Here is a 57,671-nt window from a genome sequence, read left to right on the forward strand (position 1 = left end):
ATCTAGGAATCTGTATCATTTGGGGAATGATGGCACTATTTTGGTTTGCCGGGGTACACGGACCTTCTATAGTAGAGCCAGCTATTGCCGCCATTATTTACGCTAATGTAGCCACAAACTTACAGCTTCATAATGCCGGTGAGCAAGCATCCAACGTGCTTACGGTCGGACTTGGAAACTTTGTCGGTACTATGGGAGGGACCGGTGCTACCCTTGTCGTTCCGTTTATTTTCCTTCTTCTTGCTAGATCAAAACAGCTGAAAGCAGTCGGAAAAGCATCCGTAGTACCAGTGTGTTTTGCCGTTAATGAACCGCTTTTATTTGCTGCACCAATGATCTTGAATCCTTATTTCTTCATTCCTTTTTTACTAACGCCAATGATTAATGTTTGCTTGTTCAAGTTTTTCGTTGACGTTATCGGGATGAACAGCTTCATTTATGTCCTGCCATGGGCAACACCAGCACCAATTGGCTTAATACTTGGTACAGGCATGGGACTCTGGGCTTTGGTTCTTGCTGTCTTATTAATTGTCGTCGATTTCCTTATTTACCTTCCGTTCTGTAAAGCTTATGACAACGAATTGCTGGCAAAAGAAGCGAAAAATGCTGAATTGGAAGCAGCTGTTGGAGTTTCCCAAGCAGGGCAACCTGCAATGGTCGGTGCAACAGGGACTGATACATTCGCTATCATGAACAACAATGCTCAAGTGGAGGAATCAGCACCAACGCTGGAGAAAAGCATCAACGTCTTGGTACTGTGTGCCGGAGCGGGAACAAGTGCCATGTTAGCTAATGCATTAACGGAAGGCGCTAAACAATACAATGTCCCGATCACTGCATCAGCAGGTGCTTACGGTTCTCATTACGAGATCATGAAAGACTTCGATATGGTGATTTTAGCTCCGCAAGTAGGTTCATATTATGATGACATTAAAGAAGACACAGACCGATTAAACATTAAGCTCGCTGCCACAAAAGGGGCAGAATATATCAATCTCACTAGAAATTCGCAAAAAGCCATTGATTTTGTCCTGGAACAGGTCAAATAAAAACGGAAGCGATAATGGATCCACCAGCGAACAAGGCGGTGCCTAGTTAAACGTAAACCATATTAAACTTATAAAGAACGGAAAATCAATAATCGGAAAACGGAAGGCACCTTAAATCTTAGACGAAAATCTGATATTTGGGGTGTATTTTTAATGAAAATAAATCAATTGAACAAAGTCCTTAAACAAGGCAGGAAATAAAAAAGGTGGAGGCTTGGCATGGATACCACATTATTGAAATCAAAATTCAAGACCGTTTTCAGTCGACAGGACGGGGAAGTGTTTTTTGCACCGGGGCGGATTAACCTGATCGGGGAGCATACGGATTATAATGGGGGACATGTTTTTCCATGTGCCATTACCATCGGGACGTATGCAGTAAGTGCAAGAAGAGAGGATAGTCAAATTCGATTCTACTCGGAAAATTTTCCGGAAATAGGCATGATTTGTTTTGACCTTTTCGATTTAGCTTACAGAAAGGAGGATAACTGGACCAATTATCCAAAGGGCATGATCCGTTATCTCAAAGATGCTGGTCATGAAATCGACAGTGGATTGGATATTTTGTTTAATGGTAACATCCCGACCGGTGCTGGATTAAGCTCTTCCGCTTCTATTGAAATGCTGACAGGTGTAATCTTACGAGAAATATTCGCATTGGATGTTTCTGATCTTGATTTAGTTTTGACGGGAAAAAAAGTTGAAAATGAATTTATCGGTGTGAATTCAGGCATTATGGATCAGTTTGCCGTGCAAAAAGGAAAAGAAGATATGGCCATTTTACTGGATTGTGTAACCCTGGGCTACGAAATGATCCCCATTGTTTTAGATGGATACAAAATAGTCATCATGAATACGAACAAGCGCCGCGAGCTTGCGACTTCAAAATATAATGAACGTCGCTCTGAATGTGAAGCGGCTCTTTCGGAACTACGGCAATACCGAAATGTGAACTCGCTTGGAGAACTGACATTGAAGGAATTTGAAAAGCTGGAAGGATATCTATCGAGTGAAACGTTACGGAAAAGGGCGCGTCATGGGATCAGTGAAAACGAACGGACAGTACTAGCTGCCAGGGCATTAAAGGCAAACGAATTGAAAACGTTTGGGGAACTGATGAATGCTTCGCACAGATCATTGCGTGATGATTATGAAGTGACAGGTATTGAATTGGATGTGTTATCCGAAGCGGCCTGGGAGGAAGGAGCCCTTGGCGCAAGGATGACAGGTGCTGGTTTCGGCGGCTGCGCCATAGCGATCGTGGAAAGCGAAAAAACGGAAAGCTTTATCCAGGGCGTTTCAGCTAAATATCTCGGCAAAATAGGATATGAAGCTTCATTTTATATGGTGGATATTAGCGATGGCGCTAAGAAATGGAAGGTGGGATAAATAACGACAAATCCTAGGTGGTGCAGGTAATGTGGATCACATGCAGTCATTCATTTATTGACAAAGGATATGAAGGTTGGGGAGCAGTGAAGGGATCACTTGCAGACAGGCCAACGGGAAGCTGTACATGAAAAAGGGGGAGTTAAGCCGTTTTCCATAGTATAGGTAAAACGGCAAAAACAAACGATAAGTTGTTCAATTATCATGGTTTTTCCGAGCAGTGTACTAGTTACAGGCAAGTCAATAAACCGATGGATTGTTGTCATAGGAGGATGAATTTCATGTTGAAAAAACAGATAAAAGGTTTTATGGTAATGGTGATGGGCTTAGTTCTTGCTTTAACTGGCTTAGCTAGTTTAGATGTTTTCCATAAGGTGGAAGCAGCTACTCCATTTGCATATGGAGCTGACATAGGCTGGATGAAGCAAATGGAAGATGGGGGCGTAAGCTGGGTCGATGACAATGGAAAACCAGCAGATTCTTTACAGATACTTAAAGATCACGGAATTAATTCCGTTAGGTTAAGAGTTTTTGTTAATCCGCCAAGTGACTATTATTGGTTAAAAGACGGAACAACTTGGACCATGCTGGGCTATAGTGACAAAGCAGGCGTACTTGCTGCAGCAAAAAGGGCAAAAGCTTTGGGAATGAGGATAATGGTTGACTTTCACTATAGTGATGTTTTTGCAGATCCGGGTCATCAAATTAAGCCAAACGCATGGACAAGCTACACCAATACCCAGTTACAAACAGCGGTTTACAACCATACGTACGATGTCATGAACGAGCTAAAAAGTAATGGCATATATCCTGAATGGGTACAAGTTGGGAATGAGATGAACTCAGGGATCATGCTTCCAGATGGCAGTACTGATAATTTCAGTAAATTGACGGCGTTCCTTAATAAAGGCTATGACGCAGTTAAGGCTGTAAGCCCATCCTCCAAGGTGGTCAGTCATTTGGCACATGGGACTAACAACAGTCAATTCAGATGGTGGTTTGATAACTTCTTTAGTAATGGCGGTAAAACGGATGTTATTGGTGCATCTTTCTATCCATATTGGGATGGTCAGCCATATTGGGAGATTACCGATGATTTATCTTACAATCTGAACGACATGGCTTCACGTTATAACAAGGAAGTTATGGTTGTTGAAGTAGGTGGAGACGAAAAAAACCCTAAAGATTCTTATTGGACGATCAATGATACAATCAAGGTTGTAAACGCGGTTCCGAACGGAAAAGGGATCGGAGTTTTTTACTGGGAACCCCAGGCTAACTCAAGTGTTCTTTCAGATGGTTATGCATTAGGCGCAACTACCGAGGTATCTAAAAATGTCCTGAAATATACAACGGCCATCGATGCTTTCAGTGATGCAGCTAAAGGATCGGCATCAAGCGGGAATCTTGTAAATAATGCCGGTTTTGAAACAGATGGAGCTACACAGAATCCAACAGGTTGGACCACTTGGTCAAATGGTAATGATCTTGCCAATTACACGGAAGCTGGCGGATATTCAGGAAGCTACAAATTATCTCATTGGAATAACGCTGCCTATCAGGTTAGTACCCATCAAATAAAAACAGGCCTTGCTAATGGAACGTATACATTGAAAGCATGGGTAAGAAGCGGTGGTGGATTTAAAACGAGCCAAATGTACGTTAAGAACTTTGGAGGCTCAGAAAAAAACACTCCTATTCCGACAACAAGCACCTGGACTCAAATTACTATAACGAATATTCATGTAACGAACGGACAAGCTGAATTCGGTTTTTGGACTGATGCAAATGCAAATAACTGGATCAGTGTCGACAATGTGGAGTTTTTCAAAAATTGAAAAGGCATGATAAAACGATAAATAACTGAAATTTCGGTCTTTAACGGAATATGGGATGCTTTATTCACTAGTGCTTTTTGTGGTGCCGGTGTCCCATATTCACGAGACCATATATAAAAATTCAGACATAGGCATGAGAAAAACAAAACAGCGGGCAGGTGGAAGGGAGTACGTTGTACCTATAAAGATTCCTTCGTACACTTGGGCCGGTACGGAAAAATGATTTAGTGAGAAATGTTAGGTTTTTCTGTGTTGATGACTATAAGGGTTAAACGGTGTAAAATAGGAACATGAATAATCTAAATTAATCATTTCACTATATTCAAACACTCTGCCATTTTGAAGAATTCCTCTGTTTATGATTTTCATCGCGGCAACCCCTTTCTTGCAATTTAGAAGCTCAGCATCCTCTTTGCTTACATTTACTGCGCTGTATGTTGTGATGAAGTGAGATATTTGATAGCCGCATTGTTGTACATAGTCATGAACTGATTTTTTAACTTCTTCTTTATTAAGGTGTGGGAAAAAAGAGCATGGTAATCTTGAAGTTTCAATTTGCCTTTTTTGGTAATCGGCAATTCGAACCCGTTTATATTCCCATAATTTCTTCTGTTCTCCATTTATATCAAAAATTTTTTCAAATGTTTGATCAGGTTTAATCTTTTTAAGATAGATAATTTCGGATTGTATATCTTTGAATTTCTTTTCTGTTAATGAATTGTAAATTAATGGACTTTTATATTTTGTATCATTGACGAATATACCCGAACCTTGAATAATTCTGATACATCCAATATTCATAAGTTTTTTTAATGCCTCGCGAATTGTGTATCTGGATACATCATATTGATTTGCCAGATCCCTTTCGGTAGGGATTTTTTGACCAGCTTTATAAGTATTTTGATAAATTTTACTTAGAATATCATCTGCAATAAAATCACGTTTTTTCATCATCGATTACCTCAAGACAGATTGTTTTTTCTTACTGCATATAATATTAGCATAAAAGGATCCATTCGTTATCTTTCTTGTAATGTAAAACCCTTGAAGCGCATTGCTTCAAGGGTTTTCATGCATTTTTATAACTTTATGGGGTATGGATGGTACCATTTGTAATACGAGCTTGAGTCCATTCATGTTTTCGATAAATGACTGGATATTCTTTTGCCATGTCTTCATTGAAATCAACACCGATGCCAACTTTTTCAATAGGATAAATATACCCATCCACTACTTCCACTGAGTTAGGGAACATTTTTTTCGTAGTTTCATCAGGCTCTTGAATTTCTTGTATCGCTGCATTATGAAGGTGAATATTCAAGTGTGTATTCACTGCCACTCCAATAGGGGTCATATCCGATGGGCCATGCCAGGCAATTTGAACACCAAAATTTTCACATAGTGCAGCTAGTTTAAGAGCGGGTGTGATGCCCCCAATCTGTGAAACATGGCAGCGAATGTAATCAATTTGACGATTAACGATGAGATTTCTCCATTCAGTTGGGTTATTGAATAATTCCCCGGATGCTATAGGTGTAGTGCATTGTGATCTCAATTGAACCAACCATTCATTTTGATCAGGAGGTAAGATATCCTCTAAAAAGAATAGCTTATAAGGCTCTAGGTCTTTTGCCAATTGGAGGGCTTGGTTTGGAAATAGTCTTTCATGAACATCATGAAGCAAATGAATGGAATATCCATATTTTTCACGTAATGCTTTAAACATGGTCACGACATCTTTCATATAAATGTCTGGATCATAATATTCTCCTGCACTTAACTCTTTTGTTACGTGCATCGTATGATTTTTGCCGCCATACAACCCCAATTGACAGCGAATATGGCGGTATCCTCTCTCTATCAAAGAATCAACATTGTTAAAGAGCTCCGCTAATGTTAATCCGTCAGCATGTGTATAGGCCGCAATTGCGTTTTTTGACTTTCCTCCAAAAAGTTGATAAAGGGGCATCTCGGCTAATTTAGCTTTAATATCCCATAAAGCCATGTCAATCCCTGCAATTGCATTGTTAATAACAGGACCATTTCTCCAATAAGAATTGACCATCATTAAGTGCCACAAGTCTTCAATGGCGTTCGCATCACGATCTATTAGAAGCGGTTTTAAATATTCATCAATCATGGTTTGAACAGCTAGAGGCCGTTGCTGGAAGGTTGCACACCCATATCCAATAACACCTTTGTTTGTTTCTATTTTGACTACAATAAGATTATGTCTATTCGGGTTAATCACAAATGATTGTATATCTGTAATAAGTGTGGGTTCCAAGGTTGAATCTCCTTTTTTCTTTAATTTCAATTATTCGTCAAATCAAAGTGAAATTATTAACTAGATTAAAACATAGTAAATATCCAACGTCAATTTGGTAAAGAAAGAAGGTCCGTTACGATAATTTACCATACCAATTTTCAAAAAACTGATGCAATAAATGTTGATAGTATAGGATTCTTCATTATTTCATGGTTTATTTAAGCGTTTTCATTTATTTTTTTTATATGCTATCATAACCCTGTCAAATCGGAGTGAAAGAAAGTAATAGATTGAGCTTTATCAATAATTTCTAGTAAGGGAATGATTCAAATATGAAAGATAAAGAGAGTGTCAAGAAAATCATAGAATATGTTGGCGGCAAAAAGAATATAAAGAAAGCTTGGCATTGCATGACAAGGCTGCGCTTTGATTTGTATGATAATTCTTTGATCGCCCATGAAAATGTAAAGCGATTGAGCGGTGTTATCGGAGAACAATTACAAAACGATCAATATCAGATAATAGTCGGGACAAATGTACAGCAATATCATTCTGCTTTAATGGAAGAACTAGGGATGGAAAGAGAAGAAGATAAGAAAGAAAGTAGCAAGAAAAAAGGTCTCTTTTCACGATTATTGGATGTTGTATCGGGTGTATTCGGTCCAATAGTTCCGGCAATCGCTGGTGCAGGCATGCTCAAAGGGCTTTTGGCAGGTCTAATTGCTTTGAATTTCTTATCGAAGGATAATGAAACAATTATAATCCTAGACTTGATTTCAAGTGGAGTCTTTTATTTCTTGCCATTCTTTTTAGCTGCTTCAGCTGCCAAAATATTTAAAACAAATCAATATCTTGCCCTAGCTATTGCTGCTGGCTTTATGTATCCATCTTTAATTGACGCTGCTAAATTAGGTGAGGTAAGTCAATTTCATTTTATTGGTTTACCAATACCCGTTATTAATTACTCTGGTGCTGTCATTCCAGTCATTTTATCTGTGTGGGCATTAAGTTATATCCACAGATGGATTGATAAGTATATGCCAAACATTTTGAAAACTGTATTTACTCCCACATTAACTCTATTTCTTGCCATTCCTTTTGCATTGATCGTATCCGGACCATTAGGTAGTTACGTTGGTAAGGGATTAGCTTATATTATTGAAACATTATTCGATATATCTCCCATCTTAGCAGGAGTTGTAATGGGCGGAGCGAGACCGATAGAAGTTGTATTTGGTATGCATCACGCTCTTACACCAATTGTGCTTCAAAACTTCGCGGATAAAGGATACGACATGTTAATGCCTATGATGTTTATGACAAACATGGCCATTGCAGGTGCCACTTTTGCAATGTTTTTTAAAGCCAATAGCAAAACTGAAAAGTCTATAATTCTATCAGCGACTATTTCTGCTCTTCTGGGCATTACAGAGCCTGCTATATTCGGGGTACTTATTAAAAATCGTAAAGCCTTCATAGCCTGTTCGATTGGTAGTGCAGTAGCCTCAACTTTTTTTGCTGCCATGGGTGTAAGAATTTATGGGTATATCCTTTCAAGTATTGTAAGTTTAGTCGCATATGTGGGCCCTTATTTTCCGTATGCTTTAATCGGAATCATGATTGCCATAAGTACATCATTTGGAATATCTTTCATCACTGTAAAAAAGACTCAATCAATATGAATCATAACCAATATCCAATAGGGTGATTTATAAGTGCTGGTGGAGGAGATGCCCCTACGGTAGGGATTGGATTATACGGTATCATTTGCGACTGCTGGCTCAGCAAGAAGGCATACATACATTTTCCGGTGAGTGCAATCGATTCATTGAAGAAATGAAAGTATGTGAACCATAAAGAACAAAGAATTCTAGAAAGAACGTCATTTCAAATCCGGCTACAATCGTTGAAGAAGATAAAGAAGAACATGGGAGGTATGAAGCTTGGAATCCCATTTATAAAGCAACGCTAATTCTTCTTTCAATAAGGGGCACGCGCTTGTCGAAGAATGAAATCTTTAACCAATCTTCACATCCCAAACTTTAAAAGCTTATATATAAGGAGCATATCTAATTTATCATGAGCTTTCCACCGAAATTTTTTAGATCTATTTTCTTATAAATAACCACCAACTGGTGTGAATTGGACGGGGAGGCTGCCTTTCAATTTAAAGGAGAGGCAGTAAAGAGGATACACACGTATAGTAACGGACACCTAGCAGAAGATTGCGGAAGCTTTTGAACAGTTCGGACAGACAGCAGATAAGATTTTAAAATTACTACCGGAGTATACTAAACTCATTTTGTAATATCGACAAAATTAATATTTGTGAATACAGGAAGAAGCTATGTGAATGGCGGATCCTAATATTCAAAAGTTACTAAAACAATCTTCGAGCAATGATTTCATAAACTTGCTTGTTTCTCGGGTAAGCGCATTAGACTATTAGCAGCCATCATAACATGAATACGGAAGCAGGCAAGGAGGAAAGCGGGTACGGAGATAAAAAGCATGGAGGGCGGGGAAAAAAGGGTATCGGAATGGCTCTTTCATTCCTATACCCTTTTTTGAATTTGTTGGATTTGAAGCAGTTAAGAATCAAATTATAAGATCCTCAAGTGAAACTGAGTTTGCCTTCAATCTCAGGTAAGGGCATTCAGATGTCCTTACCTTTCATTCTTAGTCAACAAATATGGTCATCATACTCAGGTTTGAGGAAATCTAACATCTGTTGCTTTTGCTGGGAGTAATGAAAGCAATTAAAGTAAAAGGAAAAGTCATCAAAAAAGAGTGAATTTTTTTCGTCAAAGGCAAATGCGCGTAAAAAATCAGATATGATCCGCTCTTGATCGACTGAGTCAAACAGTCCCGATACATAAAATTGATAATTGAATTTATCGTATAGGAAAAGATTTCCGGTATCTTCAAATATATGTTTCACTGAGTGCCCATCCAAACCAACCCACTCCTTTCTTCACAATATACCTTTAAACCACTGAACTTATACAGGATCCTGCTTTGGTTTATTATTATATTTCAAGCCAATCGATTTTTATTCCTTCAATACGTTGAAAGGATAAAAACATATGGACTAATAGGGGACAAGTTACGAAAAAAACACATCCATATGGATGTGTTTTTTCAAGACTCAATTATTTGTACATTTCAGCCACTTGTTTTTGCAATTGGCTATTTTCAAGATACTCATCATAACTGACTTGCTTATCGACCGTACCTTTTGGTGTAAGCTCAATGATCCGGTTCGCAACAGTTTGGATGAACTGATGGTCATGAGAAGAGAAAATCATCGATCCTTTAAAGGCGATCAACCCGTTGTTCAATGCTGTAATCGACTCTAAGTCCAGATGGTTTGTCGGTTCATCAAGCATAAGGACATTGGATCCGCTTAACATCATTTTCGAAAGCATGCAGCGGACTTTCTCGCCCCCTGAAAGAACACTTGCCTTCTTCGTCACTTCATCACCAGAGAATAGCATTCTCCCTAAGAATCCGCGCAGGAAGCTTTCGCTTTGATCATTCGGGGAATATTGACGAAGCCAATCGACAAGAGTCAAATCGACGCCTTCAAAGAATTCGGCATTATCTTTAGGGAAGTATGCCTGTGAAGTCGTTACACCCCACTTGAAAGTACCTTCATCCGGCTCAATTTCTCCAGCCAAAATTTTGAACATGGTCGTTTTGGCAATCTCATCTTTGCCGACAAATGCAATCTTGTCGCCTTTATTCATCGTGAAGCTGACGTTATCCAAGATTTTGATGCCATCGATCGTTTTCGAAATTCCATCAACCCGAAGCAGGTCGTTCCCAATTTCACGCTCAGGTGTGAAACCGACATAAGGATAACGGCGAGATGAAGGCTGGATATCATCCAAACTGATTTTATCCAATAATTTCTTACGGGAAGTTGCCTGGCTCGATTTGGATGCATTGGCGCTGAATCGAGCAATGAAATTTTGCAGCTCTTTAATTTTTTCTTCTTTTTTCTTGTTTGCATCTTGAGTCAGTTTAAGGGCAAGCTGACTGGATTCATACCAGAAGTCATAGTTCCCGATATACACTTTGATTTTACCGAAGTCAAGATCGGCGATATGTGTACAAACTTTGTTAAGGAAGTAACGGTCATGGGAAACGACGATAACGGTATTTTCAAAATTGATCAAGAACTCTTCCAGCCACTTGATCGCTTTTAAATCCAGATGGTTGGTAGGTTCATCCAGTAATAGAACATCCGGTTTGCCGAAAAGCGCTTGGGCAAGTAACACTTTAACCTTGTCGCCACCAGTCAGTTCAGCCATTTTCTTCGTGTGCAGGTCTTCTGTAATGCCAAGGCCTTTTAAGAGGATGGAGGCTTCAGGTTCCGCTTCCCAACCGTTTAATTCGGCAAATTCACCTTCAAGCTCGGCTGCTTTCATACCGTCCTCGTCCGTGAAGTTTTCCTTCATATATATGGCATCTTTTTCTTGCATGACTTGATATAATCTTTCATGTCCCATGATGACAACTTTAAGGACTTCTTCTTCTTCAAAAGCGAAGTGATCTTGCTTAAGAACGGCAAGGCGTTCGCCTGGTCCCATATGAACATCTCCGGATTGTGCTTCGATTTCACCGGAAAGGATTTTTAAGAAAGTGGATTTACCTGCACCATTTGCACCAATAAGCCCGTAGCAGTTACCAGGCGTGAATTTTATATTAACATCTTCAAACAGTTTACGATCGCCATAGCGTAAACCAACATTATTTACAGTAATCATTTATTTACATTCCTCCAAAATACTTTTGTTTCAACGTTTTCAACACAAGTTTGATTCTTTTTTCTCTGTTTCACATAAAAGACAGTTTACGTTCTTGTAGCTTTTAAACTGTACATCATTTAAATTGTATCTTATTTCTGTCAAAAGTTAAAGGTTCATTAGCAAAAACCGATACAAATCATCTAAAAGTTTAATGCACAAAGTGCGGGAAGGAGTATTTGAATAAATATCCTAACGTTTTTCATGTGCTTTAACGAATAGTAATTATAGAAAACGAACAATGCTAATTACGATAAGAATGGCAAAAAAGAAGCTGCCAAGAAAAAGGAAGAAGTGTTCTTGGCTGCAAAGGAAGGTAATATCTTTTGAGGGAATGAAGAAGTCGCTCCCCAAATGCAGCGGATTAGGGGACTTACAACATTGCAATAGAAGGCAAGTCCAATAAGGAAAGGGCCTAAGCAGCTGTAAATAAGCATGCACTTATGGACTCGCTTAGCAACAAGAAACTTCCGCTTTCTGAAATTATAGCCATACTCTACCTATTGATTAAGTCTGTGCCATATGAATTGTCGATTGCGCAAAGCCATTCACCTTGTGAATTTTTCTTGAATACGTAAGTTGCCCTTCTATCATTTGAATATTCCGAATCCGTTTTATCGGCATGGATTAGCGTTTGCGAAATAACCAAAGCTGTGTCTCCAGCTTCCAAGATAAACATTTCTCCCTGAGTCGGTACAAGCGTGTTATTAAAATATTTTGCAATTTTAATAAATGCTTCTTTGATCTCCTCTTTACCTCTTGCAATCATATCAGGCTTTACAACCAAAATCGCATCCTCCGTATAGTAATTCTTCAGAGTATCAAAATCTTCCTGTTGTATGGCGTTGTCACACTTTTTGATAAATTCCTTTAATTCATGTTCCATTATATGTTCCTCCTACATTGTTATTTGTGCAGTTTCCGTTTTTTGTAAATGTGTTAATCGACTTTGTTCAGCACGCAAATCTGTTTCATCCTTAAAATGCAATCAAGGTCACATGACGGTTTCGTTGTTGGAGGTTCAAGTGGCTTAAAATGGCTAGTAAATGGAACGATTCACCGTCATTTTTATATGAAGTCACACCATATAAGTTTGGAAATATGGGGGCTTTTGTGAATCTCTTTGATTTTACCATTTTTTCTCTTTATAAGCATGTTGAAAACACGGCGTAATTGTCCAACTGAAAATTCTTCAATAGCAGGACGCGGGAATTTGCCTTAATTGGAACTTTTCATCTGTGTCCAGAAAGACTGTCTTTTTTGTTCCAAGCAAAGCATTGCGGGTTCATCAATAATTTGAACTGGGGAGAAGACTGGGTCTTGTTCTTCCATGTAATGAACTTGCTATTTGTATTGAAGCAACATGTCAACACAATTTTAGGCTGAAATAATGAAAAAACAAACGCTTAAAGAGAATAAAGTTAGAGGGGATTTGACTTGGGAAAGAATGCGGGGGAAGTGATCGGAAATTTACCTTTATCATTATTTTTAATCTTCAATATTTAAAGGTACAAAGACTCATTGTAATATGCTTTTAAATCAGTATTATAAATAATTGTGACTTATGTAATGGGAGGAACATTCATGATTGACTGAGCAGGGTTTTAGGATGTGCACGATGTGTGTAATGGTTGGTTGTTACCAAATTCCTTAGGACGTCCGCCGCATTTTTCGCTGGATGGTTTTAGATGGTGCAGAAGCATCATTGAAATAGTTTCAACTAAAGGAAACATAGACTTCTAGCTTTATATTGTCACGTGATAGGGTCAGTTTAAGCCGATGGAAATTTAACGTAATGGAATGCGTTGAACAATATGGGGATTTATATAAAATCAAGAAAACTTGAACGATATGTAATTAGCTGTTTTGTGCCATTCAAGGCTCTTTTTTTATTTTCATCGTTAAATTGAAAAAATGGAATGCAATGTAATTGTTACTCGAATAGGATCGGTACATTCGTTGCGGGATTAAGAATCATTTGGAGGAATTGGAATGGGTTTATTTACAAGTAAGATTGCAGCTGGTGTTGTACTAGGGGGTTTTACATTGGCTGGGGCTGGATTGGTATTTACAGGTACTGGGACATTGCAGCAGGCTACGGATTTTGTTAAAGAAGCAGGAAGCAAGTTAACTCAATTCGAAGGAAATGAGAAAACATTGATAAGCAAGATCAATACTTTACGGGATAGTGCTAATTCTAAAATTAATGAAGCGAATTCCATCATCACCGGGAAGAAAGCCGAGATCAGTAAGTTAAATGAAAATATCAAAAATATGACTTCGGAAAAAGATAATCTGACAGCGGACATTGCTTCCCTTAAACAAGATATCACAGGTCTACAAGCAAACTTAAAAGATTCCAACACGAACTTGGAGGCGACCAGGACGGCTCTAAATACTAAGACTAATGAGTATAATAGCAAAGTTGCGGAGTTGAATGCAACGAAAGAAAAGATTGCTAATTATGAAGGTTTACTTAAATATGCCGAGCAAAAAGCTGAAGAAGCTGATAAATTAGTGGCACAGCTTGAAAAAGAGATACAGAAGGCCAATGCAGAAGTCAAGGCACATGGTGAGGCAGTGAATAGTGTCAAAGAACAAACCAAAGATGACCAGCCGCTAAGTCAGAAGGAACTTGATGCATTGGATACAACTCTAAAAGATGTCAATTCCGGAGCTGCTGAAACTAAACCTGCTTCAACTGGAGAAGATTCCACCAAATAACGTATACAATATGATGATAAAGGGGCGGAGGTGCTTTCTCCGCTCCTTTGTTATTGTTTATAGAACGAATCTTCATGCCCCCCTCATTAGGCCGTAGGCTCCTGGTTCAACTTCTGCTTAGTACCACATCGAAATCATCCTACCTGAGTCTTCTGGATCCTGCAGCGGTCAAAGCATACAACAAATGAAAAATTGGAAGATTCATGCATTTAAATTTGTCAACCATGAGGTTTTCTGATAGTATAAATGTCCATTTCATCTAGGCATCGGTTTGATTATTCGTTTAAATCGGAAGGGAGAGTGAGGGAGTTGGGAAGTCATCCCGATTTTGAGAAGGAGCGGCAGAGGCTCGATTTTACAAAACGCTATATCGATGTCGTCATCAAAACCTCAGAAACGAGCAAAGATCAATTTCAACGCAATATGCAAGAAGCTTTTGGTGATGCAGACTGGTCTGAATCCGGCTTATATTCTCAATTGCTGACGACAGCGAACTTTTTTGAAATGTCCAAAACCGAACTTGAGAGTTTACGGAAAGCGAGTAAAAAGCCTTATTTTGCTAGAGTCGATTTTGAAAGAAATGATGGCAGCAGCGGTGAGATGCTTTATTTCGGAAAAACCTCCCTTTACCAACGGGAAAGCCAGGAGCAGATCATCGTCGATTGGCGATCACCGATTGCCAATCTTTATTACGAGGGCAGAATTGGCGAAATTGAGTACGAAGCCGAAGGGGAAACATTTAGCGGCAGCATCACGTTAAAGAGGCAGCTAATGATCGAGGAAGGTGTCCTGGAAGACGTAAGGGACATCGATTTAACGACAACGGATGAACTGTTGCAGGAATCCCTTTCTAAAAGTTCAAGCAATCGGCTGACTGATATCATTACGACGATTCAGGAAGAACAAAATAAAATCATCCGCGCGGACTTGAACAAACCGATCATTGTCCAGGGAGCGGCCGGCAGCGGTAAAACAACAATTGCTTTACATCGGATATCCTACTTCATTTATCACTACAAAGACATGTTCGACCCACGTCAATTGATGATTCTCGCTCCGAACAGGGTTTTCATCGATTACATATCTGAAGCATTGCCTGAATTGGGAGTTGAAAAAGTAAAGCAGTTCACTTTCGCCGAATATGTCCAGGTGGCGATAGGTAAACAAGTGAAGCTCGCGCCGGATGATAAATTAACGCGATTGCTGGAAAAGGATGATGAAGAAACCAAGACCGCCATCTGGATATCGGGCTTGAAGGGTTCCCCTGCGTTTAAAAATATTTTGGACGAATATATAAAGGATATTTTCAGGGGATTTCATCCGGATGCTGATTTTTATTGTGATAAATATCGCCTCTATTCTTCTAAGAAGTTCATCAGATTATTGGAAGAGGATTATTGGTATTTGCCTCTATACACGAGATTGGACAAATTGAAGGCCATTTTACAAAATGAAGTGAAACTGAAAAAGAAAATCATACTTGAGAGGGTCACTGAGTTTTATGAGGCCAAAATTGAAAAGGCACTCTATAAGAATATCGATCCAGTCATACGTAAGGAATTCGTTACAAAATGCCACGATAAAAAGGAAGAGAGGATCCGGCAGGCCCAAAAGGCGATCCGAACTTCTGTAAAAGCCTATTTCAAGCAATTTCAAATGAAAAACCTCTTCCAATACTATCAGGAATTGTTCGAGGACCCAGAGCGGCTGGTCTCGTATAGTAACGGCAAACTGACGTTGGAAGATGCCGTCACATTATGCAGCTACAATCGTAAATCATTTTCCATGAAAAGCTATGAAACCGAAGATTTGGGTGCATTACTATATCTTCAGGAGCGGATTTTTGGCGTCGCCAAAGAAAACAAAGCAAAAAATGTCGTCATTGACGAGGCGCAGGATTATAGTTTCATGCAGTTACAAGCGCTCAAGACGGCAGTGGATACTGATATGTTCACATTGGTAGGTGACCTGGCACAAGGCATCCATTCATATCGTGGCTTGCAAACATGGGAAGAGGTTCACAGGCGTATTTTCCCGCGGGCGACCTATACGGAATTGCAAAAAAGCTACAGGACGACCGTCGAAATCATGAATCAGGCTAACCGAGTTCTTCAGTTGCTAACCTACGATTTCCCTGAAGTTGAACCTGTTGTCCGTCATGGCAGGGAACCTGAATTCATCTCCATTGATAAGGATGGGTGGGAAGAAGAATTGACCGAATTGATTGAAACACTTAAAGGGGAAGGATTCAAAACGTTCGCGGTAATTGCCAAAACGATGAAGGATTGTAAACTGGCGAACGATAAACTAAGTGAAATCAATCAAGACTTCCACCTAATAGATGAGGCGGGAAGCATCCCGAAAAATAAAACCCTTATCGTTCCTTCTTACCAAGCGAAGGGGTTGGAATTCGATGTTGTATTTGCCATATCGCTGGAGGAAACGTACGGCACCGAAAATGAGCTTGACATCAAGCTGCTATACGTCACGATGACAAGGCCTTTGCACCGTCTCTATTTTTTAGGACGGAAGAAAAACGCTTTCCTTATCGAGCCGTGAGATGGCCTGGCTGGACGATGCCCAGCCTCCGGGAAGCTTTACAAATGAACAAGGATATCCTGGATATCATCCCATCCATATCCTACTTCGATTAGCTCGATTCCAGCCATTTTAACCGTTTTTTCAGCAATGACTTGCCCGCCTAGCGCTTCGTAAAAACCGCATGAAGGATTATCCTTCAATGCCCAGATGATTAAATTCTTATGGCCCATTTTGATAAGTTCATCGATGATGGATTTTACCATTTGCCTGCCCATTCCCCTTCGTTGATAGGTTTTCAAGAAGTAGATGGCATATACTTCACCTTGAATATGCGGGTCTTTTGTTTGTTCAGGCCCGCCTGAAGCGAAACCGATGATTTCCCCGTTGGAATTTTCCGCTACAAATGTGGCATTATGGAGCATTTTTAAATTCCTTTGCCAATTTTTCATCCTGGTTTCGATATTCAATGAAGCTAGATAGTGATGTGGCAGGATTCCTGCATAAGTAGATCGCCAACTGCTTATATGCACATGGGCTATACCCTTTACATCTTTCTCCATCGCTTTTCTTATTTTCATGAAAAGTCCCCTTTGATTTCATTGTTTTTACCTAGAATATCATGGTAAAGGTGAATAAGCATTTAATTTATGTTTATAACTACCTTATAAGGGATAAGAAATAAAAGAGCGATTCAACGAGATGAAGGGAAGGATGAGAAGATGACATTGAAAGTTGGTTTTTATTTTCCAGGAGGTAAAGAATTAGAGCATGAGGTTGAGGGTGACGATTCAACTCAAATGATTTCAAATATCCAAAAGCACCGTTATTATAATTTAGTTAAGGGCGATTGCCATTATGTCGTGGATACGGAAAAGGCAGCTTATTTTTCCGTAACGGAAATATCTGAGTGAGGATGAGCCGCATTGGACTTTTGTTCCAATGCGGTTTATTCTTTTTAGTATCGATATAAAGGAGTTTAGGCCAATGAAGATCAATTTCACGAAAAAACAATATGAAACCTTATTCAAAATGGTTCAATACGGATATTGGGTTGCTTCCGATACGGAAAATAATAAAGAGTTCGGTGAACTCGAGCAGTACATCAATTCCCATGCCAAAGATTTCGGCATCGAAGGGGTTCAATTTGAGCCGGAGTATGAACTATACGATATAAGCAGGGAATTGGAGGATCAGCTCCATAAAGTGATAGACGAATATGAAGAAGGAGTCTTCCAGGATAAACTTGCCTATCATCTGGCTAGAAAGGAGTTTATCGCCGAATCGGAAAAACATGATTACAATCAAGAAGAAGCGATGAAACGGATCATGGAGCTTGAAGAAAAATATCACCTTCATATAGAAGAGCATGGCATTCAGAAATTGAAGATAGAAGAATAAAGGGAAAGAGGGCGGGCTGGCCCTCTCAAACTGGAGACGAACTTTCGGTAAAATCTACTTTGTTTTCAGGTTTTTAGGATAAATACTTACCTATTCCATTCCAGTTTGCTTGATACGAATATGGACTCTTGCTTGCCCATATTTTTAAATATTGTACGAAGACCGTTGTTTTCCACTGTGGGCACTGCACTGAGTCCCGGAGGTTACTGAAAAAGTGCCCCACTGAATAATTAATAGGAATCCTTATCAACATATAATGAAAAAAGAAGTTGAATACCTACATCCAGTAGGTATTCAACTTCTTTTTTTTGATTATGCGTTTATCCGTGCCCTCGCTTTGCACCTTACTGGTTTCGCTTGGACAAGCATTCCTAACCGTTTCCATCCACCTTGCATGATTTTAGGCGATTGTTCCTTTTGGCTTTGTTTATTCATCGGAATTAGGACTCCATTTTTCGATAGTGAACCGATAAAAGGCTTGCAGATCATTTTGTGAGCTAAATCCTGCTTGGGCGGTTTGTTCACTTCCGCCACCTTTCCCGTTAAAGAGATTGAGCTCGGCTTTGAAATATTGTCCGCAATGTATGGGCAGCGGTCCGCTGTTGGAAAGAATCATTTTTTGATCCTTCCTCGAAGCTAATAAAACAAGCACTTTTTCTTTTTTTATTATCGTAGCTGCTAAATATTGCAATTCTTTCAGTGAGCTTTCTTCGAATAGATGATGGATGAACCCTTCCTTGCTTCCTGTAAGCAAGGAGTCAGCCAGGAATTTTGCATTTTCAAGCTTTAGGTTTTCGTTTTCCGAAAGCAGCTGTTTATAGTCATTTTCCATTTTTTCGACCCGATTGAAGATTTCAGTACGTCCGGTATTGAATTTATTTGATAGGGCCGAGAGAATGCCTTGCCCTTCGGAGTAATCTTTCAATGCCCTGAAGCCGCATTTGAAATAGAGACGGGTATGGTCCTTCTGCTTCTCGGTTTTGAGGATTTTTATCAAACCAATTTCCCCGGTTCGTTCAACGTGGGTTCCGCCACACGGGTTATACTCTATCCCTTCGATTTCGACAATGCGGATATTCTCGGAAACCTTAGGCATCTTTACGACAGCAAGTGTCTGTAATTGCTCCTTGGTGACGTAATATGTGTGCAGTTGGCGATTTTCGAAGATATATTGATTCACCTTTTTTTCAGCTGCCGCCGTATGTATTTCAGTCCAATTGCCTTCGGTTATATCGATGGTCAAATACTCTTTGCCAAGATGGAAGCTGATTGTATTCGCATCATATAGTTCCCGACAGACGGCTGAGAGGAGATGCTGGCCGCTATGTGACTGCATGTGGTCGAAGCGGCGGGACCAATCCAATTCACAGTGTACAGCCCTTGAACCTGGCTTTTTCTCAAGCTTATGAAGGATGCATCCATCAGTGCCTTTCATTACGTCAAGAACGGGGAGGCCATCGATGGTTCCTGTATCTGAAGGTTGGCCGCCTCCTTCTGGAAAGAAGGCTGTTTCATCAAGTGTGATATAGTAATGGTCATTCTCCTTAAAGCACCCCAGGATCTCGGAATCCCATTGAGCGGTCTTGGGGGATGTGTAATACAATTTTTTTGTCATGAATGTTTCCCTATTCCTTTCTGTCATTCCTTAAATTATATCATCGAAATCCCTATTTTTGAAAAGGGGAAATATCCCGCAAGACAAGTAAATAAGGAATTTTTATGAAATATTTTAAATAAATTTTGCAAGATGGCGATAATCTATTTATAGACAAATTTTTATGATGTAAAATATTCCTGAAAGTATATACTTTAGACCTAATTGACGTTGAATGAAAAACGCTTACTGGTCTAAAAGGCTTATTTGCATTTGAAGAAAGGGTCAAGTGATTAGAAGTGAAACTTGTAAATATGGAAAAATACAAAAATAGCTTATTTGGAAATATAAAAAATCAACTTTCAGATTGGCTGGAGCTTGAAGATGTTCAAACGATTCCGGAGCATGATGTATTCCGTTTCTTGCATTCCATCAAAGGGACCGCGGGAACGCTGCAATTATGTGGACTTATGGCAATTACGGAACAGCTATTAGAAGACACGGATGAAGAAAGTGGCCGAGTATGGATTCCATCCGACCTTAGGAATTTCCTTTTCGAGCTTATTGAACATACATACGAATATGAGCATTTTGATGAAATTGAAGTAAAGGGAAAACCGGTACGTGATTCCCAGGCCCCGCTCATCCAGATCATTGACGATGATATTTCCATGCTCATTTTATTGAAGGATCTTCTGGAGGAACAGGGATGGATGGTGATCACGAATGCCGATCCCGTCAAGGCGACCAATCAATATTTTGAAATGCAGCCAGATTGCCTGATTCTTGATATCCAACTGCCTGCAAAGGATGGGTTCCAAATCCTCCAGGACATTCATTTGCATAATGAGAAATATTTCATTCCAAAAATCATGATCAGCATCCAGAACGATAAGCAAACCAGAATCAAAGCATTCAAGATGGGAGCGGATGATTTCATCGGCAAGCCGATCGATATAGATGAGTTTATCGTCAAGATGGAAAGACATTTGCAGAGGAAGAGGATTTTTGATCAGTCGGTCCTGATAGATGAGTTGACGCAGGTATATAACCGAAGATTCCTTGAAGACACGCTGCCGCGCTATTTCAATGACTATAAGCGGTCAGGGCAGCCTTTTACGATCAGCATCATTGATATAGATCACTTTAAACGAGTGAATGATCGGTATGGGCATGCGGCCGGGGATTTCGTATTGGCAGAGTTCGCCCAATTCATAAAAAGCAAGATCAGGAGCTCAGATTTGATCTGCCGCTATGGAGGGGAAGAATTCGTCCTTATTTTCCCTGATACTTCAAATGAACAAGCCAAGCATAAGCTAACAAGGTTAATCAAGGACTTTTCCGCAAAGGAATTCACCCACGAGGGGCAGCCTTTTTCGGTTACATTTTCTGCCGGAGCATTTACGGTTGAAAATGAGCATGTTACGCCAAAGGAAGCACTTGAGGAAGCGGACACATCATTATATGAAGCCAAACGAACAGGGCGAGCAAAGGTTGAAAGTATACAGCAAGCACGATTTAACAAAAAATCTCTTAATGTGTCCGTAATCGATGATGACATCATTATCCGGACCATTTTGACCAAAGCAATGCGTTCGCTACAGGTACCGCACTTCGATTTGGATATTGCCGTTTATGAAGACGGCCCTTCATTCTTGAAGTCCGATCGAGCCAAGGAAGACGTAGGGCATTTTTTAATTCTTGATGGTGTAATGCCGATCATGGATGGAATCGAAGTGCTGGAGAAAGTGAAACAGGGAAGCAATGCGGATTTTTATACCGTATTGATGCTGACGGGAAGAAAAAGTACGGATGATATTGCCAAAGCGTTGACATTGGGGGCGGACGATTATGTAACGAAACCCTTTAGCATTACTGATCTGAAGTCGAGGATAGAGCGCCTGTTGACAAAGCTCATCTAACCCATTTCCACTGAGATGATAGTGTACAGCCAAAGTAAGGATCGTTCATGCTTGACGATATTAACTTAAACCACCTTTAAGGAGATGGAATGATGAAACGAATTTTATTAGCGGAAGATGAAGAAGTGTTACGAATGCTGGTAGTGGATACACTGGAGGATGAAGATTATATGGTTGACGAAGCGGCAGATGGGATGGAGGCCGTGAAGCTTCTCAAGCACCGGACTTATGACCTGATTATTCTTGATTATATGATGCCAGGGTATACTGGTTTGGAGATCATTGAAAAAATCCAGTCTTCCGAAATAAAAGCACAAGGAAAAATCCTCATGTTATCTGCCAAAAGCCAGCAATTTGAGCAAGAACGAATATTGGAAGCGGGTGCGGACTATTTCATGGCCAAACCATTCAGTCCGTTAAAGCTAATCGAAAAGATAGAGGTCATTCTGCATGAAGCTGAATCCATACATTACTAAAAGTCTGTCAAGGCAGGTCGTGTCATTGATGACGGGATGCATCATCCTATTTATTGTCGGAACAGGCATTTTATTTTACCATTTGCAGTCTTTGCAAGCTGAATATATCCAGCACCGGCAAAGCATCGTCGGAAAACAATTAGTAATAGAAGATATACTCGACCAATATCATACGGTCTTTTTAAATCTGACAGCCAATAATTCACTTGATAAAGATGGGTTAAAAGAACAATCCATCCAAGAGGAAATTTCGATTCGGGAAAATATTGAACAGTTTAAGGCTATTGCTCATTCCAAGGAAGATAGGGTCATGATCGATAAGCTTGACAATTTTACCAGTTATTATTTTAGCGAAGCTCTCCCGTCCTTATTGGATTCCCCCGAAAACAACGGTGGCACACATATCATGGCGCAAGTTTCGGATTTTCGCAGCTTGATAAAATCATACTTAGGCAAGCTGACGGAGAAACGTGATGAAAACGTGAAGGATCTTACAAAAGAACAGTCCATCCTTCAAGGCGTATTTGTCGGATTCGTTCTTATTTTTTTATTCATCTTCCTGTTCATAGTCAGATCGATTATCAAGAATATCGGTAAGCCACTTGCCGATTTCTCAATGGCAGCCAATGAGATTGCTGCTGGTCGGGAGGCTGTCATTTCAGTCAATGAAAATCGCAGGGATGAGCTTGGGGCTTTGTCGATCGCCTTCAAAAAAATGTTATCCAGCGTTCAGGAAAAAGAGCAGGAATTGATGGCACATAATGAAGAGCTGCTGGCACAGCAGGATGAACTGCAGGCCCAGCAAAATGAACTGCAAGTGACACTTGGAATCATAAGTGATAATGAACAGAAGCTTACAAGGAGAAATGAATTGATCAATGGGATATCCTCCACATTGGATAAAAACGAAGTATTGAAAAGCATTGTCTTTAATATGAGCAAGATCATATCGGCTGATCGCGGGATGATTGCTTTAGTTCATGAAGATGCTTCTTCTTCATTTGGAATTTCGGATAATGGCGTGAAGCAATTCCGCAACAACATCCACAGTGGTTTAAATTATCGTTTGCTAAAAGAAAAGAAACCCTTCACGATAAAAAGAGAACAATTGGACGCGGAGAAAGGGTATCACGAAAATACGAATTACAGTTATGATTTATATCTTCCCGTTTTATCCACGTTTCAAGAAGTGGACGCCATCATGGTTTACAGCAGATATGGAACGCCATTTAAGAATCAGGAAGTGGAAGAATGCGAAACGCTGGCCAAGCAAATCGCCACGTCTCTTGACAAGATCAAGCTATACGAGCAAACCGAAGGTAATCGGAAATTAAATCAAGATATTTTGAACACGATAAAGGAAGGCATCCAGCTGATTGATCAAGATGGTAAGGTTGTGCAGGTCAATCAGCCTTTCTGCGATATTTTTAAAACCGGTTCAACCCCTGATCAAATCATTGACTTGCCATGGGAGAAGTGGAGTGCTGAGTTATCTGAACAAATGGAGGGGGATAGATTTTCCCGTTCGTTGGAGGAAGCGATTCAGCATCTTGAAGAAGCCAATCATGAACAACGTAGCTTCACTTTTAAAAAGAAAGAAACGAATCAGGTCATAAAGGTTTATTTCGAAGCTTTGCGCTATCGTGAAGAGGGTTTTGGGACTATCTTGGTTTATCGGGATATAACGAAGGAATATGAAGTGGATCAAATGAAATCCGAATTCGTCAGTACGGTCAGCCATGAATTAAGGACTCCGCTTGCAAGCGTCCTTGGTTTTACCGAGTTGATGCTAAATAAACCATTGAAGCCTGAGAGGCAAACAAAATACCTGCAGACGATCTACAATGAAGCGAAACGGCTGACAGCACTTATCAATGATTTTCTGGATGTTCAAAAAATGGAATCGGGCAAACAGATTTATGAAAAAAAATATGTGGAGGTCCTCCCATTGCTCCAGAAGGTCATTGAACACTTGGAAATAAATACAGAACACCATGATATTCAGCTTCAAGTGGAAACGACTGACGTGATGATTTTGGGAGATCGGATAAAGATCGAACAGGCCTTTACCAATCTTCTAAGCAATTCAATTAAATATTCTCCTGATGGCGGCAGGATATTGGTCCGGGTTTATGGCAGGAATGAAATGCTTTCCATTGATATCGAGGATGAAGGGCTTGGCATTCCCGAAGAATCCCTGCCCCATTTATTTCAAAAGTTTTATCGGGTCGATAATTCAGATCGCCGCAGAATTGGAGGCACTGGACTGGGACTGGCAATCGTTGATGAAATCATCAAATCGCATGGGGGTCAGGTGACGGTGGTCTCACAATACGGAAAAGGGAGCACATTCACCATTTCTTTCCCTAAGGTTACGCAAAAGGAAGCGAGCTTGAATCATGATCGGCAATCGATAAAACTGAGCTATGAAATCATGGTAATCGAAGACGATATTAATTTGGCGGAACTATTGAAATATGAATTGATGGATAGCGGGTTTCATGTGAATTATTTCAATAGTGGGAGAAAAGCCTTCCAAGAACTGAAAAAATCACCGCCTGACGCCATTGTTCTGGATATCCTTCTTGAAGAAGGAGAGATGGATGGGTGGGGCATTTTAAGGGAGTTAAAAGTATCCGCTGGCTTGAAGGAGATTCCCGTTTTCATATCGACCGCACTTGATGAAAGGGAAAAAGGGCTTTCCTTGGGGGCCAAGGATTACTTAGTTAAGCCTTACAAGCCGAGCCAATTATCGAAGGTGATCATGCATACGTTGTTAAGCAATCGTAAAAAAGGGCAAATCTTGATACCGCATTCCTGTAATGAAGGGGACCATGAGTAAAGAAAAAGCAGGAATGGGTATACATAACAACAAAAAGATGATAAATTCAATGATGTTGGAAAAAATAATTAATGAGATATAATTGTAGGTAAAGGTAAGTTACAGGAGGATTCAAATACATGCAAAAAATTCAGGCCGGCATGGCTGTAGAGTTAGAAGTGGAACGTAAGGCGGATTTCGGTTGGTTTTTAACGGATGGTTCAGAAGATGTCTTGCTTCATCATAATGAAACGAACGAAGGAACGGAGCTTGAGATTGGTGATGCGGTGACGGTATTCATCTATCATGATAAACAAGCTAGGCTTACGGCGACTATGAAAATCCCCGACATTCAAATCGATCGATATGGATGGGCGGAAGTTGTCAATGTGAAAAGGAAGCTTGGGGTGTTTGTGAACATCGGACTCTCCAAAGATATACTTGTATCTCTTGATGATCTTCCGAATATTGACCGCTTGTGGCCAGAGGTAGGCGATCGACTTTATGTATCCTTGAAGACCGATCGCAATGACCGGTTATTCGGTAAGCTTGCAACCGAAGATATAATTCAGGAGATTGCCGTAAAGGCTCCTTTAAAAGGAGTTCGTAATACAACCGTGAGCGGGAATGTCTACCGGCTGCTCATGGTCGGATCATTCTTTGTATCACAAGAAGGCTATCGCTGTTTCATTCATGAAAGTGAACGCAAAGAAGAGCCTCGCCTTGGGGAATTAGTGGAGGGCCGCGTCATAGATAGTAAGGAAGATGGTACGCTGAACGTCTCTCTAATCCCGTTTAAACAAGATTTGATGGGCGAAGATGCCGATGTCATTTTCAAGTATTTAATGAATCGTGGCGGAGCGATGCCTTATGGAGACAAAACGCCTCCGGATGATATTCAATTTCACTTCGGTTTAAGCAAGGGAGCGTTCAAACGTGCTCTTGGCAAACTGATGAAGGAAGACAAGATTTATCAGGAAGATGGCTGGACTTATTCTTCAGATCGTAAATGATAATAAGCGCAGAATTCAAATGGACCCCCATTGTCAGACAAAAGTCTTAGATGGGGGTCCATTTTTATATGATGTTCAAAAAAACTTCTTTTTACCTTGTTCATCTTTTAAAATCTCCACTGCCTCTCTGAATCTCATACTATGGACAATTTCCCTTTCGCGTAAAAACCTTAGGGAATCATTGATATCCGGGTCATCTGAGATGTCAATTAACCACTGATACGTTGCTCGCGCCTTCTCTTCAGCGGCAATATCTTCATAAAGATCGGCAATCGGATCCCCTTTCGCTTGGATATACGTGGCTGTCCATGGGTTTCCTGCGGCATCATGATAAAACAGTGCACTATCATGATTGACATAATGATCTCCAAGTCCTGCTTCAGCCATCTGTTGTGGCTTGGCGTCCTTCGTGAGCTTATATATCATCGTAGCGATCATTTCCAGATGAGCGAATTCTTCCGTTCCGATATCGGTTAACAACCCAATCACTTTGTCAGGAATCGTGTAGCGCTGATTTAAGTAACGAAGGGCAGCTGCCAATTCTCCATCGGCCCCTCCGTATTGTTCAATTAAATATTTTGCCAATCTAGGATTGCAGTCCCTGACTTTAACCGGGTATTGCAGCTTCTTTTCATAAACCCACATCGATATCTCTCCTTATACTTGCCAAGGCCAGGGGCCTTGACCCCATTCCCATTTATTTTCATCGCCGGAACTGTTTCCAAATCCCAATAAGGGACCGTATTTAGGTTCAAAAACAGCTTTCAATTGCCTGGAGTATTCATGGAATTGATTGAATTGCTGCAGGGCCTGCTGGTCATTAGGATGCGTATCCAAATAATGAGTCAGCTCGACAAGCACAAAATCCGCAGCTTGTATTTGTTCTAGCAAATGATAATATTCATCATCCAGTTTATTCATTTACGACTTCCTTTCCCGATATGGATTATCATAATAATCATAAAAAAACTTCCATAACGTCCCGTATTTCAGTGCTTCCTCTGGTGTGAATTGCTCCAGGTTCGGAGGTTGAAAATTGATATATAAATGGGGGGGCGTTCTGTAGTATTTCCTCCCGATGGGGGGACAAGGATCATCCTTACTATGAAAAGGTTTATATGATTTGACTAATGTAAAGGATTTATCGCGCGTCACGAATATGCCTCCTTTGTAAAAATATGGCCTTTAATTTTTATGCCTCGGCCGTGCCTAATATGCCTTTATTTCTTTGGAAAGAGGACGGTCTGGAAAAAGATGTTTTTTCAGAATATTATAAATCCTTGTTATAGTACCGTTATCTTCCTGTGATGTTTGTCATCTATTCTTTATCTGTTTGTTCTTTGTATAGAAAAAAACTATGTTAAGATTTAACTCGTAGCTTATAAAGTAGCTCACAAGGAGGTAACAACATATGAAAAAATCAATCTTATCGTTAGCGGCAGCGGCTGCAATATCCGGTGCATTCACCATCCCGGTACAAGCAGAAGATGTCAAAGTGAAAGATGGAGACACATTATGGGGGATATCTCAAACATATAAAGTATCAATAGAAGATATTAAGTCTTGGAATGATTTGTCTTCAGACTCGATTTATGTAGGAGAAACCATACATATCTCTCAAGAACAGCACCATAAAGTCAAGTCAGGGGAGACATTATCGGAAATAGCACACAAATATGATGTATCGGTACATGATATTAAATCTTGGAACGACCTAAATTCCGATACGATTCTTCCGGATCAGGATTTAGTCATCAAGCCAGCAGGCAACAAAGTGGAAGCGGCGAGCGCAGGTCCTGAGCAAACATCAGAGCAGGCTGCACCGGCGGAACAAGAGAAGCCGGCAGAACAAGCTAAACCAGCAGAACAAGAGAAGCCAGCTGAACAACCAGAAAAGGCAGATTCAAACCAGGAATCCGACGATCAAGCGGGTGTGGAAAAAGAATTGACTGTCAGAGCAACGGCGTACACGGCTGATTGTCAAGGCTGCAGCGGCACTACAGCAACAGGGGTTGATTTGAAAGCCAATCCGAATGCAAAAGTGATTTCCGTAGACCCATCAGTCATTCCGCTAGGTTCAAAAGTTTATGTGGAGGGGTATGGATACGCGACAGCTGCCGATACTGGAAGTGCCATCAAGGGAAATAGAGTGGACCTTTTTGTTCCTAATGAACAAGACGCCAATAATTGGGGCGTTAAAAATGTTAAAGTTCAAATCCTGAATTAACTAACCATGCAAAACATGTTCATATATTGAAAAGAGTAGACACGGAGAATTAATGTGTCTACTCTTTTTGTGCTTTTGGTTGATCGGAAAAGCAGGTACAATGAAAGTAATGAACCCTTATCGGACCTTACAAGGTAAATAGGAGGAGTAGTGAATTGATGGAGAAGGCACGTGAATATTTACAGCAGTATTATGGTTATGAATCATTTAGAAAAGGACAGGAACAGATTATCGAACAGGTGTTAAAAGGAATGAATACAGCCGGAATCATGCCTACGGGCGGGGGTAAATCCATATGTTATCAAATTCCGGCACTTCTGTTGCCTGGTGTTACACTCGTGATATCCCCGCTTATTTCCTTGATGAAGGATCAAGTAGACGCCCTCGAACAAAATGGGATTGATGCCACATTTCTGAATAGCTCCATTTCAGGTTTGGAATCTTCAAAGAGAATGAACGATATTAAGCAAGGACGGTACAAGCTGGTATACGTTGCTCCTGAAAGACTGGAAAACCCTGCATTTCAACAGGAGTTGTTTAGTGTGGAAATTTCATTGGTAGCCATTGACGAGGCTCACTGTATCTCTCAATGGGGCCATGACTTCCGGCCAAGCTATTTAAAAATCAAAACTTTGCTGAAGAATATGCCAGCAGAGCCGACTGTCCTGGCCTTGACGGCGACAGCGACCCCGCACGTTATTGATGATATATGTCAGTCGCTTGGTATATCCAAGGAGCATGCCATTTCAACGGGATTCTCCAGGGATAACTTATTTTTTTCCGTTGTGAAGGAAGAAAATCGCGGCCGGTTTTTAATGCGCTATGTTGAAAAAAACAAAAATGAATCGGGCATCATCTATGCGGCAACAAGGAAAGAAGTGGATTCATTGCATGCAAAGCTTAATAAAGCTGGTTTCAAAACAGGACGCTATCATGCTGGGATGAATGAGCAGGATCGTTCAAAACAGCAAGATGAATTCATTCGTGATGAAGTTTCCTTGATGGTTGCGACTTCGGCCTTTGGCATGGGTATCGATAAATCGAATGTTAGATACGTCATTCATTATCAAACCCCAAAGAATATGGAAAGTTATTATCAGGAAGCGGGCCGTGCAGGTCGTGATGGTTTGGAAAGTGAATGCATCCTGTTGTATTCCCCGCAAGATATGCAAATTCAGCGATTCTTGATCGATCAATCAAACCCCTCGCAGGAGTGGCAATCTCAGGAGCTGAAAAAGTTAAATAAAATGAAGGACTATTGCTTTACCGAAGGGTGTTTGCAGGCATTCATTCTTCGTTATTTTGGGGAAGAAACTCCCGAGGATTGCGGTCATTGCGAGAACTGTACGGATAAACGCGATTCCGTGGACGTAACGACACAGGCACAGATGGTGCTTTCGTGCATGTTGCGCATGGGTGAGCGATTTGGCAAGACAATGATTTCCCAGGTGCTGACAGGTTCACGGAATAAGAAAGTGGAGGAGTTTGGCTTTCAGAAGCTTTCGACTTATGGAATCATCAATAATCAAACAGCAAAGGATGTTGGCGATTTCATTGACTTCCTGACAGCTAAGCAGTATATCGAAATGACGGGCGGGCAATTCCCTGTACTGAAAGTAACCAATTCCGGCAGGGAGGTCCTTTTGGGACAAAAAAAAGTCCTTCGAAAAGAAATGAAGCATGTTAGCAGCATCAGTGTGGATCATGGGTTGTTTGAAGAATTACGGCAACTAAGAAAAGAAATGGCTGCAAATGAAAATGTCCCGCCATTCATTATTTTTTCCGATGCTTCCTTAAAGGATATGGCTGCAAAACTGCCTGGAACGGAACAGGCATTCCTTGACGTCAAAGGGGTGGGCACCCAGAAGTTCGAGCGATTCGGAGCAGCGTTCCTCGAAAGGATTTCCCAATATGTACAGGCACATCCTGAAGTTGAAACCAATACAATGGTTACTAAGGAAACAAGTAAGCGAAGCACTACGCCTTCACATCTGGAAAGCTACCGCTTATACCAAGAGGGTAAATCGATGAAAGAAATTGGAGCCTTAAGAGGGCTGTCCACGATTTCTATCGAAAATCATTTATTAAAGTGTGCCCAAGAACACATGGATATCAAATGGGAAGATATTTTCTCGGATGAAGAGTACGGTCTCGTATTGGAAACGGCATTACAATTGAATTCTGAAAAACTAAAACCATTGAAAGAAGCCCTGCCTGAACATATTTCATATTTTATGATAAAAGCGATTATGGTGAAAGCAGGGATGGAAAAAAGATAGGCGGATAGTTTTTTGGATAATTTTTTCCATGAATAAATAAGATTTTGGTTTAATGCGTATACTAGGGTTGATGTAAAGGTAAGGTTAGTGCCTTTGGTCAGAGTCTTTATATAAAAAAGAGGAGGTTGCTCATGTATTTTGGCAAAAAGAATTCAGAGGAACCAGAAATCATTATGGAAGATACGATAGTATATGCATGCGGATCAGCAGATTGCAATGGTTGGATGAGAAAGGATTTTGCCTCGGAAAACTATGATTGCCCAATGTGCGGCAGTCAATTGATCGAAGAGGTCAGGGAACTGCCGAAAATCGAAAATGAATATAATGCATTCAAATAAAAGAGGTGAGACATTGCCTCTTTATTTTTTTGCGTTCAAGTAGGAAGGAGCTTGATTCTAATTTAACACTTTACATTTATATATAAGTGTGATAACATGAAGTTTCAGTGCTGTTAACGATAAGCACTGGAGGGTAATTTAAAGTAACATTTTTATTAATCAAATAATTTTTCATCATAGGTATGATGAAGTAGAATCAAGTTAAACACATCTAGATAAAAGAAATACAAGTAGTCACCAAGTATTTTCCTCGATCCATTTCTGTTCTTCATTAACTTACTTCTATGTACCATTTATCTTTTGGAATATACTTTTCCCAATTGGAATTACGGACGGTTTTAATTAATAAACATGTACTTACAAGCTTTTACCTGATTCTCGCAGGCACGGTCTAGGAACCGTATGGATGGGAGAGAGGCAGGGCTTTCATTGTTTTAGGTTTTGGCACTAAAATTACTCTCATGCCCGGTTCATTTTGAAGCAATTCATGCGAACGGGCAGGAAGAACCATATGGAATGGATTCTTACACAGCACAGTCCCGCATACCTCGAGGGTAATCGGGACTGTGCTTCAGATTTATCTGGCTTTTGAAAGTATTATTTACAGAATCATCTCTTCTTTACTATCTTTACTCAATTATTAACAGCTTTATATGTTATAATGGATAATGAGATATTAAAAATTCATGGTCCTACTTTCAACTTCTTGAAACTTGCGAGGTTGAGTGTGGAGAATAAGCATGAGTAACACTCACAATTATTTAGATTATTCGCCATCTATTCTTCTTTTATCTTTATGGCTTGGAAGCTTTTATGCAGGACGGAGTCAATTTAAATTCTAAGGAGTGAGATATATGTATAGAAGAAATAATACGGAAGAAATCATTCCTGAAGAAACAAAGGTATGGGAATGTACATCAGAAGATTGCAAAGGTTGGATCCGCGATAACTTTACAAGTAATGATGAACATGTTTGCCCGCTATGCAGCAGTGAGATGAAACCCGGAACCAGAATGCTTCAAGCGATCAACAATCCCAGAAATTATTAAAAGATAAAAAAAGCTGAAGGGAATTCCCTTCAGCTTTTTTTATCTTTTTGCCTAGAATCCTGGAAAAAAGCAGGAAGGGTAATTGAAAAGTTCAATGAATATCCTTTTTCTTGAACCTGCCCCCGCGAACTTCCGCGATGTCACCCACAGCAAGGAAGGCAGACGGGTCGAAACTTTTCACGATATCCTTAAGCTTTGCTTCCTCAAGCCTGTTGATTACACAAAAGATAACTTTTTTATCATCCCCGGAATAAGCGCCTTCACCAGCCAAAAAGGTTACGCCCCTTCCAAGGCGGTGCATGATTGCGTCTCCAATATCACCGAACTCATCACTGATGATCCATACGAATTTGGATTCATCCAAACCAGCGATAACGATATCCATCGTTTTGTAGGCTACGAAATACGCAATGATTGAGTACATGGCACGATCCCAAGAGAAAACGAAACCGGCACTCCCAAGGATGAATAAATTAAAGAACATGACAATCTCTCCAACGGAAAAAGGGAGCTTTTTGCTGGCGAGGATGGCCAGTATTTCCGTACCATCCAATGAGCCCCCATATCGAATGACCATTCCTACACCAATGCCAAGAATCATTCCGCCAAAAGCGGATGCTAAGAGGATATCTTGTGTGAATGCTGGTACGTGATGAAGCAATGTGGTAGTTATGGAAAGGACTAAAATTCCATACAGGGTAGATAATGCGAAGGTTTTTCCAATTTGTTTATACCCGATAAAAAAGAAAGGGAGATTCAAGATGAAAAGGAAGATACCGAGCTTCCAACCAGTTATGTAGGATAACATGATCGAAATCCCTGTTATTCCACCATCGATAACATTATTCGGTACCAAAAAAATCTCGAGGCCGACAGCCATCAAAACTGCGCCGATTGTAATCAAAAGACCTCTCTGTAAAATTTGTCTTAGCGTCAATTTTTTATGCTGGGTCTTTTTTTGCATAATTTCCGCTGTGCTTGCTCCTGCTAGGTCTGACATAATCATGCCTCTCACTCCTTCTCTCTATACGTCTCAATTTAATTATAAACATATAGGGATCATTAAATAAAGAAATTAACATTCATATTTAATATATTTTCTGTATAATTATTTTGGTCATGAAATATACACCGCATCGACAAAGCTTGATTGGACGGTCGTTGGGCTTTGTCCTTTTTCTATTTTACTCTATACAAAAGAATAGTATTTCTATTTTTTTTGATTTTATGAAAGAAAGTCTCAACTTCAGCTGGAACGGGTCTGACAAAAGAGACGTGGGTGAAAGGAAATAAAAACCTTTGAGTCACTGTAATTTTCCATTACAATATAGGAGAACGAGGTGATCATTGCAATAATGGAACATTCAATCGTAGCATTAAATCCCATCCTGTTTATGATAGCGGCACTTTTAATCATAATGGCCTGTTATACGGCATTGGATTTATTGACAACATTCCTGTCGGTCGAGAAGTATAAGCGCCTTTTATTTATAGGAAGCAGTTGTTCGATGGGGGTGGCCCTATGGACACTTAATTTGGTGATCATATTTACACTCGATAATTCTGGAGTTGCATCATACAACTTTTCTACAATATTATTTTCATTACTATTGGCGATTTCGCTCTCTGCGGTAGGGCTACTGGCCATTTCGTATAAAACAGAATTGCTGCAAATCATTTTTTGCAGTTTTATGCTTACGTTGGCATTATTGTCTAATTATATGATGAGCATTTTAACCATCAATCACTCCGTGCAATATAACCCGTATCTGCTTGTCAGTACGCTGCTCATCATTTTTAGCATTTTTGCAACAGCGCTCGCAATCTTCTTTTACTTTAAAAGGGTCAGTCAATCATCATTAAAGCCGCTCAGCACATTGATGATGGGCGGGGCAATCATTGAAGGGTATTATCTTTTGTTGCGGGTGATACCGATACCGGTCGACGGTAAGGACGGACGGGGGGATTTTGTACAACTTACTCCATTCATGCTATACCTAGTCTGCGTAGTTTCTTTGTTCATCCTTGCCAGCCTGATTGGTTCAAGTACGATCGTTGGTAGGCGTTTGGCAAAAAGTGATAATACGGTGAATGATATCAGGCATGCGTTAGATCAATCGGCAATCGTCGCTATCACGGATGCAAAAGGGACCATCACTTATGTGAACGAAAAGTTCATGGAAATATCGCAATATGAAGAGCAGGAACTAATCGGCACAAACCATTCCATCATCAACTCTGGCTACCATTCAAGAGAGTTTTTCACAGATCTATGGGTCACGATTGGCCAGGGGCAGACATGGAATGGTGAAATCTGCAATCGAACCAAAACCGGCGATACGTATTGGGTGGATACAACCATCGTTCCGTTTATGAAAAAGGGTAAACCTTATCAATATATTTCAATCTGTTCAAATATCTCGCGCCGGAAAAAGGCGGAATATGACTTGATGGGATCCATACAGGAACTAGAGGATATGCATTACGCCATCGATCAGTCCTCGATCGTTGCTATCACGGATGCAAAAGGTGTCATTATCGATGTGAATGAAAAGTTCTCAGAGATTTCCGGATATGACAGAAATGAATTGATCGGCCAGACTCATAGGTTGGTCAATTCGGGGCTTCACTCCAAGGAGTTCTTCGAGGAGATGTGGCGAACCATCCATGATCGGAAGGTTTGGAAGGGGGAAATCAGGAACAAGGCAAAGGATGGGAGCTTCTATTGGGTGGATACAACCATCGTTCCGTTTTTCGGAGTGAATGGAAAGCCTTTTCAGTTTTTATCCATCCGGTATGATATAACAGAGCGTAAACAAACGGAAGAGATGCTTCATCGGCAGGATAAATTGGCGGCAGTTGGGCAGCTTGCTGCTGGCGTTGCACATGAAATCAGGAATCCATTGACTTCCATGAAAGGGTATACGGAATACCTGCAATTAGACGAAACGGACGAAACCAGGTTGGAATATCTCGAGATCATCCTAGATGAAATCCATCGGGTCAATGAGATCGTGGAAGAATTCTTGCAATTGGCCAAGCCCCAGTCCTTGAATTTGGAAACGAAGAATATCGTGAAAATCATTGAAAATGTTCTATCACTGACGGAGTTTGATGCAAGAAAGAAGCACGTATCGCTTAAACTCGTTTGCATCCATGAAGAAATACTCGTTAATTGTGATGAGAATCGGATAAAACAAGTGTTTCTCAATTTCATTAATAATGGGATGGAAGCGATGCCAGGTGGCGGAGCCATTAAAGTCATGGCTGAACGTAAAGAGGAAAACGTGCAAATATCGATAATCGATACAGGAATGGGAATGCCGCCTGAGCAGCTAAGGAAACTGGGGGAACCGTTTTTCACCACAAAAAAATCGGGAAATGGCTTAGGCTTGATGATCAGCTTCAAAATCATTGAAAACCATTTGGGAAAAGTCTTTGTTGAAAGCGAGGTCAATAAAGGTACGGTCTTTAAAATCGTGCTTCCGATTAAACCTGTAAAGAACGCTTGGCCCCGTAAATGATGAACGAATCATGCGCCCTTAGGCCGGAATATGTGCCCGCAAGGCCGGAAAATGTCGGGTGTCGGCCGGATTATGCGCCCGTTAGGCCGAAATATGTCTGGTACCGGCCGGATTATGTGCCCGTTAGGCCGAAATATGTCTGGTGCCGGCCGGATTATGTGCCCGTTAGGCCGGAATATGTCGGGTGCCGGCGGGATTATGTGCCCGCAAGGCCGGAAAATGTCTGGTGGCGGCCGGATTATGTGCCCCTTAGGCCGGAAAATGTCTGGTGGCGGCCGGATTATGCGCCCATTAGGCCGGAAAATGTCGGGTGTCGGCCGGATTATGCGCCCGTTAGGCCGAAATATGTCTGGTACCGGCCGGAATATGCGCCCGCAAGGCCGAAATATGTCTGGTGCCGGCCGGAATATGTGCCCGCAAGGCCGGAAAATGTCTGGTGGCGGCCGGATTATGCGCCCGCAAGGGCGGAATATGTCGGGAGCCGGCCGGAATATGCGCCCGCAAGGCCGGAATATGTCGGGAGCCGGCCGGATCATGCGCCCGCAAGGCCGGAAAATGTCTGGTGGCGGCCGGATCATGCCTAGGGACGTTGAGGCGTTTTTCATGAATATGAATATCAGTAAAATTGGAGAAGGCAACGGTTGTTGCGGGAGAAGATGACTGCATGGGGGAAACTGGATTTGGAAAAGCAAATACGAGCTAATATTGTAAGTTTGAAGGTGTTTTACCTCTTTTCTTTTTTTGCTGTTGGAAGTTTAACGCCGCTGTTAAGTGTTTATTTAGCCAACGAAGCCGGCTTGTCCGGTCTTGAAATAGGATCGATCATGTCTGTAGGACCGATCGTGATGATCATTTTTCAGCCCATTTGGGGAATTGTCTGTGATTGGAGCGGAAAACCTGCAAAAATACTGGCATTGACCTCATTACTTGCTGGTGTATTCGGGTTAGGGTACTTGCTGTTCGAGCCCTATTTACTTTTAGTCGCCGTTGCGATTTTGTTGGCTGTCTTTCAAAGTGCCATCATTCCCGTCTCGGATAGCATCACGCTTCAATACACGACTAGAATCAAATCGAACTATGGGAAAATCCGTTTATTCGGTTCACTCGGTTTTGGTGTGGCCGTTTTTATGATGGGAAAGCTATCTGAATCGATCATTGGTCCAGCGGTTATATTTTACGCCTTTTTCTTTGGTCTATTGGTTGCGGCCTTTCTAGCACTCCGGTTGCCGGAAGAGCCGCCAAAAGGAAAGGTGAAGGTTTTCAGCGGGATGAAGGAATTGTTTAAAATGAAACGATTCCTAATATTCCTTGCGATAACATTCCTGCTCTTTGGTCCAAATTTGGCAAATAACGTATATTATGGTTTATTTGTTGAGGCGAGAGGCGGGACATATACTGGAATCGGAATTGCCTTCCTCCTGGCTGTATTGTCGGAAATCCCGTTCATGAGAATGGCGGGCAGTTGGATTCATAGAATAGGTTTGCTGCCCATTACCTTATTGGCTGGAGCAGCCTCGTTGATTCGCTGGGGACTGTATTTTAGCGAACCGAGTTTAGCTACGGTATACGTGACTTCAGTCATCCAAGGGTTTTCATTGGGCCTATTCATTCCTGCAGCCTTACAGTATATCCGCAAAGTTGTCCCAGCCCATATAACCGTTACAGCCATTACGCTTTATTCGGCAATCGGCAATGGATTGGGAAATTGGTTCAGCACCTTTACTGGCGGAATCATCCTGGATCATTCAGGTATATATGCGGTGTATTTCTTCTACGGGGTACTTACCCTGATTGGCATGCTGCTTACAATCTGGCTTATGAGATTGGATAATGAACAAAAAGTGCCAAGGAGAACGGCCGGCAGATTAGAAATGTAATGGTATTCCGTTTTTGAATACCGCTGCAGACGACCTAGGGAGTACTGGGGAATGTCTGCAGTTTTTTTTGTTTTAAAAGGATAGTTGTACCGTTCCAATTTCCTGCAGGCCAATCAGCTTTCTAGAGGCGGTTCGTGAGCCATCTGCACCTGCTCGAGACTCCGAGCGATTAAGGGATATCTTGATTTTTTAATTTCGGGAGCAATCAGTTTTTTGTTTTTGGAAATAATATGATTTAATGGAAAGTAGAGAATGAATGGAAGGATGAGTATTCTTGAGCAAAACCAAAGTGTTGGTTACTACGATAGTTTCAGCGGTTGTCGGACTGTTTTTTTTATTTTGTCTCGGATGGACGATTTTTGATCATTATGGAAAGAAAACTTCTGATTTGGGAGCAAATGAAGCGGTCCCCAACAAAAAGGATCTGCCTAATGACTTTACGGTCGTGGCATTGGGTGATTCGCTCACACGAGGTACAGGTGATGAGTCAGGAAAAGGATACGTCGGACTTGTTTTAGAAGATTTGGAGAGTGAATATAAGCATAAACCCATCATTCACAACCTCGGCATCAATGGACAAGTTTCAGAAGAATTAGTGCAGCAAGTCAAGCAAACGGAAGTGAGGCGCCAAATCAAGGCGGCCGATGTTATTTTACTGACAATTGGCGGCAATGACTTATTTCAGAAAGGTCAGACGCTGTTGGATTATGATAGTCAGGTCATCTCAGAATCGCAACAGAAATATATGGAAAACTTAAATGACATTTTTAAGAATATCAATCAAGTCAATGATAAAGCTACCATTTTTTTGCTTGGTTTATATAATCCGTTTATAGAATTGGATGATGACCTGGATACGAACCGAATTGTTAGGGATTGGAATAATGATACGGCAGAAGTCGTGGCCGACTATAAAAATGCCATTTTCGTGCCGACTTTTGACCTTTTCCAATTGTCTGTTAATGATTATTTATATACGGATAATTTTCACCCTAATAAGAAGGGGTACCGTTTAATAGCAGATAGGGTTGCTCCTTTAATAAAGTGGGAGGATGAGGAACGATGAAACAGGTGACATTGTCTGTCAAAGGCTTGAAAAAAAAGATTGGCGATAGGGAAATTATTAAAGGAATCGATTTTGACCTGAATGAAGGCGAGGTTTTTGGCTTTTTAGGGCCGAATGGGGCCGGTAAAACGACGACCATACGCATGCTGGTTGGACTCATTAAGCCAACTGCGGGATCCATCAGAATTTGCGGGCATGATGTACGCAAGGATTTCACGAAGGCGATGCAATACATGGGCTGTATCGTTGAAAATCCAGAACTTTACCCATTTTTGAGTGGTTGGGATAATTTGCTTCACTTTGCCAGAATGCTGCCTGAAGTGGGTAAGCAAAGAATAGGCGAGGTTGTAGAACTGGTCGGCCTGCAAGCGAGAATTCATGATAAAGTGAAGACCTATTCGCTAGGAATGAGGCAGCGGTTGGGAATTGCACAGGCCATGCTGAATAGTCCGAAGCTGTTGATTTTGGATGAACCGACCAATGGCCTTGATCCTGCTGGGATCCGGGAAATGCGTCAGTTCATCAGGAAATTGGCAGAAGAAGAAGGGATGAGTGTTCTCGTATCATCACATTTATTAGGTGAAATCCAGCAGCTTTGTGACCGGGTTGCCATCATAAAAAATGGACAAATAATTCAGACGGATACTGTGGTAAGGCTATTAGCTACACAAGAGAGAATTTTGTGGAGAGTTGAGCCAGTCCAAAAAGGACTGGAAATCCTAAGTGGGTTCACGGAAGTGAGCATGGACCAAAAATACATCATTACCGCTTACGATGAACTTGAAACACCTGAATGGAATGCGGCACTTATCCGGGCAGGAGTGAAGGTGCATGAAATGAACCGGAAGCTCCCGGGCCTTGAGGAATTATTTTTACAAGTAACCGGCGGCGGGGGTGCTGGTATTGAATAACTTGATCCAGAATGAAATGATGAAGTTGTTGGCAAAAAAACGATTGGTCATAATTGGGATCATCGTCGGGATATTGGTGCTGATGTTTACGTACGCACAATATAAGCAAGCGGAAGAGCAGAAGGAGAAGTTAGGTACTACCGATTGGCGAGCTGCCCTTCAGCAGCAGATCATCGATACACAAAATCGTTTAAGCTCAAATAGGATGCTCGATGAGTGGCGTGAACAGCTCGAAGTGGGACTGAAGCAGCAGCAGTATTACCTTGATCACGATATAAACCCCTCAGAACCAGGGGCTGCCACTTTTACCCGCATGTTTTTGGAAAATGCCATCGATTTGTTCATTCCATTGCTCATCATGATTGTAGCAAGCGATTTAGTTTCCTCGGAAAATAGTCAAGGGACGATTAAACTTCTGCTGACACGGCCAGTGAAGCGGTGGAAAATCTTAATGAGCAAATATGTAACCTTATTATTGTCGGTATCGATTATCGTGGCGATGACAGCATTATTGTCCTATTTATTATCTGGTCTTGTTTTTGGCTATCAAGGCTGGGCGGCCCCGGTCATTACCGGATTCGAATTGAACGGCGCAGATGTGGATGTCAGCCAAGTAAGGCTAGTGGAACAATGGAAATTCCTTTTGATGGATTTGGGACTTGTATGGTTGGTTGCGGTCGTGATAGGAACGCTTTCGTTCATGCTATCGGTCCTCGTGCGCAGTACACCGGCAGGAATGGGTATCATGCTAGCAGCCTTGATTTCAGGAGCTATCCTGAACAATATGGTTTCTTCATGGGAATCAGCAAAATATTTCTTCATGGTGAATTTGAAGTTGACCACCTACATTAGCGGTTCGGCGCCGCCAATCGAGGGGATGACCCTTTTATCCTCCGTCATAACGCTTCTCGTCTGGTGGCTGCTTGCTTTACTCGTCTCGTTTGCCGCCTTTACCCGGAAGGATGTTTATTAATGAAAACCAGCCTATAAAAAATTATAGGCTGGTTTTTATTTTCATGTAAAGGGTAATCTAACGACAATATGTCCAAATCAGGAGGTTTAAACATGGATGATCACCATTTGAATGAAAAAATTTTGCCAATGACATCAATGAGCAATGGGGATGTCAGGAAAGTTAGGGAGGGTATTTATTGTCTAACGGTTCAAATCGTCAATGTCATTTTTTTAGGACTTCCGAAAAGGGATGAATGGGTATTGGTCGATGCCGGAATGCCACGTTCAGCTGAGGTAATAAAGAAGACCGCAGAAGCCATATACGGACCAAACCATCCACCGGCAGCCATCATATTGACTCATGGCCATTTCGACCATGTTAGTGCATTGATCGAACTGATGGAACATTGGGAGGTGCCTGTCTATGCCCACCTAAAAGAAATGCCTTATTTGACGGGACAAGAAAGTTACCCAGAGCCTGACCCATCTGTAGAAGGGGGAATGGTTGCCAAGATTTCTTGGATGTTTCCTAATGAAGGAATCAATCTGGACGAAAAAGTTCAACCCCTTCCAGACGACCAGTCTATCCCATTTCTTGACGGATGGAAATGGATTCATACCCCGGGTCACACCCAAGGTCATATTTCACTTTTTCGGGAAAGTGATCGGAGTCTGATTGCGGGGGATGCTTTTGTGAATGTAAGGCAAGATTCTTTATATAAGGTTTTCACCCAGGAAAGGGAAATATCAGGCCCGCCGCGGTATTTGACAACCGATTGGGAGTCGGCTAAGCAATCGGTGAGCGTGCTGGCAGCATTGAAGCCCAAGGCGGCTGTAACGGGGCACGGATATCCTGTCGATGGGGAAGAATTGGATAGTGGGCTATCGAAGCTAGCAAGGGAATTCGACTCGTTGGCGAAGCCCGATCATGGGAAGTATGTGGAATGAACCTTGTATCAAGCTGAATAATATCTTTCCTATAGTCAACAATAATCAAGAAACGCTTGAATAATGGAGGGATTTCCATGACTACTTTAAGGGATATTATGTCTACGGATGTGGACTTTTGTACAGTGGAAGATAATATTTATGAGGCAGCCGTAAAAATGAAGGACCATGATGTTGGTATCATTCCTGTCTTGGATAGTGGCCAGTTGGTTGGCGTCATCACCGATAGGGATATCGTGCTTCGCTGTGTTGCCGGAAAAAAACCGAATTCGACCAGAATAACCGACGTGATTTCCACTCATCTTATAACGGGCACTCCCGATATGTCAGTGGACGAAGCGGAAGAGTTAATGGGTAATGAACAAATCAGGAGACTTCCTATTGTCGAAAATGGCAAGCTGCTCGGTATCGTTGCTTAAGGGGATCTAGCCATACACAAACAAACAAGTTCGGAGGCTGGCATTGCCTTAAGCTCAATTTCCGAGGATAGAGATCAAATACAGCACTAAAAACAAAAAGGGCCTGTTTAGCAAAGGTGCCAAGGCGAATTGATCTATGCTTCGATTCATTTAGCTGATTATGGATTTAATTCTTTCCACTTTTAAATAAGGAAAAGGACGAAATTCCATGCCTATTGGCAGAGAATAAGGGCATTTCCACTGGTTTACATTTCCCCATTTATTCAAGGTGATAAAAAAAGTATCCGAGTGTGAAGCAGTCGATCTAGTACCGCTATGGCCAGTACAAAATCATCAAATTCTCTCCCATCTTAGAGTGGTTAGACGGTAGGAGTATGGTGTGGGTTTTGGATAAAGGTATAAAAAGGGACAACTAGGATGTCTCTTTTTTTCTTTTGTTTAGGCTCATTCGTATAGGTTGTTGTTTTTAAAACGAAACTATTTCGGGTTGATTGGAGCAAAAGTACGAGATTTTTTCGGGAGCAGCGTGACAGGTGAGGGTGCCCCTCTGGCGTTCACGTCGAAGGGGCTCCACCGCACGTCCTCTTCGTCATGGAGTTGGTATAGTGCTGATATGAAGGCGCAAGAAGATGAATCTCATCATAAGAGTCTTTCCTCATATAATACAGTAGGGGAAAATACAGCAAAACAAGGAAAATAAGAGCATGTTTTGGCCCGCAGCAACAATACATGCTCTTATCTTGGAGTTTATATGGAGAAACGCAAAAATAAATTAAAAAATCGTATCTATCAGAATACGGATTGATAAATATGTTCCTTCTCCAAGATGGAAAGTGCCATCTCAGCAACATTGCTTCCACCTGAATCCTTTTCACCTTGAATGTGAAAGGCGAAGAAAAAGGTATTATCTGAAGTTTCTACATATCCTACAAACCAGCCACTTATATTTTCCCCGTTTACAGCTGTCGTCCCCGTTTTTCCGGATAACAGATTGCCATTTGATTCTTCTAAAAGCAAGGAGTCTTTCACAGTTTGAATATTAGATGGTTCAAAAGAAAATTCATTGTCATAGAATTTTTTCAACATATCCACCTGTTCGACAGGAGAAATTTTTAGTGAACCGTCTAGCCAATAATTAGACAAGTCGCCCGATAAATCGCGATTTCCATAATGTATCTGTTCAAAGTAATTTTGTAATTTCCTTTTTCCTATCTGGTGATCGAGTTTTTGAAAATACCATGAGGATGAGCTTTCCATCGCTGAGAATAAATCTTGATCTTTATTCCATTCCTCATATGGATATAAGGTTCCATCCCAAGTCATTTGGGAATTGTCCCTTGAAATGATCCCAGAATCAAGAGCGAACAATGCACTGAATATCTTGTAAGTGGAAGTAGGGTGAAACCTGGTAGTGCTTTCTTCCTTGTTGTATATAGTATACTGCTTCATTTTGGTATCGTATATTACAGCACTTGCCGTAAGTTTATCGAAAAAGCTGCTGTAATCCTTATACACTACATTAGTATAAGAAAGAGGATGTGTTTCTTTTTCTTTGCTCAGGGCCAATACAGATATAGAAGGAATACTAATCAAAATGATTGCTAAAAAGAAGATGAATACTAGAGCACTTTTCATCTTTAGCATATTTGATTCAACCCGAAAATCACTGATCTTAACAATACGCCTTTTTACCTGTTTGTAAGACCTGCTAATTTCCGAAGCCACTAACAAAGATGATGTACGTTTAGAAAGAGATGCGAATTTTAAAATAACCTCACCATATTTTAGATGTGACTCATCATCCAGCGATCTTAAAACTGCATAATCGCATGATATTTCCATCTCGGTTTTCATTTCATTCAAGAAATACCATACGAGAGGATTAAACCAATATACAGTTCTAGCAAGACACATGAAATAGTTCACTAGCATATCTCTTCGTTTACAATGATACAACTCGTGAAGCAGTATACATTTCATCTCTTCCGTAGAAAGCATGGAAATATCTTTTGGTATGACAATATATGGAGTGATGAAACCAAAAGTAATGGGTGATTTTATCAATGAGGAATACCCCAAGACCACTTTTTTATTAAAATGTATATCCTTTTTGCATGTATGAAAAAGCGTGGATAACCCCTTGTTTTCTATGGCTTGTAGGTTTTTTCTTATTTTGTAAATTCTTAGATTGCTATATAAAGTAGCCAAAAGGATAAAAATCATTCCTGATATCCATACTATGAAAAAAATAGAATCCATCATTCGGAAAGGTGATTGTTCAATTGACAGGGAAAAATCTTGTAGCCAATTTGCATTTTGAACACTTGTTGTTGATGTTTTACCTGCAGAATGGATATTCGATAACTTTGGATTGCTTGCACCTAAATTTATCATCCAATCAAAAAAAGAATTTGTTTTTAGAAAATGAAAAGGGATAAAAGGAACAATCAATAACAAAAGGGATATGACGCTGATATAATATTGGGTATTTACAGTTATTTGAATTTTTAATAGCTTTTTTATGAGTAAGATCATGCAATAAATGAGAGACAATGTGATATTACTGATGAGAAAGAAAGTAAAGAAAGAGCTGCTCATGTTATTCCTTCTTTCTGTTCATACGTTTTTCTAAAATTTGATACAGCTCATTAATTTCATCCTCTGACATCCTATCTTTTTCCAAGAAGTTTAATACCATAGAATTTAACGTTCCATTATAAAAACGTTCTAAAAAACTGCGACTCTCAATTTCCAAATAATCACTTTTATCAACGTTTGGTGTATAAACGAATACACGACCTTCCTTATAATGATTCAGTGCCCCTTTTTTTATAAGCCTTAATAACATTGTTTGAATGGTTTTAGGGCTCCATTTACTAGTTTTGGATACCTTTTCAATCACCTCATTGGTATTGATATTAGGGTGTTTCCAAATTATTTTCATAATTTCAAGCTCTGCTTCTGAAATTTGGGGTGTTTTTTTCATAATATTTAACCATCCTTAAAATTACGATTGTAATAATTTAATTATATTGTTCATATTTTTAGAAGTCAATGCAACTATATGAAGACGTAAAACACTTTCCTTCATTTATCATAAATGTCATTTTCATATTCTATATATTAAATAAAAATGGTAGGAGAAACGTGTATTCTTTTTCAATATTTCAATACCTAGCTTAATTCTTCATGTCTACCTATCCTATCCATATTTTAAAAAGCGATATTTCGGTAAAATGATTTTAGCCATTAAACTTACAAATGTAAGTTCTAAATAATACAGTGGGTATGTTAAGCATAATTGTATTGACTGGAAATCTTACATATGTAATACTTTAAAAAACTACACGTGTAATAGTTATATGTTTGTAAACTGGAGGGGAGGTGCAGTAGTAGTTCTTTCAATTGGTTATTTATAGTGAACGATTAGTAAACATTTTTGAAAGGCATAACGAAGCCAAAGCATTTAGTGAACGAAGATAATAAGGATCTTTAAATATTAACCAAGTTGGAAAGAGTTCATTAAGATGTTTGATCTGATTGAGAGCAACATGGTAAATTTTATGCTTTATTTTCGTCAGAATATAAAATTGCAAATCAGGCATATTTGAGGAAGAGTGAAAAACCATGAAAAAAATAATCATATTGGTGCTAGTTGTAGCATTGACAGTTGGAGTACTGACTCTATTGCATTATCTTAAAGCGAACAAAGCTACCCCGGAAGAAGTTTTTAATGAATATGTCAGACAATTTTCCCAACAAAACTACGAGGAAATGTCAAAACTTATTTCAGAAGGAGATTTGGAAACATACGATTATTCGAAAAAGAGTTTTACCGAAAAGTATCATGCGATTTTTTCGGGTATTGAGACTTCTTCAATTGAAGTTTTATCCAAAGAGTTGCTTTACGAAGATGATAGCGAGACGTATAAAGGAATCTTCAAGGTGAAAATCAATACATTTCTTGGAGAAGTGAAAGCGTCCTATCAAACTTTTTTTATAGAAGAGAAAACAGAGAATGGGGATGTATGGAAAATAAAGTGGGATCCGTCTTTGATCTTCGCTGGGATGGAAAAAGGAGATAAGGTCAGCGCTCAGTCCTTTTTGCCGCAACGGGGCGAAATCCTTGACCGAAATGGTAACCCGCTCGCCCTAGATAAAGATGTGTACGAAATGGGGATCATCCCCGGGAAGCTTGGAGAGTCCAAGGAAGCTGAAATAAGTAAGCTAAGCGCTTATTTCAAGATTCCAGAACAACGCTTTCAACAGGCGCTTGATCAAAAGTGGGTGACAGAAGATATCTTCGTCCCGATTGCTGTCATGCCTGCAGAGTTTCAGCCGGAAAGCATTGATGAGGATTTAGCGGGAGTATATTTCCAAACGAAAAAGATAAGGTATTATCCTGAAAAAGATCGAGCTGCCCATCTGATTGGGTATGTGAAGCAAGCAACGAGTGAAGACCTTGAAAAGGACGCCGGCCATGATTACACTTCAGGAGATTACATCGGTAAGTCGGGACTGGAACAAGTGTATGAAAAGCAGTTAAGAGGAAAGAAGGGCGGCATCATACAAATTAAGAACGAGAAAGGTGAACAGAAAAGCATTCTTAAACAAGTGGATGTCATCAATGGTAAAAACATAAATCTGACGATCGATGCTGCATTGCAGAGTAACATGTATGAAGCGATGAAGCAAGATGCGGGTGCGGTGTCAGCGATCCATCCTGTGACCGGAGAAATGTTAGCGCTCGTCAGCTATCCATCCTTCGACCCGAATTTAATGGTGAGCGGGATGACGGAAGACCAGTGGAAGGCATACAGTGAAAACCCGAAGCTTCCATTCTTGAACCGTTTCTCCAGCTTATATGCACCAGGATCAACCTTCAAGGCAATTACTGCAGCCTCCGGACTCACCGCCGGAACGACATTCCCGGAGAAGAAACGAGAAATATCCGGCTTGCAGTGGAGGAAGGACAACAGCTGGGGAGGCTATTTTGTCACCCGTGTTAAGGAAGCAAGTCCGGTGGACATGGTTGATGCACTGGCCTATTCCGATAATATCTATTTCGCTCAGGAAGCCCTGGAAATGGGAGCTGCCAATTTTGAGAAGAATGCTTCGGCATTTGGGTTCCAGGAGGATTTCCAGCTGCCGATTCATTTGAAAAAGAGTCAGCTATCCAATGATGGAATCGAGAATGAAGTCTTACTTGCTGACTCCGCCTATGGACAGGGAGAAGTCCTGATGTCAGTTGTCCATTTAGGGACTGCGTTTACACCGTTTGTGAAGGGCGGAAATATGGTGCTGCCTGTTTTGATAAAGGAAGAAAACAATAAGCCTATCGACAAACCCGTCATATCCAGTGAGGTTGCTTCAACCGTCCAAAAGGCACTGATTCAGGTGGTGGAGCGTGATACGGGGACTGCCCATAATCTTAAGACGGCCAAAGAGGTACTGGCTGCAAAAACGGGGACAGCTGAGCTGAAGAGCAAGAAAGGCGAAGACGGGATGGAAAATGGCTTTGTGGTCGTGTTTGATACAAAAAGTCCATCTATCTTGCTTACAGCCATTGTGGAGGATGTGAAAAATCGCGGGGGAAGCCACTATGTAACCGCGAAAATAAAGCCTGTGCTGGATCAGTACTTAGCGGAGAATGAATAAGGAAAGTCAGCTGGATTTTTTCGTAAGCTGATGGCGGTTGGAGCCAACCAATTAAAATGAAGTTGTGTGCAGGATGAGTAAATGGAGGGACCAATGAGATCCATACATATTCAGGTGATGATTATCAGCAGTGTGATATACACTATTTTTCCTCAGCCTCTTACACTTGGTTTATTTTGTACCGTAGGCATAGCTTGTGTCGGTCTGACGATGCGAAATGAAAAAAATAGGGGGAAAGTGAGGGAACAGGACGTTGGGAAATCGGCAGAGGATTAAAAAAAAGCGGATGGAATCGACTAGGATGTTTATTATTACGACCCTTGTGTTTGCATTGTTTGCCGTTCTGATATTCAGACTAGCTTTTGTCCAGGTCTATCAAGGGGATATGTACGATAAGAAAGTGAATGGTACCAATATGAGAGAAGTGAGGCATCACCTGTCAAGAGGGAAAATATACGACAGGAACAATCAAGTGATTGTCGATAATGAAGCGTCAAACATCATTATCTATACTAAAACCGGAAATGAAACAGATCTTGAACTGCTGGAAATTGCTACGAAACTTTCAGCGTATATATCGATCAAAACAGATAAGATTACAGAACGGGACATGAAAGATTATTGGATCGTGACCCGTCCTAAGAAAGCACTGAAGAAACTGACAGACAAGGAGCTGCAGAACCAAGAGCTGACAAATAATGATATTTATCAGAGACAGCTGGACCGGATTGCTGAATCCGATTTAAAAGACATCGGAAATGGTGAAATGAAGGTTCTTGCCATCTTAAGAGAAATGAAGAAGGGCTATGCCTATACTCCTCAGCCAATCAAGGACAAAAATGTAACCTATCAAGAATTAGCCCGAGTGAGTGAGGCGCTGTCTGAAATTCCTGGAGTGGATATTTTGACGGATTGGGAAAGGACTTACCCGTATGGAGGATTATTTCGTTCCGTATTAGGAAGCACGACGTCTCGAGATGAAGGGATACCGAAAGAGGGGGTCGACGGCTACCTATCTAGAGGTTACAGCCGGAATGACCGGGTAGGAAAAAGCCAATTGGAATACCAATATGAAGATGTCCTCAGGGGCACGAATTCCGTGACGGAAATTGAAACAGATAGAAAAGGAAACATTATTGGAACTCATGAGGTCTCAGCTGGTAAGCCTGGTAAGGACCTGATACTGACTATTGACATGGGTTTACAGGAGAAGGTAGAAGAGGTACTCACTGCTGAATTGATTAATGCTAAGAGGAATGGAGGAGGGGCATTCCTGAATAAAGCCTTTGTCGTCATGATGAATCCCGTTACAGGAGAAGTTCTGGCTATGGTTGGAAAACAAATTAAAGAAGTCAACGGAAAGTGGGTAGCGACCGATCATGCCCTTGGCAATGTCAACTCATCTTTTGAAATGGGGTCATCTGTAAAGGGGGCGACAGTACTTTCCGGGTATGAGAGCGGTGCCATCCAACTTGGTCAGTCTTTCCTGGATGAGCCTATCTACTTACTGAGTACCCCAGTCAAGAAGTCAGTACGAACGATGGGGATGGTCAATGACCTGACTGCCTTGAAGCAATCCTCCAACGTCTATATGTTCAAGACGGCTATGAGTATGCTTGGGAAGACCTATTATAGAAACATGAAACTGCCGCTGGATTCGAATGCATTTGAAACGTTTCGCTATTATTTCAATCAATTCGGGCTTGGGGTTAAGACAGGAATCGATCTACCGAATGAAGCCAGCGGATATCGCGGCCAAGGAGGGTCCCCAGGCCATTTGCTGGATTTTACAATCGGCCAATATGATACTTATACTCCCATGCAACTGACGCAATACATATCGACAATTGCTAATGGAGGATATAGGGTGCAGCCACATCTTCTTAAGGAGGTCCGCGAACAGGTCATGGAAGACCAAAATCCTGTCATTTTCCAAAGCGTCTCTCCAGTTTATCTAAATCGCATTGATATGGATAAACAAAAGATTGAACGCGTGCAAGAGGGGTTCCGTAAAGTGTTTCACGAACAAGGCGGGAGCGCTGCCTCCCATTTCAATAAATATCCATACAAAAGCTATAAAATAGCCGGTAAAACAGGGACGGCACAATCCTTTTATTATGATCCTGAATTACGAAAGACATATACAGACAAACCGACGAACAACCTGACACTGGTGGGGTATGCTCCCTACGACAATCCTGAAGTAGCTTTTTCAGTAGTAGTCCCAAATGCCAAGACAAACTCTCATCCGATCAGCCAGAAGATTGGACAGGGAATTATGGAGGCATTTTTCGAAGAGGATGTTCAAGAACCGCACGAATGATGAGTATATGGGATAGGCGGAGTCGTTTTATTCCTTGAAAATGTAAGGATGTTCAATAATATAATGAACAATTTAGTGTTTTCCATGTTTATGAGATGATTAAATTGATAGAGTGAGGCTATGAGTAAATTAAATGGAGGGAATCGAATATAAGAAGGTACAAGAATTTATTCACATAAAGTACCTTGAGAAGCTCGAACTCGGTGAATATATTACGAACCATGACGGAACGGTCATATTCCTCTGAGATGAAAAGAAAAGCGAAAAATGTTTGCGCGAATATTTGCATCGTGATCTTCTTTTGAAGGGAGAACTTCACTCATTGGGTTACAAGGAGGTGCTGTCCCAAAAGTCATTTTGCGACTTTTGGGACAGCATCTTTGTTTTTAAAAATATTTATTGAACCATCCTTTGATTTCCTCAATATGCCCAAGCCGCATCTTCGGTGATCCACTGCGCGACACTTCATGAGTTTCATCTGGGAAGGTTACGAGGACCGCTTCTTTGTTTTGTCGCTTCAATGCAACGAAAAATTGCTCGCTTTGTTCTACCGGGCAGCGATAATCACGTTCACCATGAAGCAATAATAATGGAGTTTCCACATTTCCCACATATTTTAAAGGGGAGTGGTGCCAAAGCTTTTCGGCAGAATGAACGATATCGCCCCCGATTTCCCACTCTGTAAAATAATAGCCGATATCGCTGACACCATAAAAGCTTAACCAGTTACTAATGCAGCGCTGGGTTACAGCAGCCTTGAAGCGGTTCGTATGACCGACGATCCAATTTGTCATGAACCCGCCGTAACTTCCACCGGAAACCCCCAAGTCTTCCGCGTTTATAAAGTCATATGTAGCTAAAGCATAATCAACACCAGCCATTAGGTCGCTATAATCCATGCCGCCATAATCCCCTCGGCAAGCATTGACGAAATCCTGGCCATACCCTTTACTTCCACGGGGGTTTGTGAACAAAACTGCATACCCTTCATTAGCCAATGTCTGGAATTCGTGAACATAGGTATTGGCATACATCATATGTGGGCCGCCATGAATTTCCAGGATGAGTGGGTATTTTTGATTTTCCTCAAAACGGGCCGGTTTCATGATCCAGCCGTGAATCGTAAGGCCATCGGCAGCTGGAAACGAAATGGGTTCAGCTAAAGATACATGCTTATCCTTCAAAAAATCTTCATTTACAAAGCTGATTTGTTCTTTATCTCCATTTGTCAGGTTATAAGTAAACAGGTCGCCCGGATGAACGGAAGTGCTGATGGCCACGACGGCACGATGGCTTTCCGGATCTATAGTCAGACCGTATATATGCTGGGCATCGAGGATGGAGGGATACATGGCTCCCTCAATCGAACCATAATAGACGCCGGTACTTCCATAATCACTAATCAAAAAGTAAAAGCCCTGGCTATCGTTTGTCCATAAGATTCCTGGGTCGACTGCCCCGATTTGAAAATCCCCGATTGCTGAATCCCCGATCTCGACGTCCCATCCATCCGTTAAACACTGAATCGTTTGATCGAAAAAGGTATATAACCAGATTTTTGAAAGGGTCGCACCGGCAAATTCCTTATCATGGCCAATGTAGGAAAGATATTCACCATTTGGAGACCATTTCGGATCTTTATAAAACCCAGTGCTATTCGTTACTTTCCGTAGAGATTTTGTTTCAACTTCCATGGTGAAAATATCTGAAAAAAGCTCATCATCACTTTTGTCTGCGTCGCCGCATACGAAGGCGATATGCAGACCGTCAGGGGACCAGGCATTAGGAAGATGGTCCACGCCATTATCGGTTAGGACCACTGATTCGTTCTTCAAGACATCCACTATCACTAGCTGGTGATATAAATGATCGAAATAGCCTCTGCCATCCCATTTATACTTGATCCTGTCATATCGATGAATCTCTTTAGACCATTCATTTTCCTCTGCCGTGTCGAGTGTTTCTCCCTTTTTCAAAGCTGTTGAAAGCAACAGCTTGGTGGAGCATGGCGACCAGATAGGGGTGGTTGCACCATTCGTGAAATGGGTAAGCTGCCGAGCTTCCCCGCCAATGCTGCACATGATGTGGACTTGTTTTTTCCCTGATCTATCTGATAAAAAGGCGATATGCTTACCATCTGGGGACCAGGCAGGTGATGTATCGCGATTATCTCCAAAGGTCCATTGTTTTGTTTCGTTCGTGATCAGGCTGAACATATACAGATTGGATATGTACTTTTCCGTTTTTTCGTCGATTCTCGTTTGGACATAAACCGCCATGCTGCCATCTGGTGAAAGCTTTGGATCGGTTACCGATTTCAAGTGAAATAAGTCTCTTGCTGTTATACCTGTTTGGTTCATCCTATTCACCCTTTCCATTCTCATAGTTATGTATTTCGCTAAAGTGAAATATAAATCCTTTAGTAAATGGTAAACGCGTCAGGTTTATTTATCAAGAATGAAAGAAACGAAAAAAATCCGGCCTTGGGATCAGGTCGGATTATCCTGCCAAATGAGTAAAGGGCTGGCGGATTATTTATGCATATTCCTTGAATGAGGGCGGTGAGGCGGGATTTGGAAATTATGTTCTTCCATCATTTTATAATGCTTTTCAAAGTGTGAAAGCATTTTATCGCCTTCTTCCTTCGAAAGAGCGCCATACTCTACGTATTTTCCAATCAATTCCTTTTTGTCCGCAAGAATCCGCTTTTGAATTTTGGCAAGCTCGGTTTTTTGAGCTTCAGTGAATTGGACTCTTTCCGGGTTTGCTTGCGAATCCTGTGCAGCCGGGTGATCCAAGTTAACGAGGAAGAGGGAACAGGCAGTCAAACAGATGGCTAAAAATTTTTTCATGAATGAACGACTCCTTTTATTTTGTTATATCATTCTTTCAGGTCGATAAATAATAATCCAAAAACAAGGGACATTTCCGCATATGAATTGTTTATCGGCCTTTTGATATTCTTTATTTCGTTATTATCTTTTACATCATTTACAGTTTTATGTAAAAAAATTGGTTCACCCACTTGTGGAAAGGGGTTTGTAACTGAAAGAAATGGGTAATTTAAATGTAAGCCATCAGGAAAAATTCTTTGATGGGAAGGATATTAGAAAGGGAGATTATCATGTTTTGGACAATTATCGGTGCAATTATTTTATTATGGGTACTTGGTTTAGTTTTTAAAGTGGCTGCCGGCTTTATACATATATTGCTTATCATTGCGGTCATTCTGATCCTGGTTAAAGTGTTTAAAGGCAGGAATCGAATGTAGAGGAAATACGTAGAAGGGAGGCCAAGTGACCAGGCCGCCCTTTATGGACTGGAGGCAGACTCGTCATGAAACGAGCCTGTCTCCAGTTTTTTCGTTTTTGTACTTTAAGCATTCTCGGTATGTTGAAACTCATTTTGCGAAAGGCTTCTGCTTGGTGCATGCCACTGTGCGTGAAAACGGGGGAGGAAAGCCTTTTCCACCTGTAAAATTCATCAGGGAGATGAATGCTCTCATGATTTTGTGTGACACCAAGCCCTACCCTGTTAAAATGGAAAGGGCTTCCTGGTGAACAGGTCGCCCTCCTATTTTCGGTATGGTTCGCATTAATCATAGGGAAGTGGCTGCCCGAGAAGTCTCTTGTGAATCCAAATCGCTGCTTGGGTTCCATCACCCATGGAGATGGTGACTTGTTCCGAATGAGCAATCAGGTCGCCGCCGGCCCACACCCCGTTAATATTCGTTTCTTTAGTGCGAGGATGGATTACGACATGATTGTTTTCATTTACCTGCACGCCTAATTGCAACGCAAGTTCATTGTTCAGTTTGTTTCCTTTGAACGCGGTAAAAGCTTTTGTGGCTTCAATGATTTTGCCACTTACCAATCGGACCCCAGTCAACCGTTGTTCATCATCGACAAGTACTTCCTCGACCTCTTCCTCGAATAAGGGGATTTGGCTTTCCTTCAGCTTCTCCCGTTCCTTTTCATCAATGGTTGTTTTCAAGTGATTTACGTACAGGATATCGTTTGACCAATATAATAGTGCCAAGGCCATTTTGACCCCTGTATTTCCGCCTCCAAGCACAACGGTTTGTTTATCCATGATCTCATATCCATCACAGTCTGGACAAATGTAAGTCGATGTTCCGAGAGTGGAGTAAATGTTTTTGATCGGAGGAATATTATCAGTAATGCCCGTACCAAGAAATATCGTTTCGGATTGATAGTGACTGTCGTTCTTTGTGCGGACGATAAACTTGTCCTCTATTTTTTCAAGTGATGTGACCGTATCATCCAGGAATTCCACTCCGAATTTTTCTGCGTGCTGCCGGCCCAAATTCCTTAATTGGTTGCCACTTACCCCATCTGGCCAACCAAGAATGTTGTGATAGGCCTTTGCGACGGAAGAGCGGCCGTGAGCTGAATCAATCACGATAATATCATGTTTATATCTGCCGAGCTGGATGGCAGCCTGAAGACCTGCGATACCTCCACCGATAATAATGCAGTCTGCTTGCTTCATGAATTCACCGCCCATACAATTTTTGGATAAGCCTAGTGTGGTTCTATCTGTGAAAAATATACCACCAGTATTGGAAGGTTAAACAAATGCAGCATATAAAAAAGGAAAGAACGCCGTGCAGCGATCTTTCCTTTTCATTACAGTATGCCTATGTTATTGATTCTGGATTGGTTCAAGCCATTCTTGCGCCCAGTTTTGAATTTCACCCATTACCGGTGCGAGCGCCATGCCCTTTTCGGTTAAGGAATATTCGATTCTGACTGGTGTCTCAGGATAAACATCCCTTTTCACTATACCTTCCAATTCCAAGTCCTTTAAACGTTCAGATAAGATCCTGCCGCTAATCGGGAAGGCAGATTCAATATTACAAAACCGTTGAGGGCCATTTAGCAATTGATTGACAATCAATCCAGTCCAGCGTTTACTCAAGATTTGCATCCCTTTTTCAAATCGTGGACAAAGTGTCGTATTATTCATCATATCACCCCATATTACTATATTATAATGCATTTACCTCTTCTGTAACAACTTTACCGATTATTATTTAGTTACTAGAGATGTTATAGTGTAAATAATATATGAACTTACTTTAAGTATCATGATGTAGAATTACTTCCATCAGGAAAAGAAATGCCTGTTCCAAGGTGGTTCTTTTAGAGATTCTCCAAGAAATATGTTACTTTAGTAGTGAAAGTAAAGTTTTGCAAATGGAAGGATCCGTGGGAAAGATGAGTGATTTACTGCAAGAGGCCATTTCCTTTATCAGGTCAAGCTATACGGAATTATCTAAAACCGAAGACGAAATAAATGATAGAATCGAGCAAATCAAGAGAGAAATCAATGATACAAACAAATATGAACATACATATGAAGAATTGGTATATGGCGCTAAGTTAGCCTGGCGTAACAGTAATCGCTGTATCGGACGCTTGTTTTGGGAATCACTGCGGGTGCTTGATAAAAGGATGGTTCAAAGTGAGGAAGAAATTGTTTCATCTCTTTTTGAACATATCGAGTACGCTACGAATAACGGAAACATCAGGCCCATGATTACCATTTTCAAACAGGATGAACAGAAAGAAAAAGTGGATATTTGGAATCATCAGCTTATTCGTTATGCCGGATATGAGACGGAGCATGGCATCATCGGTGATCCAAGCTCGATAGAATTTACGAAGCAGTGTCTGGCATTAGGCTGGGAAGGAAAGTTTGGCCCGTTCGATATTTTGCCTCTTGTGTTCCAACTGGATGGCAATCGACCGAGGCTTTATGATATTCCAGAACGACTCGTGAAAGAAGTTCCCCTCAGCCACCCGCTATACAATTGGTTTGAAGAGCTTCAAATAAAATGGTATGCTGTCCCGATCATATCAGGTATGAGGCTGGAAATCGGCGGCATAACCTATTCCGCTGCCCCATTTAATGGATGGTATATGGGAACGGAAATCGGGGCTAGAAACCTCGCTGATGAAGAGAGGTACAATCTGCTTCCGATAATCGGCGAGAGGATGGGTCTGGATATCAAACGTGATTCTAATTTATGGAAGGATCGTGCTCTGATTGAATTGAATGAAGCTGTCCTGTATTCGTTCAAGAAAAATGGGGTCAGCATCGTCGACCATCATACTGCGGCAAAGCAATTCAAGAAATTTGAAGAAAAAGAAGCTTCAAAAGACCGGAACGTAACCGGGGACTGGACATGGTTGATCCCCCCTGTTTCACCAGCAACCACACACGTTTTTCATAAACCGTATAAAAATGAAATACTGAAGCCGAATTTCTTTTATCAAAAGCCTCCATATAAATAAAGGTTTACATGACCCTGAAGCGGGTATACATATATAAATCCAAATTTAAGGAGGATGGTAATGATGGCATTAGGGAAAAACGTAGTGTTATTTGGAGTCGGAGTTGCCGGAGTCTCATTTTTAACAACTAAAGCGAACAGAGGTAAAGTAAAAGATATTTGGATTAGTGCAAAAGATAAGACAATGAGCTTTTTAAATAGGAAGTGTTCAGAATTGGATCCTTTGATTGAAAAGGCGGGTCACCCAGATCCATATGATCATGAGGACAATAAAATGGTCGATGAAGGCGCCATGTATGGGGTCCATTATTATAATAATGCAAAGCATGGTTAAGGTAGTGCAAATCGCTTGGGAATTCCCAAGCGATTTTTTCATGAATAAAATCCGGTCGTTAGTGGTTGATAAATCAGATAATTTTGAATTTAAAGCGAGGGATCCAAGAAGGAAATTCGTTATTGTGCTTTAAAAGAATAAGGATTAAGATAAAAGAATCGAAAGGAAGTGGATACGAGTGAGCAGCAGTTCTTATGATCCTGAACCCAGAAAGCAAGAGGAAGCCAATATGATGCTTGACGTCGAGACTGTTATTCTTCCTGAGTATCTGCTCGAAGAAGGTAAATAGGGCTTCCTCTAAAGATGAGGAGGTCAACGAATGATTGAAATCTACAAAACGAATGAAAACCGTCTCTTGAACAATATCGAGGAGATGACTAAAGGCTCGTGGGTGAACATTGTCGCACCTACAGAAGCAGAAATTGAATACATTTGCAACACCTTGGAGCTACCAGTCAATTTCATGAAAGATCCACTGGATGATGAGGAAAGGCCGAGGATTGAAAAAGAAGATGATAATGTTTTAATCATTGTCGATTTTCCGTATTTGACCCGTGACGAGGCCAACTTACCCATTTTTGAAACGATTCCCATCGGGATGATTTTTACCAAAGATTGCTTCATTACCGTATCTTTGAAGGAAACACCGATATTAGCGAATTTTAAGAATAATAAAATCAAAGGTTTTTTCACCAACAAAAAGACAAGGTTTGCCTTGCAATTATTATTTGAAATTTCATCTTATTATTTACGTTACTTGAAACAGATTAATAAAATGACCAATGAAGCGGAACGGGAATTGCACCAATCCATGAAAAATAAAGAGTTATATACTTTTCTCGCTTTGGAAAAAAGTCTTGTTTATTTCACGACATCATTAAAATCGAATCGTGTCGTGCTTGATAAGATCCTTCGCTTTAATTATTTGAAAATGTATGAAGAAGATAAAGAATTGCTTGAAGACGTGATCATCGAAAATGCCCAGGCAATCGAAATGGCAGAGGTGTATCTTTCCATCCTGAGTGGGATGATGGACGCATTTGCTTCGATCATATCCAATAACGTCAATAATGCCATGAAGTTTTTAACTTCGGTTACCATCATTTTAACGCTTCCGACGATGGTGGCGAGTTTTTATGGGATGAATGTGAAACTTCCGTTCGAGCAAAATTCGTATGCTTTTATCTTCACTTTATTGATTGCCATCACTTTAGCTGGAACGACAGCATTCATTTTTTGGAAGAAGAAATATTTTTAAGGAAGATTGGCTTGTTAAACCGGATTCAGACCACAGGCATACTCGATTTATCGAGTTGCCTGTGGTTTTTTTGTTTCATAATGATTATTTGTCCTAGACCCGTTTCATTTCACTGCAGGCGCTCCCTTTCCGCGTGCGGTCGGGGAGCCTCCTCGGCGCACATGCGCCTGTGGTGTCTCCCCAATGACCGTATTAGCCGCAGGAGTGTCGCGCCCTCCGTTCCATTCCACTTCATGAATAACAAGGTGGAGTCCCTTATCATAACAAAATGAAACCGGCTTTTAAGCCGGTTTTTTTCATTCCTCAAAATAGTCTTCAAAGCCTTCACTGTTAATTCTATCG

At 40.9% G+C, this 57,671-nt stretch carries 46 protein-coding genes and 2 pseudogenes (1 of these 48 running past the window's edge); 31 read left to right on the forward strand and 17 right to left on the reverse strand.

Annotated elements, in window-relative coordinates; genetic code table 11:
- The 3 genes and pseudogenes from CVN76_RS13360 to CVN76_RS32225 all read left to right on the forward strand — a co-directional run.
- The coding region (locus tag CVN76_RS13360; protein ID WP_198512558.1) for a PTS lactose transporter subunit IIBC at positions 1-1,049 on the forward strand (1,049 nt) is incomplete at its 5' end.
- Positions 1,050-1,268: 219 nt separating this feature from the next.
- Complete coding sequence (locus CVN76_RS13365) at positions 1,269-2,438, forward strand: galactokinase (protein ID WP_100531660.1); 1,170 nt, start codon at positions 1,269-1,271, stop codon at positions 2,436-2,438.
- 380 nt (positions 2,439-2,818) lie between these two features.
- Positions 2,819-3,826, forward strand: a pseudogene (locus CVN76_RS32225) (glycoside hydrolase family 53 protein); the annotation flags it as partial.
- Between the two features lie 687 nt (positions 3,827-4,513).
- Here CVN76_RS32225 and CVN76_RS13375 read toward each other — a convergent pair.
- Together CVN76_RS13375 and CVN76_RS13380 are read right to left on the reverse strand one after the other, a co-directional pair.
- Positions 4,514-5,230, reverse strand: coding sequence for a GntR family transcriptional regulator (locus CVN76_RS13375; RefSeq protein WP_232732202.1), 717 nt, complete (start codon positions 5,228-5,230; stop codon positions 4,514-4,516).
- 133 nt (positions 5,231-5,363) lie between these two features.
- Positions 5,364-6,563, reverse strand: a complete 1,200-nt coding sequence (locus CVN76_RS13380) for an enolase C-terminal domain-like protein (protein WP_100531661.1) — start codon at positions 6,561-6,563, stop codon at positions 5,364-5,366.
- Positions 6,564-6,877: 314 nt separating this feature from the next.
- Here CVN76_RS13380 and CVN76_RS13385 point away from each other — a divergent pair, with 314 nt between their 5' ends.
- The gene (locus CVN76_RS13385; protein WP_100531662.1) at positions 6,878-8,227 is read left to right on the forward strand and encodes a PTS transporter subunit EIIC; all 1,350 of its coding nucleotides are present in this window, start codon (positions 6,878-6,880) and stop codon (positions 8,225-8,227) included.
- 1,470 nt (positions 8,228-9,697) lie between these two features.
- Here CVN76_RS13385 and CVN76_RS13395 read toward each other — a convergent pair.
- Complete coding sequence (locus CVN76_RS13395; RefSeq protein WP_100531663.1) at positions 9,698-11,317, reverse strand: ABC-F family ATP-binding cassette domain-containing protein; 1,620 nt, start codon at positions 11,315-11,317, stop codon at positions 9,698-9,700.
- A gap of 535 nt (positions 11,318-11,852) precedes the next feature.
- Positions 11,853-12,242, reverse strand: a complete 390-nt coding sequence (locus tag CVN76_RS13400; RefSeq protein ID WP_100531664.1) for a YybH family protein — start codon at positions 12,240-12,242, stop codon at positions 11,853-11,855.
- Positions 12,243-13,348: 1,106 nt separating this feature from the next.
- Between CVN76_RS13400 and CVN76_RS13405 the strand changes: the two genes are divergently transcribed.
- Positions 13,349-14,080: a hypothetical protein gene (locus CVN76_RS13405; RefSeq protein ID WP_100531665.1), complete on the forward strand. Its 732-nt coding sequence runs from the start codon at positions 13,349-13,351 to the stop codon at positions 14,078-14,080.
- A 300-nt stretch (positions 14,081-14,380) separates the two neighbouring features.
- Positions 14,381-16,639: an RNA polymerase recycling motor HelD gene (gene helD, locus CVN76_RS13410; RefSeq protein ID WP_442857574.1), complete on the forward strand. Its 2,259-nt coding sequence runs from the start codon at positions 14,381-14,383 to the stop codon at positions 16,637-16,639.
- Positions 16,640-16,677: 38 nt separating this feature from the next.
- On the opposite strand, the gene CVN76_RS13415 is transcribed toward helD, so the two are convergent.
- Complete coding sequence (locus CVN76_RS13415) at positions 16,678-17,199, reverse strand: GNAT family N-acetyltransferase (protein WP_100531667.1); 522 nt, start codon at positions 17,197-17,199, stop codon at positions 16,678-16,680.
- Positions 17,200-17,340: 141 nt separating this feature from the next.
- On the opposite strand from CVN76_RS13415, the gene CVN76_RS13420 reads away from it, so the two are divergent.
- Both CVN76_RS13420 and CVN76_RS13425 read left to right on the forward strand, forming a co-directional pair.
- Entirely contained in the window at positions 17,341-17,532 is a 192-nt protein-coding gene (locus tag CVN76_RS13420) for a hypothetical protein (RefSeq protein ID WP_100531668.1), read from the forward strand.
- Positions 17,533-17,605: 73 nt separating this feature from the next.
- Positions 17,606-18,019, forward strand: coding sequence for a hypothetical protein (locus CVN76_RS13425; protein ID WP_100531669.1), 414 nt, complete (start codon positions 17,606-17,608; stop codon positions 18,017-18,019).
- A gap of 427 nt (positions 18,020-18,446) precedes the next feature.
- On the opposite strand, the gene CVN76_RS13430 is transcribed toward CVN76_RS13425, so the two are convergent.
- A complete protein-coding gene (locus tag CVN76_RS13430; RefSeq protein ID WP_100531670.1) occupies positions 18,447-19,634 on the reverse strand; it encodes an alanyl-tRNA editing protein in 1,188 nt (395 codons plus the stop codon).
- Positions 19,635-19,912: 278 nt separating this feature from the next.
- On the opposite strand from CVN76_RS13430, the gene CVN76_RS13435 reads away from it, so the two are divergent.
- The 4 genes from CVN76_RS13435 (at position 19,913) to CVN76_RS13450 (ending at position 25,845) form a co-directional block, all read left to right on the forward strand.
- Positions 19,913-21,535 (forward strand): GGDEF domain-containing response regulator, encoded by a 1,623-nt coding sequence (locus CVN76_RS13435; RefSeq protein WP_232732205.1) that lies wholly within the window; start codon positions 19,913-19,915, stop codon positions 21,533-21,535.
- Positions 21,536-21,627: 92 nt separating this feature from the next.
- Positions 21,628-22,011, forward strand: coding sequence for a response regulator transcription factor (locus CVN76_RS13440; RefSeq protein WP_100531671.1), 384 nt, complete (start codon positions 21,628-21,630; stop codon positions 22,009-22,011).
- Positions 21,986-24,853: an ATP-binding protein gene (locus CVN76_RS13445; protein WP_100531672.1), complete on the forward strand. Its 2,868-nt coding sequence runs from the start codon at positions 21,986-21,988 to the stop codon at positions 24,851-24,853. Before CVN76_RS13440 ends, CVN76_RS13445 begins: the two co-directional genes overlap by 26 nt.
- A 119-nt stretch (positions 24,854-24,972) precedes the next feature.
- Positions 24,973-25,845 carry a CvfB family protein gene (locus CVN76_RS13450; protein WP_100531673.1) on the forward strand — a complete coding sequence of 291 codons (873 nt, stop codon included), beginning with the start codon at positions 24,973-24,975 and terminating at the stop codon, positions 25,843-25,845.
- Positions 25,846-25,920: 75 nt separating this feature from the next.
- Here the strand turns inward: CVN76_RS13450 and cotJC are convergent, their stop codons facing one another.
- The 3 genes from cotJC to CVN76_RS13465 are packed head-to-tail and all read right to left on the reverse strand — an operon-like array spanning position 25,921 to position 27,000.
- Positions 25,921-26,490 carry a spore coat protein CotJC gene (gene cotJC, locus CVN76_RS13455; protein WP_100531674.1) on the reverse strand — a complete coding sequence of 190 codons (570 nt, stop codon included), beginning with the start codon at positions 26,488-26,490 and terminating at the stop codon, positions 25,921-25,923.
- 12 nt (positions 26,491-26,502) lie between these two features.
- The gene (locus tag CVN76_RS13460; protein ID WP_100531675.1) at positions 26,503-26,766 is read right to left on the reverse strand and encodes a spore coat protein CotJB; all 264 of its coding nucleotides are present in this window, start codon (positions 26,764-26,766) and stop codon (positions 26,503-26,505) included.
- Entirely contained in the window at positions 26,767-27,000 is a 234-nt protein-coding gene (locus tag CVN76_RS13465) for a spore coat associated protein CotJA (protein ID WP_100531676.1), read from the reverse strand.
- Positions 27,001-27,256: 256 nt separating this feature from the next.
- Here CVN76_RS13465 and CVN76_RS13470 point away from each other — a divergent pair, with 256 nt between their 5' ends.
- The 4 genes from CVN76_RS13470 (at position 27,257) to CVN76_RS13485 (ending at position 31,738) form a co-directional block, all read left to right on the forward strand.
- Positions 27,257-28,072 carry a 3D domain-containing protein gene (locus CVN76_RS13470; protein WP_100531677.1) on the forward strand — a complete coding sequence of 272 codons (816 nt, stop codon included), beginning with the start codon at positions 27,257-27,259 and terminating at the stop codon, positions 28,070-28,072.
- A gap of 155 nt (positions 28,073-28,227) precedes the next feature.
- Entirely contained in the window at positions 28,228-30,351 is a 2,124-nt protein-coding gene (recQ, locus tag CVN76_RS13475) for a DNA helicase RecQ (protein WP_100531678.1), read from the forward strand.
- A 131-nt stretch (positions 30,352-30,482) separates the two neighbouring features.
- A complete protein-coding gene (locus tag CVN76_RS13480; protein ID WP_061140325.1) occupies positions 30,483-30,689 on the forward strand; it encodes a cold-inducible protein YdjO-related protein in 207 nt (68 codons plus the stop codon).
- A gap of 854 nt (positions 30,690-31,543) precedes the next feature.
- Positions 31,544-31,738 (forward strand): cold-shock protein, encoded by a 195-nt coding sequence (locus CVN76_RS13485; protein WP_034307294.1) that lies wholly within the window; start codon positions 31,544-31,546, stop codon positions 31,736-31,738.
- A 91-nt stretch (positions 31,739-31,829) separates the two neighbouring features.
- Here the strand turns inward: CVN76_RS13485 and CVN76_RS13490 are convergent, their stop codons facing one another.
- Positions 31,830-32,702, reverse strand: coding sequence for a YitT family protein (locus CVN76_RS13490; protein ID WP_373921344.1), 873 nt, complete (start codon positions 32,700-32,702; stop codon positions 31,830-31,832).
- A gap of 376 nt (positions 32,703-33,078) precedes the next feature.
- Between CVN76_RS13490 and CVN76_RS13495 the strand changes: the two genes are divergently transcribed.
- The 8 genes and pseudogenes from CVN76_RS13495 (at position 33,079) to CVN76_RS13530 (ending at position 41,527) form a co-directional block, all read left to right on the forward strand.
- Complete coding sequence (locus tag CVN76_RS13495) at positions 33,079-35,262, forward strand: PAS domain S-box protein (protein ID WP_232732209.1); 2,184 nt, start codon at positions 33,079-33,081, stop codon at positions 35,260-35,262.
- Positions 35,263-35,334: 72 nt separating this feature from the next.
- Positions 35,335-35,922 carry a hypothetical protein gene (locus tag CVN76_RS31015; RefSeq protein WP_157805661.1) on the forward strand — a complete coding sequence of 196 codons (588 nt, stop codon included), beginning with the start codon at positions 35,335-35,337 and terminating at the stop codon, positions 35,920-35,922.
- Positions 35,923-35,942: 20 nt separating this feature from the next.
- Complete coding sequence (locus tag CVN76_RS13505) at positions 35,943-37,139, forward strand: MFS transporter (RefSeq protein ID WP_232732211.1); 1,197 nt, start codon at positions 35,943-35,945, stop codon at positions 37,137-37,139.
- 274 nt (positions 37,140-37,413) lie between these two features.
- Positions 37,414-38,205 (forward strand): SGNH/GDSL hydrolase family protein, encoded by a 792-nt coding sequence (locus CVN76_RS13510; RefSeq protein ID WP_100531680.1) that lies wholly within the window; start codon positions 37,414-37,416, stop codon positions 38,203-38,205.
- Positions 38,202-39,116 carry an ABC transporter ATP-binding protein gene (locus CVN76_RS13515; protein ID WP_100531681.1) on the forward strand — a complete coding sequence of 305 codons (915 nt, stop codon included), beginning with the start codon at positions 38,202-38,204 and terminating at the stop codon, positions 39,114-39,116. The genes CVN76_RS13510 and CVN76_RS13515 overlap by 4 nt, the downstream gene beginning before the upstream one ends.
- Positions 39,109-40,089 carry an ABC transporter permease gene (locus CVN76_RS13520; protein ID WP_100531682.1) on the forward strand — a complete coding sequence of 327 codons (981 nt, stop codon included), beginning with the start codon at positions 39,109-39,111 and terminating at the stop codon, positions 40,087-40,089. The genes CVN76_RS13515 and CVN76_RS13520 overlap by 8 nt, the downstream gene beginning before the upstream one ends.
- A 92-nt stretch (positions 40,090-40,181) precedes the next feature.
- A complete protein-coding gene (locus CVN76_RS13525; RefSeq protein ID WP_100531683.1) occupies positions 40,182-41,018 on the forward strand; it encodes an MBL fold metallo-hydrolase in 837 nt (278 codons plus the stop codon).
- Between the two features lie 77 nt (positions 41,019-41,095).
- Positions 41,096-41,527 (forward strand): annotated as a pseudogene (locus CVN76_RS13530) (CBS domain-containing protein).
- Positions 41,528-42,226: 699 nt separating this feature from the next.
- On the opposite strand, the gene CVN76_RS13535 reads toward CVN76_RS13530, so the two are convergent.
- Both CVN76_RS13535 and CVN76_RS13540 read right to left on the reverse strand, forming a co-directional pair.
- Positions 42,227-44,035, reverse strand: a complete 1,809-nt coding sequence (locus CVN76_RS13535; RefSeq protein WP_100531684.1) for a BlaR1 family beta-lactam sensor/signal transducer — start codon at positions 44,033-44,035, stop codon at positions 42,227-42,229.
- A 1-nt stretch (position 44,036) separates the two neighbouring features.
- Positions 44,037-44,423, reverse strand: coding sequence for a BlaI/MecI/CopY family transcriptional regulator (locus CVN76_RS13540; protein ID WP_061140318.1), 387 nt, complete (start codon positions 44,421-44,423; stop codon positions 44,037-44,039).
- 641 nt (positions 44,424-45,064) lie between these two features.
- Between CVN76_RS13540 and pbp4 the strand changes: the two genes are divergently transcribed.
- From pbp4 to CVN76_RS13555, 3 genes are all read left to right on the forward strand, one after another.
- Positions 45,065-47,095 (forward strand): penicillin-binding protein PBP4(5), encoded by a 2,031-nt coding sequence (gene pbp4 / locus CVN76_RS13545; RefSeq protein WP_100531685.1) that lies wholly within the window; start codon positions 45,065-45,067, stop codon positions 47,093-47,095.
- A 93-nt stretch (positions 47,096-47,188) separates the two neighbouring features.
- The gene (locus tag CVN76_RS13550; protein ID WP_157805662.1) at positions 47,189-47,371 is read left to right on the forward strand and encodes a hypothetical protein; all 183 of its coding nucleotides are present in this window, start codon (positions 47,189-47,191) and stop codon (positions 47,369-47,371) included.
- A 25-nt stretch (positions 47,372-47,396) separates the two neighbouring features.
- Positions 47,397-49,418, forward strand: coding sequence for a peptidoglycan D,D-transpeptidase FtsI family protein (locus CVN76_RS13555; RefSeq protein ID WP_232732215.1), 2,022 nt, complete (start codon positions 47,397-47,399; stop codon positions 49,416-49,418).
- Between the two features lie 386 nt (positions 49,419-49,804).
- On the opposite strand, the gene CVN76_RS13560 is transcribed toward CVN76_RS13555, so the two are convergent.
- On the reverse strand, positions 49,805-51,778 hold the full coding sequence (locus CVN76_RS13560) for a S9 family peptidase (protein WP_100531687.1): 1,974 nt from the start codon (positions 51,776-51,778) through the stop codon (positions 49,805-49,807).
- Between the two features lie 171 nt (positions 51,779-51,949).
- Positions 51,950-52,270, reverse strand: a complete 321-nt coding sequence (locus tag CVN76_RS13565; protein WP_100531688.1) for a YckD family protein — start codon at positions 52,268-52,270, stop codon at positions 51,950-51,952.
- Positions 52,271-52,542: 272 nt separating this feature from the next.
- On the opposite strand from CVN76_RS13565, the gene CVN76_RS31020 reads away from it, so the two are divergent.
- On the forward strand, positions 52,543-52,689 hold the full coding sequence (locus CVN76_RS31020; protein WP_155645337.1) for a lmo0937 family membrane protein: 147 nt from the start codon (positions 52,543-52,545) through the stop codon (positions 52,687-52,689).
- Between the two features lie 323 nt (positions 52,690-53,012).
- Here the strand turns inward: CVN76_RS31020 and CVN76_RS13575 are convergent, their stop codons facing one another.
- Complete coding sequence (locus tag CVN76_RS13575; RefSeq protein WP_100531690.1) at positions 53,013-53,930, reverse strand: NAD(P)/FAD-dependent oxidoreductase; 918 nt, start codon at positions 53,928-53,930, stop codon at positions 53,013-53,015.
- A gap of 153 nt (positions 53,931-54,083) precedes the next feature.
- Positions 54,084-54,407 (reverse strand): winged helix-turn-helix transcriptional regulator, encoded by a 324-nt coding sequence (locus CVN76_RS13580; protein WP_100531691.1) that lies wholly within the window; start codon positions 54,405-54,407, stop codon positions 54,084-54,086.
- A gap of 251 nt (positions 54,408-54,658) precedes the next feature.
- Between CVN76_RS13580 and CVN76_RS13585 the strand changes: the two genes are divergently transcribed.
- From CVN76_RS13585 to CVN76_RS13595, 3 genes are all read left to right on the forward strand, one after another.
- Entirely contained in the window at positions 54,659-55,738 is a 1,080-nt protein-coding gene (locus CVN76_RS13585) for a nitric oxide synthase oxygenase (protein WP_100531804.1), read from the forward strand.
- 60 nt (positions 55,739-55,798) lie between these two features.
- A complete protein-coding gene (locus CVN76_RS13590; RefSeq protein WP_100530157.1) occupies positions 55,799-56,071 on the forward strand; it encodes a hypothetical protein in 273 nt (90 codons plus the stop codon).
- A 319-nt stretch (positions 56,072-56,390) separates the two neighbouring features.
- Positions 56,391-57,329, forward strand: a complete 939-nt coding sequence (locus CVN76_RS13595; protein WP_061140310.1) for a magnesium transporter CorA family protein — start codon at positions 56,391-56,393, stop codon at positions 57,327-57,329.
- Positions 57,330-57,625: 296 nt separating this feature from the next.
- Here CVN76_RS13595 and CVN76_RS13600 read toward each other — a convergent pair whose 3' ends face one another.
- Positions 57,626-57,671: the end of a hypothetical protein gene (locus CVN76_RS13600; RefSeq protein WP_232732227.1), read on the reverse strand. It continues 155 nt past the right edge of the window; the window shows 46 of its 201 coding nt (coding positions 156-201); its start codon lies beyond the right edge, outside the window — the gene reads right to left on this strand; it ends in the stop codon at positions 57,626-57,628.

The organism is Bacillus sp. mrc49 (assembly GCF_002803435.1).

What these genes read in the sequence shown, in the direction of transcription:
- CVN76_RS13365 (WP_100531660.1), top strand. Translation starts at nt 1,269, where the DNA reads ATGGATACCACATTATTGAAATCAAAATTCAAGACCGTTTTCAGTCGA.
- CVN76_RS13375 (WP_232732202.1), bottom strand. Translation starts at nt 5,230, where the DNA reads ATGATGAAAAAACGTGATTTTATTGCAGATGATATTCTAAGTAAAATT.
- CVN76_RS13385 (WP_100531662.1), top strand. Translation starts at nt 6,878, where the DNA reads ATGAAAGATAAAGAGAGTGTCAAGAAAATCATAGAATATGTTGGCGGC.
- CVN76_RS13395 (WP_100531663.1), bottom strand. Translation starts at nt 11,317, where the DNA reads ATGATTACTGTAAATAATGTTGGTTTACGCTATGGCGATCGTAAACTG.
- CVN76_RS13400 (WP_100531664.1), bottom strand. Translation starts at nt 12,242, where the DNA reads ATGGAACATGAATTAAAGGAATTTATCAAAAAGTGTGACAACGCCATA.
- CVN76_RS13405 (WP_100531665.1), top strand. Translation starts at nt 13,349, where the DNA reads ATGGGTTTATTTACAAGTAAGATTGCAGCTGGTGTTGTACTAGGGGGT.
- CVN76_RS13415 (WP_100531667.1), bottom strand. Translation starts at nt 17,199, where the DNA reads ATGAAAATAAGAAAAGCGATGGAGAAAGATGTAAAGGGTATAGCCCAT.
- CVN76_RS13420 (WP_100531668.1), top strand. Translation starts at nt 17,341, where the DNA reads ATGACATTGAAAGTTGGTTTTTATTTTCCAGGAGGTAAAGAATTAGAG.
- CVN76_RS13425 (WP_100531669.1), top strand. Translation starts at nt 17,606, where the DNA reads ATGAAGATCAATTTCACGAAAAAACAATATGAAACCTTATTCAAAATG.
- CVN76_RS13430 (WP_100531670.1), bottom strand. Translation starts at nt 19,634, where the DNA reads ATGACAAAAAAATTGTATTACACATCCCCCAAGACCGCTCAATGGGAT.
- CVN76_RS13440 (WP_100531671.1), top strand. Translation starts at nt 21,628, where the DNA reads ATGAAACGAATTTTATTAGCGGAAGATGAAGAAGTGTTACGAATGCTG.
- CVN76_RS13445 (WP_100531672.1), top strand. Translation starts at nt 21,986, where the DNA reads ATGAAGCTGAATCCATACATTACTAAAAGTCTGTCAAGGCAGGTCGTG.
- CVN76_RS13450 (WP_100531673.1), top strand. Translation starts at nt 24,973, where the DNA reads ATGCAAAAAATTCAGGCCGGCATGGCTGTAGAGTTAGAAGTGGAACGT.
- cotJC (WP_100531674.1), bottom strand. Translation starts at nt 26,490, where the DNA reads ATGTGGGTTTATGAAAAGAAGCTGCAATACCCGGTTAAAGTCAGGGAC.
- CVN76_RS13460 (WP_100531675.1), bottom strand. Translation starts at nt 26,766, where the DNA reads ATGAATAAACTGGATGATGAATATTATCATTTGCTAGAACAAATACAA.
- CVN76_RS13470 (WP_100531677.1), top strand. Translation starts at nt 27,257, where the DNA reads ATGAAAAAATCAATCTTATCGTTAGCGGCAGCGGCTGCAATATCCGGT.
- CVN76_RS13480 (WP_061140325.1), top strand. Translation starts at nt 30,483, where the DNA reads ATGTATTTTGGCAAAAAGAATTCAGAGGAACCAGAAATCATTATGGAA.
- CVN76_RS13485 (WP_034307294.1), top strand. Translation starts at nt 31,544, where the DNA reads ATGTATAGAAGAAATAATACGGAAGAAATCATTCCTGAAGAAACAAAG.
- CVN76_RS13490 (WP_373921344.1), bottom strand. Translation starts at nt 32,702, where the DNA reads ATGCAAAAAAAGACCCAGCATAAAAAATTGACGCTAAGACAAATTTTA.
- CVN76_RS31015 (WP_157805661.1), top strand. Translation starts at nt 35,335, where the DNA reads ATGCGCCCGTTAGGCCGAAATATGTCTGGTACCGGCCGGATTATGTGC.
- CVN76_RS13515 (WP_100531681.1), top strand. Translation starts at nt 38,202, where the DNA reads ATGAAACAGGTGACATTGTCTGTCAAAGGCTTGAAAAAAAAGATTGGC.
- CVN76_RS13525 (WP_100531683.1), top strand. Translation starts at nt 40,182, where the DNA reads ATGGATGATCACCATTTGAATGAAAAAATTTTGCCAATGACATCAATG.
- CVN76_RS13535 (WP_100531684.1), bottom strand. Translation starts at nt 44,035, where the DNA reads ATGAGCAGCTCTTTCTTTACTTTCTTTCTCATCAGTAATATCACATTG.
- CVN76_RS13540 (WP_061140318.1), bottom strand. Translation starts at nt 44,423, where the DNA reads ATGAAAAAAACACCCCAAATTTCAGAAGCAGAGCTTGAAATTATGAAA.
- pbp4 (WP_100531685.1), top strand. Translation starts at nt 45,065, where the DNA reads ATGAAAAAAATAATCATATTGGTGCTAGTTGTAGCATTGACAGTTGGA.
- CVN76_RS13550 (WP_157805662.1), top strand. Translation starts at nt 47,189, where the DNA reads ATGAGATCCATACATATTCAGGTGATGATTATCAGCAGTGTGATATAC.
- CVN76_RS13555 (WP_232732215.1), top strand. Translation starts at nt 47,397, where the DNA reads ATGTTTATTATTACGACCCTTGTGTTTGCATTGTTTGCCGTTCTGATA.
- CVN76_RS13560 (WP_100531687.1), bottom strand. Translation starts at nt 51,778, where the DNA reads ATGAACCAAACAGGTATAACAGCAAGAGACTTATTTCACTTGAAATCG.
- CVN76_RS13565 (WP_100531688.1), bottom strand. Translation starts at nt 52,270, where the DNA reads ATGAAAAAATTTTTAGCCATCTGTTTGACTGCCTGTTCCCTCTTCCTC.
- CVN76_RS31020 (WP_155645337.1), top strand. Translation starts at nt 52,543, where the DNA reads ATGTTTTGGACAATTATCGGTGCAATTATTTTATTATGGGTACTTGGT.
- CVN76_RS13575 (WP_100531690.1), bottom strand. Translation starts at nt 53,930, where the DNA reads ATGAAGCAAGCAGACTGCATTATTATCGGTGGAGGTATCGCAGGTCTT.
- CVN76_RS13580 (WP_100531691.1), bottom strand. Translation starts at nt 54,407, where the DNA reads ATGAATAATACGACACTTTGTCCACGATTTGAAAAAGGGATGCAAATC.
- CVN76_RS13585 (WP_100531804.1), top strand. Translation starts at nt 54,659, where the DNA reads ATGAGTGATTTACTGCAAGAGGCCATTTCCTTTATCAGGTCAAGCTAT.
- CVN76_RS13590 (WP_100530157.1), top strand. Translation starts at nt 55,799, where the DNA reads ATGATGGCATTAGGGAAAAACGTAGTGTTATTTGGAGTCGGAGTTGCC.
- CVN76_RS13595 (WP_061140310.1), top strand. Translation starts at nt 56,391, where the DNA reads ATGATTGAAATCTACAAAACGAATGAAAACCGTCTCTTGAACAATATC.